Below are 53,688 nucleotides of genomic sequence, written 5' to 3'. Positions count from 1 at the left end.
CAGCCGAGACCGTCACCGGAGCAGAAACACGCATACGGCCACACCCAATCCCTCGACGTCACGGGAGCGGTTGTCCGGGACATCCCCTGCCCGGGTCGCTCGGGACAACGTTGTCCAGGTTACCCATCAGTCAGGTCGTTGTCGGGTATTTCCGGTCAATCATCGCTTATCGGCGGTGAACCCGGTGCCGGAGCGGACTTTCGGCCGGAGCTTTTCTTGCGCCCCGCCTTTCCCGTTCCTTCCGCGCGAATCTCGCGTGCCACGGATTCCGCGGATTCGATCCGGTCCAGAATTCCTTTTATTTCCTCCAATTCGCGGCGCACGTAATCACGGGTGACCACCTCGCCGACGGCGAGGCGCAACGCCGCGAGTTCCCGGGCCAGAAACTCGGTGTCCGCCTTGGTCTGAGCGGCCCGCATCCGGTCCTCCTCCAAGGCGACCCGGTCCCGGTTGTCCTGCCGGTTCTGCGCGAGCAGGATCAGCGGCGCGGCGTACGCGGCCTGGGTAGAGAAGGCCAGATTCAGCAAAATAAACGGATAGGGGTCCCACCGCAGCCTAACCGCGAAGATGTTCAACAGGATCCAGACCACCACCAGGATCGTCTGAACCGCCAGATACCGTCCCGTCCCGAGGAACCGCGCCACCCGCTCGCTGCTGCGGGCCATCGCCTCGGCGTCCCACTCCAGCCGGAACCGGCTTTCCAGCGGCGTTTCCAAGCGTTGACGTGCCCTGCTGTGGACGATCCGCACGCCGGTGTCGCTCTCGGTCATGCCGCCACCTCGCTACCGCTCATGCTCCGCCTCTTTCGTCGTTCGTCTCCTGATCGCGCCAGTCCTCGGGCAGGAGGTGGTCGAGCACGTCATCGACGCTGACCGCGCCGAGCAGGTGATTCTCCTCGTCCACCACCGGCCCGCATACCAGGTTGTAGGTCGCGAAGTAGCGGGTCACCGCGGCCAGCGGGAGTTCGGGGCGCAGCGGCGAGAGGTCGGTGTCGAGAATGCCGCCGACCAGATGGGCGGGCGGCTCGCGCAGCAGTTGCTGGATGTGCACCGAACCGAGGTAGCGGCCGGTCGGCGTCGCGGTGGGCGGGCGGACCACGAAGACCATGGAGGCCAGTGCCGGAGTCAGGTCGGGATTACGCACCCGCGCCAGCGCCTCGGCCACTGTCGTGGACGGCGTCAGGATGACCGGCTTCGGCGTCATCAAACCGCCCGCGCTGTAGGGGGAGTGCTCGAGCAGCCTGCGGACCGGCTCGGACTCCTGTGGATCCATCAGGGCCAGCAGCGATTCGGCCTCCCCCTCGGGCAGTTCGCCGAGCAGGTCGGCGGCGTCGTCGGGGTCCATCGCCTCGAGCAGGTCGGCGGCCCTGCGCGTCTCCAGGTGGCTGAGCAGCTCGACCTGCTCGTCGTCGGGCAGTTCCTGCACCACGTCGGCGAGGCGTTCGTCATCCAGCGCGACGGCCACTTCGACGCGCCGCTTCTCCGGCAGCTCGCGCAGCAGATGCGCGACGTCGGCCGCGCGCATCCCCTCGAACTGTTCCAGCAGCTGCGTGACGTCCTGTCCGCGCCTGTCGATCTCGTAGGGCGTCAGGCCGGACACCCTGGTCCAGTCGACCACGTGCACGGCGCGCCTGCGTCCCAGCCTGCGGTGCCCGCGCACGGCCACCCGGCTGACCAGCCAGTCCCTGCTGCGGGCCTGTTCGATGCCGAGATCCACCACGTGCACGTCCACGCCGGTCAGATCCGGCAGGTCCGGGTCCTCCACCCGGACCACCGAATCAACGATCTGTGCCAAGGCGAGCATTTCGCCGGGTCGCTGGGTGAAGCGCCGCAGGCTGACCGTCCCGGTGTTCAGCGTGACCATACCGGGCTCGATCGCGGTGACCCGCAGGATAGGCACGAATATGCGCCGCCGGGTGGGCAGTTCGACGACGAGTCCGTGCACGCGTGGTTGCTGGCGGTCGTAGCGGATGGCCACGACCACGTCACGGATCCGGCCGATAGACTCGCCGTCCGGTCCCAGCACCACCAGGCCGGCCAGCCTGGCGACGTACACCCTGGTTGCTGCCATGCTGCCAGGCTAGAGGTTCGCGAGCGGGTGTCCGCCCCCGCGCCACGATCGACGGGAGTGATCATGAAACCGCGCCGTTCGGTGCTCGCCTGCCCGGGGAGCAACGCGAAGATGATCGAGAAAGCCAAGACACTGCCCGTCGACGAGGTCTTCCTAGATCTGGAGGACGCGGTCGCGCCGGTGGCAAAGGCCGAGGCGCGGGCGAATATCGTGGCGGCGCTGAACGACTCCGGCTGGGGATCGCAGTTGCGCGTGGTGCGGGTGAACGACTGGACCACCGAATGGACGTACACCGACGTCATCTCCGTGGTCGAGGGCGCAGGCGCGGCGCTGGACGCGATTCTGCTGCCCAAGGTGACCGACGCCGGTCAGGTGCGCGCGCTGGACCTGCTGCTGACCCAGCTGGAGAAGACCTGCGGCCTGGACGTCGGCCGGATCGGCATCGAGCCGCAGATCGAGAACGCGCTGGGACTGCGCGCTATCGATGCGATCGCCACCGCGAGTCCCCGGGTGCAGACCCTGGTGTTCGGTCCGGCCGATTTCATGGCCAGTATCAACATGCGCACGCTGGTGGTCGGCGAACAACCGGAGGGCTACGACACCGGCGACGCCTACCATCACATCCTGATGACCATCCTGCTCGCCGCCCGCGCGCACGGACTCCAGGCGATCGACGGCCCGTACCTGCAGATCCGGGATGTCGAAGGCTTCCGGCGGGCGGCCGCGCGCACCGCGGCGCTCGGGTTCGACGGCAAATGGGTGCTGCACCCCGGCCAGATCGAGGCGGCGAACGAGATCTTCAGCCCGCGCCAGGCCGACTACGACCGTGCCGAAGAGATCCTGGACGCCTACGCCTTCCACACTTCTGCCGCCGGTGGCGCCCGCGGCGCGGTCATGCTCGGCGACGAGATGATCGACGAGGCGAGCGCCAAGATGGCGCAGGTGATCGCGGAGAAGGGCCGGGCCGCCGGAATGACGCGCACCACGCGTTTCACCCCGACGCACGATCAGTAGCGATAGCAGAATAGAGGCATGACGAATCCCTTGGGGAACTCGAACCGCGCGCGGCAGGGCCTTCCGACGCCCCCGTCGGGCTGGCCGGTCGGCTCCTACCCGACCTACGCCGAGGCGCAGAAGGCGGTCGACCATCTGGCCGACAACCAGTTCCCGGTGCAGGACGTGACCATCGTCGGCGTCGACCTGATGCAGGTCGAGCGGGTCCTCTATCGGCTGACCTGGGGCAAGGTGATCGGCGGCGGCGTGGTGTCGGGCGCCTGGCTCGGCCTGTTCCTCGGTCTGCTGCTGAGCCTGTTCACCACCAGCGGCGCACTGGGGCCACTGGCCGTCGGCCTGGTCGGCGGCATCATCTTCGGTGTCATCTCGACCACGATCCCGTACGCGGCGACCAGGGGCCAGCGCGATTTCGCGTCCACCATGCAGTTGGTGGCGGGCCGCTACGATGTGCTGTGCGACCCGAAGTCGGCGGAGCAGGCGCGTGACATGCTCGCACGGCTGGCCATCTGACGCATGGAGGTACTGGAGACGGTCCGCACCGCGGTGCTGGGCCATTTCGGCGTGGATGCCGCCGCCGTCGACGCGGCGTCGGTGACTTTTCTCGGTGTGGAGCCGATCGAGATCCTGCGCATCGTCGACGGCGATGTGGTGCACTACGCGACGCTGGGCGGGTCCAGGCACCCGATGGGCGATCCCACCGCGCTGCACGCGGATCCGGTGCGCGGGCCGCGCGCGGAGCTGGTGCTGACGCTGCGGTCCGGCGTCGGCGCGAGTTCGGGGCTGGCCAAGGCGCTCGGCGTGCTTGCCGCCGCGCCCGCCGTGGAAGGCATTGTGCTGCAAGCGGATGCGCTGATGGACCTGGGTGAGCCGATGTGGCGGGAAGCGCCGTTCACCGCGGTTCTGCTCGGCGACAGCGAGATTCCCGACATCGTGCTGCCCGAGCCGGCCGAACCGGTGCGGTACTTCGCGGTGACGCCGGTCACGGCCACCGAGGCGGCGTGGGTGCGGGTGCGCGGCGCCCAGGCGTTGCGGGATGCCTGGCAGGAAGCGGGGATCGACGTGCGCGATCCGGGACGCGGCGCGGCACAGCTGTGAGCCGCGGCTACAACCACTTGTTGCGGCGGAAGGTGATCAGCAAACCCGTGCAGATGACAAGGATGACCAGCCACACCGCCGGATAACCCCAGACCTGCTTCAACTCCGGCATGTGCTCGAAGTTCATGCCGTAGATACCGGCGATCATCGTCGGCACGGCCGCGATCGCGACCCACGCCGAGATCTTGCGCATGTCGGTGTTCTGCTGCACGGTGACCTTGGCCAGCGCGGCGCCGATCAGCGCGCTGAGCGCCTCGTCGAAGTCGTTGATGCGCTCCGCGACACCGGTGTGGCGCTCGCTGACATCGCGCAGATAGCGCCGAACCTCCTTGGGCACCGGCAGGTCCGGATTGTGGCTGAGCAGCTGCAGCGGCGCGGCCAGCGGATTCACCGCGCGCCGCAGCTCCACCACCTCGCGCTTGAGCTGGTAGATGGATTCGGCGGTGACCAAGCTGTGCGGGGTGAAGGTCTGTTCTTCCATCTCGTCGATGTCGTTCTCGACCGATTGGGCCACGTCGATGTAGGAGTCGACGATCCGGTCGGTGATCGCGTGCAGTACGGCACCCGGCCCGAGCGACAGCTGCGCGGGGTCTTCCTCCAAGGCCCTGCGGACCTCGGCGAGCCCGGAATGCTCGCCATGTCGCACCGCGACCACGAAGTCGCGGCCGGTGAACACGACGATCTCACCGGTCTCCACGATCTCGCTGACGGTGTGCATCTCGTGCTCGACGTAACTGACCGTACGCAGCACCAGCAGCAGCAGGTCGTCGTAGCGCTCCAGCTTGGGCCGCTGATGCTTGTTCAGCGCGTTGTCCACGGCCAATTGGTGCAGCCCGAATGTGTCCGCGATATCGGCCATCTGCGTCGGGTCCGGATCGTGCAGGCCTACCCAGACGAATCCGGTTGCCTCGTCGCGCACTCGCGCGAGCGCCTGCTTGTGGGTGAACCGGCCGGGTAGGCGCTTGCCCTCCACGTAGACCGCGCAGTCGACGATCGCCCGTTCGGTCGGCACCGGGATGAACCGCGGTTGCGGTGTCCGGCCGGAGCCGCGAAACGAGGAGAGCGGGGAAAACGACGGCACCTTGACGATGCTACGTCGCGCACGGTGTCCTCGGTTCGCTCGCTGACGCTCGCTCGCGACGGCGCGCTGTGTCTTCGGTTCGCTCGCTGACGCTCACTCACGAGTGCGCCGAAGGCCGCCTGCGCGTGCGGGACGATGTGCACGCACGGTAAGACTGAGAGCGTGCGTATCGACTTGCATACCCATTCGACCGCGTCCGACGGTACCGACACTCCGGCCGAACTGGTGCGCAACGCCGCCGCGGCGGGCCTGGACATCGTCGCGATCACCGATCACGACACCACGGCGGGCTGGGCGGAGGCCGTCGACGCGCTACCGAAGGGGCTCACACTGGTCCGCGGCATGGAGATGTCCTGCGTGGGTTTGGGCGCGGACGGCTGGCCGGTTCCGGTGCATTTGCTGGCGTATCTGTTCGACCCGTCCGATCGCGGCTTCGCCGACGAGCGCGAGCGGCTGCGCGCCGAGCGGGTGGAGCGGCTGCGCGCCATGGCCGAGCGGATGGCCTCCGACGGACTGCCCATCGATCCGGATGCCGTGCTCGCCTCGGCCGGGCCGTCCGCGGGCCGTCCGCATCTGGCGCGAGCGCTGGTGGAAGCGGGTGTGGTGCCGAGCGTGGACGCGGCGTTCACCGAGCTGCTCGCCCCGCACGGCCGCTACTACGCGGAGAAGGCCGACACCCCGCTGCGTCGCGCGGTCGAGATGATTGCTTCCGCGGGCGGGGTCAGTGTCCTCGCGCACACCAGGGCGCGCAAACGGGGCAGGCTGCTGGCGCTCGATGACATCCGCGAGCTGGCCGGACTCGGACTCGGCGGCCTGGAGATCGCGCATCCCGACCACTCCGCGGCCGACCGCGCCCTGCTGACCGACCTGGCCGGCGAACTCGGTCTGCTCACGACCGGTTCGTCCGATTACCACGGCGCGAACAAATCCATCGGGCTCGGCGAATTCACCACCGACCCAGTGCAATTCGAGAAGCTGGCGAGCAAGGCCACCGGAGTGCCGGTGATCGTCTCGTGAGACTGGTGCGTGGGCTCAGCGGGCTTGTCGCCGCGGGCACCTTCGCGGGAATGCTCGTCGTGGTCGGCACCGCCGTGATCGCGGATCGGCGCGGGTTTCCCGGGCCCGGCGGCGAGTCGGTCGCCTGGCATGTGGCGGCGGCCGCTGTGGTCCTCGCGGCGCAGGTCTACGCGGACCGGCATCGGGGAGTGGCCGCGTTGACCGGATCGGCGGTGGTCTTCCTCGCTGCTGGATTATTGCTGTGGACGCAGTGGTGGAGCTGAGCCACCTGTTTTGGTTGCGGGCCGGTGAATTGTGCCCGAACATTTCTTTTTGTGAGTGAACTCGAGACGGACGTACTGGTTCTCGGCGGTGGCCCCGCCGGAACCTGGGCGGCCGTCTCGGCGGCCGCGGCGGGCGCGACCGTCGTGCTCGTCGACAAGGCGAGATGCGGATCGAGCGGGCCGACCGCCTACGGCGCGATCTCGGTCTGGCACGTTCCGCCCGGCCCTGCCCGCGACGAGGCGGTACGGCTCGGGCACACGCACGGCGGCGGGCTCGCCGATCCGGACTGGATGTACCGCGTGCTCGAAGAGACCCATCAGCGGGTCGAGCATGTGGCACGGTGGGGCCACCGGATCTACGCCGAAACGACGGCCACGCCGACCCGGCGGGTATACCTCGACGGCGCCGGTTATCTGCGCCGCATGCGTCGCCTCGCGCGTGAAGCGGGGGTGCGCGTTCTCGATCACCATCCGGTGCTGCAGCTGCTGGTCGACCGCGATGGGGTAGTGGCGGGTGCCACCGGGCTCCAGCACCACAACGGGTTCCGGCGCTGGACCGTGCGCGCGGGTGCCGTCGTGGTCGCCACCGGCGGCTGTGCATTCCTGTCCGGCGGCGCGGGCACCGACGTGGACACCGGCGACGGACTGCTGTTGGCCGCGGAGGCGGGCGCCGAGCTGTCCGGGATGGAGTTCTCGAGCGCCTATGGGCTGACACCGGTAGGGCGCACCGAACCGGCCGCGCAGCCGAATCTCGCACTGCACTTCGCCACCCTCTACGACGAGTCCGGCAATGAGCTGACCGGGCACGGTTCGGCTGCGCTCGCGGTCATCGCCGATGGTCGCCGGGTATTCGCCGCGCTCGACGACGTGCCGGTCGCCGTGCGCGCTCGGCCGGCGCACGCGGGTCTGCCCGACCGGGCGCGGCAGGTGCCGCTGCGTGCGGTCCTGGAGGGCACGGTGCGCGGCACCGGGGGTCTGCGCGTCACCGGAGCGGACTGCGCTACGACCGTCGCGGGCCTGTTCGCCGCGGGTGACGTCGCGAGCCGCGAGTCGATCACCGGCGCGGTGAGCGGGTTCAGCGGGCTGAGCGGCGCGTGGGCGATCGCCTCCGGCGTCTGGGCGGGCACGGGCGCGGCGAAGTTCGCCCGTGCCGCCGACCGGCGCATCCCGGCGCAGGAGGTGCCGGGAGCCGGGCTGGGCGCCGTGGCGCGGATCGATCCGAGGGCGGTGGTGGGGCTGGTGCAGGAGCACACCCTGCCGCTGCGGCGCAGCTACTGGCGCAGCGCGGGCAGCCTGCGCGACAGCATCCGCGAACTGGACGCGATGTGGCCCGGCGCGGAGTTCGGTCTCGGCGGAACCGGTGTGGATCGCCTGCGTGCCCGGCAGGCCACCGCGCTGCTCGCGGTGGCCCGGTGGACGAAATACAGCGCGCTGATGCGCACCGAGAGCCGGGGCATGCACCGGCGCACCGATCATCCTGACGCCACCGATCATTGGCGGGTGCGGCTGATGTCGGGCGGGATGCGCAGCGTGTGGGTGCGTCCGGATGCGCCGAGGACGACGGCGGAGGAGGCACGCGACATCGTCGCCTAGCGGCGGCTGAGGCAGTCGCATAACGGCGAAGGCCGCGCGGAGTTCGTGCGCGGGGCCGGGCCGAGGGGAGGCCGGGGCAGCGCAGGCGTCTCACGCACACAGCGTGTCGCTTCGTGCGACAACTCACCGCGTCATGGCCCTGAAATGCGAGTCTCCGCTTACCTCACGGTAATTCCCGCACCCTACCGTGTACTGATGAGGCGCGACACAGCCGAAAGCGAACCGGTTTGGCAAGTCGCCTGCCGGACTGGCAGAATGTGTCGGATTCCTTACCTATGCCACCGCCGGGTAGGGGAGTCACGGCGATCTCCGCCTCGCGACGTACCGTCGCGGCCCGAGGGATCACACCGCATGTTCTGTCCGGACCCACCCGTCCGGTTCTTGCTCCGCGGATCAGTGCCGCGCCGCCGCAGGAGAGGATGCAGCCGGACGAAGTCCGTCTACAGCCCGCGCCGGGCCGAGCGAAGGCGAGGCAGCCGCATATCGGCAAGCCGTGTTCGCTCGCTCGCAGCCGCCTCGAAACATCCCGGTCAGCGCACCCGATGAGCGTAGTGAAACGTCTTATACCCATTACCCGGTGGTAACCGTCCCCCGGTTTAGCCCGACCCACGCAGGAGTGAAATCGTGTCACCTGTGACTGACGCACCGAATGCCACCGCAAGCCTCTCCGAAATCACCAACGACGAAATTTTCGCGGGACATCTCGGCGGCAAGCTCTCGGTCGAACTCAGCGCGCCGTTGGATACCCAGCGTGACCTCTCCATCGCCTACACGCCGGGCGTCGCCCAGGTCAGCCGGGCGATCGCGGAGGACGTGACGCTGGCCAAGCGCTACACCTGGACCGATCGGCTCGTGGTCGTGGTGAGCGACGGCACCGCCGTGCTCGGCCTCGGTGACATCGGCCCGCGCGCCTCGCTGCCGGTGATGGAGGGCAAGGCCGCACTGTTCAAGAAGTTCGCCGGGCTGGACTCGATCCCGATCGTGCTGGACACCAAGGACGTCGACGCGATCGTCGAGACGCTGATCCGCCTGCGCCCGAGCTTCGGCGCGGTGAACCTGGAGGACATCTCCGCGCCGCGCTGCTTCGAGATCGAGAAGCGGGTCATCGAGGCGCTGGACTGCCCGGTCATGCACGACGACCAGCACGGCACCGCGATCGTGGTGCTCGCCGCCCTCAACGGCGCGGCCAAGGTGCAGGGCCGCGGCCTCGAGAACCTGAAGGTCGTGGTGTCCGGCGCGGGCGCCGCCGGTGTCGCGTGCACGAACATCCTGCTCGCTGCGGGTGTCCGGGACGTGACCGTGCTCGACTCCAGGGGCATCGTGAGCCGCGACCGCGGCGACCTCAACGAGGTGAAGGCCGAGCTGGCCACCCGCACCAACCCGCGCGGCATTACCGGCGGCGCGGCCGAGGCGCTGGCGGGCGCGGACGTGTTCCTCGGCCTGTCCGCGGGTTTGATCGCCGAGGAGCTCATCGCGTCGATGGCGCCGGAGTCGATCGTGTTCGCCATGTCCAACCCGGACCCGGAGATCCACCCCGACGTGGCGCGCAAGTACGCCTCGATCGTGGCCACCGGCCGCAGCGACTTCCCGAACCAGATCAACAACGTGCTGGCCTTCCCCGGCGTGTTCAAGGGCGCGCTGGACGCGGGCGCGCGCCGGATCACCGAAGGCATGAAGATCGCCGCGGCCGACGCCATCCTCAGCGTCGTCCTCGACGAACTGGGCCCGGAGAAGATCGTCCCCAGCCCGCTGGACCCGCGGGTCGCCCCGGCCGTCGCCGAGGCGGTCGCCGCCGCGGCTCGCGCCGAGGGTGTCGCCTAGCGGTACCGCGCCCTGATCGGCTGAAGGGCGCCCCGTTCGACGTCGAACGGGGCGCCCTTTTCGCGCCGCAAATCCGAGCCGCCGCAGCCCGGCCTCACCGCGACACAGGCGTTCGATCTGTTGGATGAACTCGCGGCTGCCGACATGACGGTGCCGGATCTTATGGCGGCACTTCGTGTCGTCGACTACTGAACCACCATTGCTCGAAATCGGCCCGGGGGTAACCACTTGACGGCGGATCAGCCCTGGAGCCGCGCTGGTGCCGCCGCTGACAGCGAGACTGGTTTCGCGCGGCGCAGACGCCCGGTTCCCGGCGCGCTGGCCCACACCGTGAACGCGAGCAGGCCGTCCAGCACCATCGCGAGGACGGCGACCAGCAGCGCACCGACCAATACTCGGTCGTATCGGTAGAGGCTGATGCCGTCGAAGATGTAGCGGCCCAGTCCGCCGAGGTTGACGTAGGCGGCGATGGTCGCGGTGGCCACCACCTGGAGCGTGGCGCCGCGCAGCCCGGTGAGCAGGATGGGCAGCGCGTTGGGCACTTCCACCCGGAACAGGATCTGCCGCTCGGTCATGCCCATGGCGCGCGAGGCGTCCACGACATCGGCCGGGACGTTGGCGATTCCGGCGTACGCGCCCGCCAGCAGGGGCGGGATGCCGACCGTGACCAGCGCCAGCAGCGGCGGGATCAGCCCGAGTCCGAGCAGCAGTACCACGAACGTCAGGAGGCCCAGTGTCGGTAGCGCCCGCATCGCGTTGGCGAAGCCGACCAGCACCGCCTCCCCGCGCCGGGTGTGGCCGATGACCAGGCCGAGCGGCACCGCGATCGCCGCCGAGACGGCGACGGTCAGGATGCTGTACCACAGGTGCTGGACGATGCGGGTTTCGATGCCCGATGGTCCGCCCCAGTTGGCGCTGTTGCTGAAGTAGTGCCAGGCGTCGATGAACAGGTTCATGCGGCACCGCCTTTCGCTGTGCCGTCCGCGCGCACCCACGGTGTCGACCATCGGCCGAGGGCGTACACCACGCGGTCGGCGACCAGCGCGAGAGCCAGTGTCACGATGATGCCCGCGACGATCTCGTCCGGATAGTCACGCTGATAACCCTGGGTGAACAGCTTGCCGAGCCCGCCGACGCCGATCAGCGCGCCGACCGACACCATCGCGATGTTGGTCACCACCACCACGCGCAGGCTGGACACGAAGACCGGGACGGCCAGCGGCATATCCACGGTGAGCGTGCGGCGCAGCGGGCTGTAACCGACCGCGTCGGCCGCGTCGAGCACGGTGGCAGGTACCGAATCCAGGGCCGCGGGAACCGCGATCACCAGCAGCGCCGTGGAATACACGGTGAGCGCGATGATCACGTTCAGCGGATCGATGGCCGAAATCCCCACCAGCGGAGGAATGATCACGAACAACGCCAGCGACGGAATGGTGTAGGCCAGGCTCGCGGCGGTCACCGTGACCCGGCGCAGCCACGACACCCGCCGCACCAGCGCGCCGACCGGGACCGCGATCACCAGCGCCAGCAGCAGCGGCACCAGCGCGAGGTAGAGATGGGTCGCGGTGAATCCCATGATCTCCGCGAAGTTCTGCACGAGATATTTCATGTCGCTCGCGCTCCCTACGGCACCTGCTGTTCGAAGAAGTGCCGGTTGCGTTCGGCGTCCTCCTGCGCACGCTGACCCGCCAACTGCCCGAGCACCTCGGTGGCCAGCACGCCGCCGCGCACGGCACCGGAATCGTCCACGGCGACACCGACTCCGGACGGCGAGGAGATCGCTGCGTCCAGTGCCTGGCGCAGATCGCCGGTCGGGGTGAACAGCGAACCGCCCGCCGACATACTGTCGATCAGCGCGCGTCCGGCCCGCACTCCCTCGACGCCGGTCACGTCCATCCAGCCGAGCGGTTTACCCGCCGCGTCGACCACCAGCACCCACTCGCCCGCGTCCAGCCGCAGCGCGGTCACCTCATCCGCCACGGCGGTCCGGATCTCGTGCAGCGGTACGTCGTTCGCGGTGCGGAAGGACAGACCGCGGTAGCCGCGGTCGCGGCCGACGAAATCGGCGACGAAATCGGTGGCGGGCTGGGCGAGCAGATGCCGCGGCGGGTCGTATTGCTGCAGCACGCCGCCGCGGCCGAACACCGCCACCTTGTCGCCGAGCGTGATCGCTTCGTCGATGTCGTGCGTGACGAACACGATGGTCTTGTGCAATTCGGCCTGTAGCCGTTGCATTTCGACCTGCAATTCGGCGCGCACCACCGGGTCGACAGCGCTGAACGGCTCGTCCATCAGCAGAATCGGCGGGTCCGCGGCCAGCGCGCGGGCCACGCCGACGCGCTGCTGCTGCCCACCGGACAGCTGCGCCGGGTAGCGACCGGCCAGCGACCGGTCCAGGCCGACCCGGTCCAGCACTTCGAGCGCAGCGCTGCGGGCGGCCCGGCGCGAGTCGCCGCGCAGTACCGGGACCGTCGCCACGTTGTCGATGACCGTCCGGTGCGGCAGCAGGCCACCGCTCTGGATGACGTACCCGATGCCGAGGCGAAGATGCACCGGGTCGACCGCCGAAATATCCTGCCCGGCAATGCTGATCGTGCCGGAACTGGGCACGATCATGCGATTGATCATCCGCATCGAAGTGGTCTTGCCGCAGCCGGAAGGACCGACGAACACGGTGAACGAACCGGATTCGATGCGCAGGTCGAGGTCGGCGACCGCGTGTGTGCCGTCCGGATAGGTCTTGCTGACACCGGAGAACTCGATATCGGACAACAGGTGTTCCCTCCCTAGCCCACCGGCTTGTTCAGCCCATGGGCGGCGACCCAGGCCGCGGCGGCGGCCTTCGGCTCGGTCTTGCTGCTACCGGAGACAGCCTCGTTCAGCTGGAGCAGCTCCGCGGTGGTGAGCTTCGCCGACGCCGCGTTCAGCGCGGCCAGCGCCTTGTCCGACTTCTTCGCCGCGTTGAACAGCGGGACGACGTTCTGCGCGGGGAAGTTGTGCTTCGGGTCTTCCAGCACCACGAGGTTGTGTTGTGCGATGGCGGGCGAGGTGGTGAAGATGTTGGCCGCGGTCACCTGCCCCTCGACCAGCGCGCGCACCGTGGCCGGGCCGCCCCCGTCGGCGATCGGCACGAAGTTGTTCGCGGCGATATCGAGGTTGTAGTTCTTCTTCAGGCCGGGCAGGCCGCCGGGACGCTCCTGGAATTCGGCGGGCGCGCCGAACTTCACCTCGGCCGAGTGCGCGGCCAGATCACCGATGGTGCGCAGGTTCCAGCGTTCGGCCGTGGCGCGGGTGACCACGACGGCGTCGGAATCCTCGCCGGGCGCCGGCGTGCCGATGGCCAGGCCGGAGCCGAGCGCCGCGCCGAGCGCGTTGTCGATGTCGGCGGCGCTGGTGGCGGTGGCGTTCTTGTCCAGGTATTGCAGCAGATTGCCGGTGTACTCGGGAATCACCGAAATGGCGCACTGGCGTACCGCTGGGATATAGGCTTCGCGACTGCCGATGTTGAGCTTGGTGTCGACGGCAAAGCCGTTGACCCGCAACACCTCCGCGTACACGTTTGCGACGGTTTCGGACTCCGGGAAGTTGGCCGAGCCCACGATCAGACCGTCCCCCGAACAGCTGCCGCTGGCGGCGAGCGGATCGGAATTGCCACACGCCGACAGCACCATCGCGGCGGCGAGGGCCGCGGCGGCGGCGAGGACGCGAGTGGCACGCAGCGCGACGCGCAGCGCGCGGCGCTGCTGCCCGGCGGCATCGAGGGTGCGGGTGGTTTTCACGGGAGTCCTTCCGACATGACGGCGGTGCGCGCTCTCGGTGCCGAGCGGCCGCCGGTACATTCTGGTTGTCCATACTGCCCGCTTCCAGGTTTTTCCGTAGCCTGCGTCGAATTGTCGGAGAGTTGGTGTCGCCGGATGGTGTTGGCCGCGTCACAGCGGATGCTGGCTGGATTCCTGGTCCTCGCGTCCGTCGCACTGGTCGTGTCCTGCGGGAACGACCAATCCGGGCCGTCGATCACCGTCGGGGCGGGCGATTCGGCCGAGTCGGTGGTGCTCGCGGAAATTTATGCGGGCGCGCTGGCGCGTACCGGTGTACGTACCGCGGTCGCGACTCGTCTGGGTGATCGCGCCGACTACCTGGCCGCGCTCGACGCCGATCGGGTCCAAGTGGTCGGTGAGCACACCGGCGCGCTGCTGGCGCATCTCGACGAGCACGCCACCGCTCGCCCGCCGAAGAATGTGGCGGACGCGTTGAGCGCCGCGCTGCCCGAGGGGCTGGTGGTGTCCGACATCGCCGACGGCACCGATCTGCGGCCGCGGGTGGTGGTTACCGCAGAGGCGGCGGCGCGCGACAAGCTGAAGTCCGTAGGCGATCTCACGCCCCGTTGCGGGCGACTGACCGTCGGGGTGGCGTCCGCGCCGGGCCTGCTGCCGCGTCCGGCTGCGCTCGATCGGATCACCGCGTGCGACTTCGCCTCCACCGTGGCCTTCTCCGATCCGGCCGCGCTGCGAAAAGCATTGCTGGATGGGCAGATCGATGCCGGTCTGCTGACCGGCCCGCCCGAACTCGCACCGGGCGCGACCGATGGGCTGACCGTGCTGTCCGACGAGGACTACGCCGTGCGCGCCGAGAACGTGCTGCCGCTGTTTCGCAAGGGTCTGCTCGACCAGCGGCAGATCAAGAAGCTGAACTACGTCGCGGGTGAACTGACCACCGACGAACTGGCCACCATGATCCGGCGGGTCCGGGATGAGGGCGTCGCTCCGGGCGAGGTGGCTCGCCGCTGGTTGGACGAGCACGCTCTGTAGGCGGCGTCCCGGTACCGCGTGTTGCGCGCACACGTTCCGCTCCGGGCTCTTGACCAGGCTTGATCTGCCCTTCTCTGGTGTATTCGGCGTTGCCCGCGTTGGTGGCGCTCTGGATTGGTCGCTATGCATTCGGGATGCCGCGAACTCGTCTCAACGAGGGTGCACAGATGATGTCGGATATCGCACGATAGATGTCGCGTCCGACACTGCCGCAGTAAGGATCCTCAACCTAGGCTTCTTGTCAGGCCCTTCCACTGGGCCGCCGGGAAGCGTGCAAAGCCACACCACAGTCCCGCATCCAGCAACGGTGCTGGAGAGGTCGCCAACGATGTCGGCCGCGTCGACGGGAGCTGAATCGAGAGGCCATCGAGAACTCGTTCTCGGTGGCCTCTCGTCGTGTTGGGCCGGAAATGTGTGGCCGATCACTCGCTGCTCGGCCTTGTTGATCGACTGCTCCGCGCCGTATATTCCATGTGGAATATTTAGTGTGGAGTATGTCGGTTCGCGGGCCTAGCGTGCGAGACGCGGGCTCGGCTGAGGTCGAGACGACCAGGAAGGTAACGAAGCATGGGGCAGGCGCATCCACCGGTGACACCGTTGGCGATCGCCGTGCTCGCGCTGCTCGAGGAGCGGCCCATGCATCCGTACGAGATGTATCAGACGCTCATCTCCAGGCGGGAAGACAAGCTGGTCAAAGTGCGCCCGGGCTCGCTGTACCACACCGTGTCCCGGCTGGCCGACCAGGAATTGGTCCGCGCCGAGGGTGTCGAGCGGGCGGGCAACCGGCCCGAGCGCACCACCTACCGGATCACCGCGCGCGGCAGGGACGCGCTGCGCAACCGGATCGCCGAGATCGTGCGGCGACCCGTCCCGGAGTATCCGGTCTTCCCCGTGGCCCTGGGAGAGCTGCACAATCTGCCCAAGTCAGACGCGCTCGCTCTGCTGCGCGAACGGATCGGTGAGCTGGAAACCGAACTGGCCGACGCCGACCTGCTGATCGCCTGGGCCGAAGAGCGCAACGTCCCTCGCCGCTACTGGATCGCCCTGCCATTCGGGCGGGCCGCACTCGCCGCGGAAGCGGCCTGGGTCGAAGAGCTCGTCGCCGAATTGGACAGCGGCGCACTCGAATGGGATGACGTCGATCCCGCGACCGGTGCGCGATCCGAACCCAGCGCGCCGGCCGCCGCTGCCGCACTGCCGCCGCTGCCGGGCACTGCCGTGGCGAACTCTGCCCCGAGTCTTTCGGAGAATCCGAGTTAGGAACGAAATACATGTCCACCCAACGCAATCCGTGGCTGGCGCTGGTGGCGCTTGTCGTCGGCTTCTTCATGATCCTGCTGGACATGACGATCGTCGCGGTCGCCAATCCCGCGATCATGACCGACCTGAACGCCAACATCTCCCAGGTGATCTGGGTGACCAGCGCCTACCTGCTCACCTACGCGGTGCCGCTGCTGGTCACCGGCAGGCTGGGTGATCGCTTCGGCCCCAAGAACATCTATCTGATCGGTCTCGCGGTGTTCACCGCCGCGTCGCTGTGGTGCGGGCTGTCCGGCAGCGTCGGGATGCTGATCGCGGCCCGCGCCGCGCAGGGCGTCGGCGCCGCGATGATGACGCCGCAGACCATGGCCGTGATCACCAGGACATTCCCGCCGGACCGGCGCGGCGCGGCCATGGGCCTGTGGGGCGGCGTCGCGGGACTGGCCACGCTGGTCGGCCCGATCCTCGGCGGCGTGCTGGTGGACGGCCTCGGCTGGGAGTGGATCTTCATCGTGAACGTCCCGGTCGGTGTGGTCGCCTTCGCGCTGGCGGTGTGGCTGGTGCCCGCGCTGCCGACGCATGAGCACAAGTTCGACATTCCCGGCGTCCTGCTCAGCGGCGTCGGCATGCTCCTGCTGGTGTTCGGCATCCAGGAGGGCAACAGCTACGACTGGTCGCCGCGGATCTGGCTGATGATCGGCGCCGGCCTGCTGGTGCTCGCGGCTTTCGTGATCAATCAGGCGCGCAACACCGGCGAGCCGCTGCTGCCGCTGGGCCTGTTCCGCGACCGCAACTTCGCGATGTCCAATGTCGCCATCGCCGCGATGGGCGCGGCGGTGACCTCGCTGATGGTGCCGTGTTACTTCTATCTGCAAGCGGTGCGCGAGTTGTCGCCGACCAAATCCGCGCTGGTCTTCGCGCCCATGGCGATCGTGACCGGCGTCGCGTCTCCGCTGATCGGCAAGTTCGCCGACAAATTGCACCCGAGGACGGTGCCCACAGTCGGCTTCGGCCTGTTCGCGGTATCGGTGTTCTGGTTCTCGGCGCTGATGGAGCCCGACTCGTCGCTGTTCTGGTACATGGTCGCCGCGGGCCTGGGTGGTTGCGCCAACGCCTGCATCTGGGCTCCACTGGCGGCCACCGCAACCCACAACCTGCCGGTGCATCAAGCCGGAGCCGGCGCCGGCGTATACAACACCACCCGCCAGGTGGGTTCGGTGCTCGGCAGCGCGGCGATCAGCGCTCTCATCGCGGCCAGGATGACGGCGAACGGCCTGGGCGGCGGTCAGGTCGCCGAGGGCGGCGCGGGCCAGGGCCCGATCCCGGAGTTCGTCAAGGACGCCTTCAGCACCGCACTGAGCCAGTCCACCTTGCTCCCCGCGGGCATCCTGCTGATCGGCGTCTTGGCCTCAGCACTGTTCATCCGCCACGCCAAGTCCGCCCCAGCAAGCCAGCAGACAGACCTAGCCAAAGCCGATTCCCTGGCTGGCTGATTCGACCTCCCTGCCCCGCTGGACATCTGCCGCGGGGCAGGGAGTTGCTTCAGCGCACTAGTCCGCTCAGCCTGTCCCAGTCGATCCCGACGCGGATCGGCACCTCGATGACAGTCTGGTTGCCGAATGGTTCCAGCCGGTCGTGCAATCGGTAGTAGCCGAGCGCGTGGTCGAGAACGTGCACCTCGATGGAGGCAACTCGGTTGTCGGCTATCCAGACGATCCAGTACCACGGAATCCCAGCCAGCGCGTATTCCGCCTTCTTCGCCACGAGGTCGACCCTCTCGGTGCCCGGGGCGACGACTTCGATGACAAGTCGCACCATCGATGCAGGCAGCGGTCGCAGATCCGCTGGCGCACAGGCGAACAACGCGATATCGGGTCGGCGGATGGTGGCCCTGGGCATCTCCCAGAGGATGACGTCGAAGTCCGTGCAGACATCGAAACGGTCATAGCGGTAGCTGTCATGGTGGGCTATGGCGGCTGTCTCGATGAGGTCGGCGAGCCTGCGCACCGCCTTCTGATGTCCTCGCGCTGGTGACTCGGCGCGAACAGCCTCGCCGTTCACGACCTCGACAAGACGGCAGAAGTCCTCTGGGAGCTGTTTCCAGATTTCCACGGTGATCGGCTCCGGTTGGAGGTTCTCCACGCGCGCCCAATCGATGACGGCGGACATTTGCGCTCCTTGGTTCGGCGAGGGTAGGCCGCCCGATGCTATTCGGCGCTGCGCAGCCACGATCGGACAATCGCAGGTCAGTTGAGCCGGGGAGTCGCGTACTGCGCATAGCGCCGAGCGGCCGTTCTCGAACCTGTCGGTGCGCGAGTCAGCACGCGTGGGCGAAGCGGGTAACAGCCATAGGGCGTCCCGGCCCGGCTCAGCCGACCTGGACCGTGACCGCAGGGTAGCCGGTGGCTCCGTCGGGGATCACGTCGCGGCGTTCGGCGGTCTGGGTTTCGTCGGTGCCGTCGGTGGTGCGGGCGCGGATGGTGTGTGGACCCGTGGTGGCGTCCCAGTCGAGGACCCACTGGCGCCATGTGTCGATGGATTGTTCGTCGGACAGGCGGGCCTGTTGCCATGGGCCGTCGTCTATTTGGACCTCCACGGCGCGGATGCCGCGATGTTGTGCCCATGCGACGCCTGCGATGGGAATGCGACCCGGCGCGAGGCGCTTGCGGCCGCGGGGGGTGTCGATGCGGGTGCCGGTTTTGATCGGGCCCAGCGCCGACCAGCCGCGACGGGTCCAGTAGGCGGTGGCTCGGTCGAAACGGGTGACTTCGAGTTCGGTCACCCATTTGGTGGCTGAGACGTAGCCGTAGAGGCCCGGCACGACCAGCCGGGCCGGGTAACCATGTTGTACGGGAAGGGGTTCGCCGTTCATGCCGACCGCCAGCAGGGCGTCGCGTCCATCGGTGAGCACCGTGAGCGGGGTGCCTGCGTTCCAACCATCGGTGCTGTGCGAAAGCACCATGTCGGCATCCGGGTGCGGGCCCGCCTCGGCGAGCAACTGGTCCAGGCGGTAGCCGAGCCAGCGCGCGTTGCCGATGAGGTCGCCGCCGACCGGATTCGACACGCAGGCCAGGGTGATCATGCGTTCCTCCACCGGCCGATGCGCCAAATCCGCCCAGCTGAGCCGGATTTCGCGATCGACCATGCCGTGGATGCGCAGCGACCAATCGTCTTTGGACACTTGCGGCACGATCAACGCGGTGTCGATCCGGTAGAAGTCGTCGTTCGAGGTCACGTACGGCGTCAGTCCGGGTATCCGCAGATCTGCTCCGGGCGGCACGGGCGCGGCGGGTGCGGTCGGCTCCGGCAGCTGCACCGCCGCTCGCTCGCCTGACACGTCCCGCCGCCGCAGACCCAGCAGCCGCCCGCCGACGCCCGTGACCACGGCCAACCCACCGGCTACCAGCAGCCCTTGCAAGACCTGTCGCCGCTCGGGACGGCGTTCCTCGGTGCGCGCTTCGGCTCTTTCCTGGCTGACTTCGTGCCGAACAGCGAACTGCCCTGCGGTCGCCGGGGCCCTCGCCACATCCGGTACCTGTGCGAATCCGACGGTGGCTCCGGCTGCACCGACATCACCTGCACCGCGATCCTCAGGCGTGGCCGTGTCTGTCGCGCCCGCTGCCGGTACGTCGTGCGTGGCTCTGGCTGCATCTACGGCTTCACCGCGATCCCCAAGTGTGGCAGTGTCTGTCGCGTCCGCTGCTGGTACGGCTTCACCGCGCCTGGCTTCAGCGGCATCCGCGTCCTCGCGACCGCCAGCGGTACCGTCCGTCGCTGGCGCGGTCTGCGTTGCGGAGTGTGCCGAGTTGGCGGATGGTCGCTCGGCCGTTCGGTCGATCCTGCGGGTCAGCACGCGCAGCGTGTAGATGCCGACGGCGACGCCGATGACAGTCGGCAGTGCACCACCGACTCCAGTTCGCGCCATGGCTGCGCCCGCGGCGATCACTGCGAAGGCGACGAACAACCACGATCCCGCGGTGCGTGTGCCGCGCTCGACCGCTCCCGCCAGCCCTGCGACGACCAGCGCGAAGACGCCCATGATCAGATACAGCACGGCTTTGTCGTTTGTGCCGAACGTAGTGATGGCCCATTCACGCAGACCGTCGGGCGTGTGGTCGACCACCGCAGAGCCGAGGGCATTGAGCGGCGCGCTCCCGGATCCGGCGAAGGCCGCGAGCAGTTCGGCGACACCCAGCGCCAGTCCAGCCGAGACGATCCCGGCCCCCACCCGCAGTCGGATCTCGGCCATGGCATCGAGCCTACTGCCGGTCCGCTTGCGGCATTGTGACCATTCGATGACGTGCGGACCGGCCCTGGCTATCCGGCGAATTCGTCGGCGAGGGTATTCCAGAACATCAGCTCGTAGCTCTGGAACAGCCGCGCGAACGTCCGCGCTTCATCCGGGTCGAGCCGCCCGGAATCGAGACCGGCCTGAACCGCGGCGAGGGCTTTGTCTTCGAGCTCCGGAGCGCCCGCGGTGTAGAAGTCGAAGAACGCACACGCGGCGTCATCGAAGCCATAGTGCGCGCGCATTCCAACGGCGACCGCTCCGCAATACCGGCCGAACGCAGCGAGATTCGCATGCAACGCCGCGATGACCTCAGCGGCGCCGCCGTTGAGCGCCAGCCAGGCCATGAAGGCCGGATACGCCTGGCAGCCTGGTCTCGGTTGCTGAACGCCGGTGTCCGGACCGGCCGCCGTTGCCAGCTCGTCCAGCAAGTGGTGCGCCTGTTGCTCACCCGGCGCGAGCTCGGTGAAGAAGGCGCGGGCGTGTGGCTCGTCGGCGCGGGCAGCCAACGTATGGACACTGCGCCAGTCGCTATCAGTGATACGCAATTCCTCGGCGGCGATGGCCGCGAACACCTCCCGAGGCGCCGTTCCCGCCGCGATTCGCGGGACGAGCCGGTTGTCGTCGTCCTGTGGAGCCAGCTCTGCCTGGATCCGGTCGAGCAGTGTTCGTGCCGGCAGCGTCCATTCCGATTGCGTCATAGCAAACCTCCGATGTCCTCGACGATGTCTCGGGTCGAGCCGCCTGCCCTGAGCATGGAACGCGAAAGGCGCTGTCCGCGAACTTTTTCACGGACAGCGCCTTCGGGCCCCGACTCAGTGGTAGATCTTCGCCACGTCCTCGGCGTGCTGCTTCATCACGACCGCGCGCTTGAGCGACATCTTCGGGGTGAGCTCGCCGGTCTCCTGCGTCCAGTCGATGGTCAGCAGACGGATCTTCTTGATCTGCTCGGCGTTCGAGACCTTCTTGTTGGTCTCGGCCACCGCGGCGTCCACCTCGGCGATCAGCTCCGGGTGCTCGATGAGCTTCTCGATCAGGGTGTCGGCGGGCAGGCCGTGGCGGTCCTTCCAGCCGGGCAGCGTCTCCGGGTCCAGCGTGATCAGCGCGCCGATGAACGGCTGGCCGTCGCCGACCACCATCACCTGGCTGATCAGCGGATGCGCCCGCAGCGAGTCTTCCAGCAGCGCGGGGGAGACGTTCTTGCCACCGGCGGTGACGATGATCTCCTTCTTGCGGCCGGTGATGGTGATGAAGCCGTCCGCGTCGATGGCGCCGAGGTCACCGGTCTTGAACCAGCCGTCCTCGAAGGCATCCTCGGTGGCCTCGGCGTTGCCCCAGTAACCGCTGAACACGACCGAGCCGCGCAGCAGCAGCTCGCCGTCCTCGGCGATCTTGGCGGCGTGGCCCTCGATCGGCCGTCCGACCGAGCCGACCCGGATGTCCTCCGGGGTGTTCACAGCGATCGCCGCGGTGGTCTCGGTGAGGCCGTAGCCCTCGTAGATGGTCACGCCGACGCCGCGGAAGAAGTGGCCCAGGCGCGCGCCGAGCGGGCCGCCGCCGGAGACGGCCGCCTCGCATTGGCCGCCGAGCGCCGCCCGCAGCTTGGCGTAGACCAGCTTGTCGAACAGTGCGTGCTTGAGCTTCAGCCCGATGCCGGGGCCGCCGTTGTCGATGGCCTCGCTCCACGCGATCGCGGTGGCCGCGGCGGCGTCGAAGATCTTGCCTTTGCCGCCGTCGTGCGCCTTCTGCTTGGCGCTGTTGAACACCTTCTCGAACACGCGCGGCACCGAGAGGATGAAGTGCGGCCGGTAGCTGCCGAACTGCTCGACGAGGGTGGACCAGTCGGCGGTGTGCGCGACGATCACCTTCGCGTCGAACGCGGCCAGCGCGACGGCGCGGGCGAAGACGTGCGCCAGCGGCAGGAACATGAGGGTCTTCTTGCCCTCGGTGACGTACTTGCGCAGCGCGATCCGGTCGGACTTGGACTCCGCGTAGAGGTTCGCGTGGGTGAGCATGACGCCCTTGGGCCGGCCCGTGGTGCCCGAGGTGTAGATCAGGGTGGCCGGCGACTGCGCGCCGACCTGGGCGCGACGGTCGTGCACGATCTGGTCGTCCAGGCCGGCGCCGCGGCTGATCAGCTCGTCCAGCTCGCCCTTGTCGATCTGCATGATCTCGCGCAGATCCGGCAGCGATCCGGTCTCGATCTCGTCGATCACCTTGCGGTGCTTGTCGCTGTCCAGGACCAGCAGCTTGGTGGCCGAGTCCTGCAGGATCCACTTGGCCTGCTCGGCGGCGGAGCTGTCGTAGATCGCGACGGTGCAGCCGCCCGCGGCCCAGATCGCGAAATCGAGGACGGCCCATTCGTACCGGGTGGGTGCCATGATGGCGACGCGATCGCCGAGCTCGAGGCCCGAGGCGATCAGGCCTTTCGCCACGCCGGTCACGGTCGTCGCGAACTCCACGGCCGTGACGTCCCGCCAGCCGCCACTGCCGTTCGGCACGTTGAACAGCACCGCGTTCGGCGTCTGCTCGGCATGGCGGAAGACGTTGTCGGAATTGTTCGCGTCATCCGGGATGGTGTAAGAAGCCGGGACTTCGAACTCTCGCATCAGTGCCCTTCCACGTGGGTTTACTCGCCAGTAATCTACGACACCTGTGCCAGGGCCGTGAGGTCGACCACCGAAATGGGTTCCGCACATTACCGCCCGGTACGGACCCCGCTCCGCTGCTCATCCTAGTTCGCGCAGGTCCGCGGGTTGGAGTGCTTCGCGCAGGAATCCGGCGAGTTCACCCAGCGCGGCCGCCGCCGGCGCCGCCAGCGCGGCCTGTAGCTGTGCGACGTGCCACAAGCCCTTGCTCTCGGTGAACTGCACGTGCACGCCCGACGCCCGCAGCGCGGCGACCAGATCCACGCATTGCCCGTGCAGCAGCTCGCTGACGTCGACCTGCACGTAGGTCGGCGGCAGGCCGCGCAGCTCGCCGGTCAGCGGCGCGTAGCCAGGGTCGGCCGGATCCCCGTCGCCCAGATACGCGGCCGCGCAGGCGCGCGACCACGGCTTGCTGATGACCAAGTCGCGCCGGCGTTCCGGGATCTGGTTGGGATCCGACCACGGTGCGATCAAGCCGAGTGCGGCCGGAGTGCAGCCGTGCCGCGCGATCAACCGTTGCGCGAGCGCCAGCGAGAGGCCGCCGCCCGCGGAATCACCGGAGATGGCGATCTGCCCTGCGTGGTAGCCCGCGCTCGTCATCAGCTCCAGGGACGCGGCCTCGGCGTCGTCCAGCGCGGCGGGGAACGGATGCTCCGGTGCGAGGCGGTAGTCCAGAACGTAGACCGCGCAGCCGGTGTCGCGCGCCAGCCGCGCCGCCAGCGAGCGGTGCGTCGTAGGCGAGCCGACCGCGTACCCACCGCCGTGCAAGTAGAGGACGGCGCCGTGGCCGGAGGTGCCGGCGAAGCTGATCCGCTCGGCGGGCCTGCCGCCCAGGCGCAGCCGTTGCACGATGCTGCCCTCGGGCATCAGTTGCGCCCGCGAACTTATGTCGAGCAGCCTGCGCTGCATCGGAAACGGCAACCGCTTGTTGAGCGTGACCCGGAAGATCGGATTCAGTACCGCCCGCGCAACGGGCAGCGGAAGGTTGATGTCCCGCATAGGTGCTCCTCGTAATCCGGATCAGGGCAGGAAGCGGCGTTCGACGTTGGCCGCGATCCGCTGGTAGCCCGACGCGGTCACCCGGACGAACAGGTCCAGCAGCTTGGCCTCCCAGCCGATCAGCACGCGGCCGTGCCCCTTGCGCACGCCTTCGGTGATGGTCTGCGCCGCCATCTCGGCGGTATGAATGGCCAGCTTCTTGTCGAACATCGACGCGGCCGACTTGCTGTCGATGCCCTCGGCGTAGGTGGCGTTGCGCGCGACCGCGGTCTTGATGCCGCCCGGATGTACACAGGTGACCTTGACCGGATGCCGCGCGACCAGCATCTCCTGCCGCAGCGACTCGGTGAAGCCGCGCACCGCGAACTTCGCCGCGTTGTACGCGCTCTGCCCGGGGATCGCGATCAGGCCGAAGAGGCTGGACACGTTGACGATGTGACCGTCGCCGGACTCGATGACCATCGGCAGGAACGCCTTGGTTCCGTTGACCACGCCCCAGAAATCGACGTCCATGACGCGTTCGAAGTCCTTGAACTCCGAGCGGATCACCTCGCCGTGGTGGGCGATGCCGGCGTTGTTGTAGACCTGGTGCACCGTGCCGAAGTGCGCCTTGACCGCGTCGGCGTAGAGCAGGACCGCTTCACGCTCGACCACGTTCAGCCGGTCGGACTTGACCTCGGCGCCGAGCTGCTCGCAGCGGCGCACGGTCTCGGCCAGGCCGTCCACGTCGATATCGGAGAGCGCCAGTTTGGCGCCGCGCCTGGCCAGATTCTCCGCCAACGCGCGACCGATCCCGGAGCCCGCTCCGGTGATCACACATACCTTGTTCTCGAAGTAAGCGTCGCTGCTCACTGTGCCACTGCCTTCAGATCGGATCCGGATAGGGAGATGTCGTACGCCGACACGTCGAATGTCCTGGTCTGCCGACGGAATTCGAAGGTGAAGTCCGGCCACAACGTGGTGTTGTTGCCGTGCTTGTCCAGGTACCAGCTCGAGCACCCGCCGGTCAGCCAGACGGTGCCTGCCAGCTTCGCCTGCAGGTCGGCGTTGTAGGCATCCTGCACGTCGCGGCGCACTTCCACGGTACGCAGATCGAGGCGATCGATGGTGGCCAGCGCGTCGGCGATGTAGTTGATCTGCGATTCGATCATGTACACCATCGAGGTGTGCCCGAGGCCGACGTTCGGGCCGAGCAGGAAGAACATATTGGGGAAGTGGGCGACCGAGGAGCCTTTGTAAGCCTGCTGGCCGATCTCGTCGAACACTTCCGAAAGGGTGCGGCCGTCGCGCCCCGCGATCGTGTCGTTGGTCGGCGAATCGGTGACATGGAAGCCGGTCGCGATGATCAGCGCGTCGATCTCGCGCTCGGTGCCGTCCTTGGTGACGATCGAGTTGCGGCGCACCTCGGCGATGCCGTCGGTGACCACGTCGACATTGGGACGCGACAGCGCCGGGTAGTAGTCGTTGGAGATCAGCATGCGCTTGCAGCCGATCCGGAAGTTCGGCGTGACCTTGGCGCGCAGCTTCGGATCGCGAATCTCGTAGCGCAACTTGGCTTTCGCGATCATCTCGAATAGCTGCATCAGAGCGGGTGCCTTGGCCAGGCCGACCACCTGGGTCTCGCGCGCGGCGTAGATGGCGGCGCGGGACAGTCGCTGGAAGCCAGGCACGTGCTTGAAGGCGAGCTGCTCGGCCTTGGTGTAGGGGCGGTCGAAGCGCGGCAGCAGCCACGGTGCGGTGCGCTGGTAGACGTCCAGATGGCCGACCTTCGGGGCGATCGCGGGCACGATCTGGATGGCCGACGCGCCGGTGCCGATGATGGCGACCCGTTTGCCGGTGAGGTCGACGTCGTGGTTCCAGCGGGCGGAGTGGAAGACCTCGCCTTCGAACTGCCTGATGCCTTTGATGTCCGGCAGCGCGGGTTCGCACAGCGCGCCGACCGCCGAGACCACGCTGTTCGCGGTGAACCTGCCCTGGGTCGACTCGATCTCCCAGAGCGCGGTGTCGTCGTTCCAGCGGGCACCGGTCACGTCGCAGTCGAAGATGTGCTTGTCGCGCACGTCGTAGCGCTGGGACACGTCCTGGATGTACTGCTGGATCTCCTGCTGGCGGGAGTACGACCGCGACCAGTTCGGATTCAGCGCGAACGAGTACGAGTACAGGTGCGAGGGGACGTCGCAGGCGGCGCCGGGGTAGGTGTTGTCCCGCCAGGTACCGCCGACATCGCTGCCGCGCTCCAACACGAGGAAGTCGTTGCGACCCTCTTGGGTCAGCCGGATGGCCAGACCCAGACCCGAGAACCCGCTGCCGATAATGATCGTCCTAGCGTGGCGCGTGGGTCGGTCGGCGACAGCTTTGTCTGTGACCTTGCGACTCATGTAATCCAGGCTACGGTGCTATTGAGCGCGAGTCAATAGTGTATTGACCAGCGTTCAGTAGGATGATCCCGTGACCATCAGCCGAGACGAGACCGCGAAGCGCACCCGGCTCAGCCCGGACGAACGGCGCGAGCAGTTGCTCACCCTGGGTGCGAAGATGCTCGGCGAGCGCACCATCGACGAAATCTCCGTCAGTGAGATCGCCGCGCGAGCCGGTATCTCCCGCGGCCTGCTGTTCCACTACTTCCCGACCAAGCACGACTTCCTGCTGGCGATCGTGCGTCATGCCAACGCCGAACTGCTCGAGCGCGTCGCCCCCGACCGCACGCTGGGCATTTCCGGGATGCTGCGCGACTCGATGGAGCGCTATATCGACTACGTCAGCGAGAACCGCACCGCATACCTGGCGTTGTTGCGCGGCCCCACGAGCGTCAGCCCCGATTTGGCGGCCATGGTCGACCTGACCCGCGACGCCATCATCGGCATCATCCTCGCCGAAGTCCCCGTCCCGGTCTCCGAGGCCGACCACCCGCGGCTCATGCTCGCCATGCGCGGGTGGATCGCCTTTGTCGAGGAAACCACCCTGACCTGGTTGCGGACGGAACCTATTTCCCGCGAACAACACATCGACCTACTGGTCGAATCTCTCATCGCCATAGCGTTTTCCGTCGACCCGGCCTTGGCGGCTGCGTTGCGCAGCTGATCGCAGAGAGGAGGTTCACCGCTACCGGTGCTCGGTCAGCCTCTGGGCGGCGGTGTGAAATGCGGCGAGCGGATCCTCCTCGAGTTCCACAACGTCCGAAACGCCTTCGCGTGGTGCGTCTTCGGAGCGCGCCAGCCATTGGCAAGCGTATATGCGGCTCAGGCTGCTATGCAGAACGAGCAACCTGTCCCGGCCGCTACTGGGAGCGCTCTCGGCGACTTCTGCGAGCATCGCGCAGGCATCGAACATTCTGCGCACCTGCTCGGCATCACGCTCCGGGTCGCTGTACGCTCCTCCCCATGGCGTCTGGGCAAATAGCGCCAACGGGCCCAACACGAGTTGATAGGTGATGGCGTACGAGTTGATTCCGTGCCCGGCGTGGCAGACGGCCACATAGTCCGATACCCATGTCTGCCGCGCTTCGTGCGGGTAGTAGCCGAAGAAGTACATCTCCATCGGCAAGATCTCACGGGTCGCATAGGCCCACTTCCCCGCTCGATCCAGTCGCGGCCGAAACCGGGCCGGAATCGGCGGCGTCCCGAGCTCACTGTGTTCGAACAGCTCACACATCTCTCGAAAGGCGCGCATGGTGCCACGGTAGCGCCGTAGGTCGTCGTCAACCCATTGCTGGTGTATTCGTGTGCGACTCGCTTGCCGGGCCGAGCCGACGCGACCGTGCTGAGCGATCCGCACTGCGGAAGACGCGGTGTCGGTCTCGCCACCACCACTGCCCGCGCGCTGTTCGAGCCATGCCGATTTGTCGCCAATATGCTGCTGTTACAGTGCCTTTCGGATTTTGCCGGATTCGGTCGCCGAATACGGTTGAGCAGTCGATTGTGTGGACGCGATGGAGGTGGCCGCCGATGTTGGTCATCAACGAACGAACGACGGCACCGCGATCCGAGCAGCGCGTGCTCGATTGGCTGCGGAGCTGGACCGGGCAGTACGTCATTGTGGGACTGGCGATCTCGGGTTGCTATGTACCCGACCGTAATCGCAAGGGCGAGGCGCAGGAAGCCGATCTGGTGGTGATCACGCCCAGGGCCGCGGTCGTGATCGAGGTAAAGGTACACCGTGCCGGAAGCCATGACCGGCGTCCTCTCGCCATAGCGTCTTCCGTTGCCCCGGCGCTCGCCGCAGCCCTTCGCAGCTGAGGCACGCAGGCACACATCACCGGTCGCACCCCGCGGTCCGGATGGCAGCATCATCTGGCATAGCTCGGGGTTGTCGCCCGTCAGTCTGACGTCGTACCTGCGGATGGCAAGAGTTTCTGTGCGGCTGAAAGTGCCTGTTCCAGTGATGGAAAGGCATGGTCGTGCCCACAGAACCCCTCATCGTCGGGTACATCCACGGATACACCCCATTCATCACGGACCCCTTGGATCACGGCATGGTGCCCTTCCCACCGCAAGTCGATATCGACCGCGCCGGACTGAAAGTGTCTGATCTCGATCGATATCGCGTCGTCTACGGCAGATCGGATCATTGAGTCCATGTTCTGCTCACTCTCGCTCAACGTTCACGTCCTTTTCGGCTGTACACCACTTCGCTGGACTGTCGTTGGTGCCTGCGGTCGAACGACGTCAACGAGCTCCTGTCGACCTGCCCCCCACAGCATGCCCATCTGCCGCCAATAGCATGCTCTTACAGTGCCTTTCGAATTTTCGCTGGATGATGCGGCGGATACCGTCGAGCAGTCGATTGTGTGGGAAGCGTATGGAGGTGGCCGCTGATGCTGGTCATCAACGAACGAACGACGGCACCGCGATCCGAGCAACGCGTGCTCGGCTGGCTGCGGAGCTGGACCGGACAGTACGTCATTGTCGGATTGGCGATCTCGGGGTGCTACTTACCCACTCGCAACCGCGCAGACGAGGCGCAGGGAGCCGATCTGGTCGTGATCACGCCCAGGGCCGCGGTCGTGATCGAGGTGAAGGGCACCGTGCCGGAAGCCATGACCGGCGTCCTCTCGGTCCAGGCCAACGGCCGCTGGCGGCTGTCCGGGTTCGAGGGCGACCCGGTCCACGTGCGCGACCACGACAGCAGCCCGTTCGACCAGGTCACCAACAATGTCGTCAACCTGAAGGAACTGGTGCGCAAGCACCACTCCGAGGCCGACGTCGACGGCCTGATCGTCGTGGTGCCGCCCCGGGAATCGACCGTCACGTTGAACATCGAATCGCGGCGCAAGGGCTGCGGGGTGGTGCTCGGGAGCAGCCCCGTCGAGCTGCGTGCCTGGTTCCACCGCACGGCGAGCCGGAATCTCATCTGGACCGCCGAACGCGTGCATGCCCTGCTCGGCGATCTGAACCTTGCCGATCAGGTCAGCGTTGAAGACCTTGTGGCGGATGGTTTTCCGCTGGAGCGGACGTTGCGTGGCGAGACTGACACGGTGGCACTCGAAGGAGCTGCGCCGGTCGAGAGGCTGCTGTCAGTGGACAACTCGGACGCGGTCGGCGTGCCTACTGATGCGGACGTGCCGACGTCGCGTTCTGCACTCGAGCAGCCGGGGGTGGTGGCAATCGACGGCTCGCCTTCCGCGGAAGACTCGGACGCGGTCGGTGTGGCTGCTGATGCGGACGTGCTGTCGTCGCATTCCGCGGTCGTGCAGCGGGGCGTGGCAACAGCAATCGACGGCCCGCCTTCCGTAGAAGGCTTGGACGCGGTCGGCATGGCTGCTGATGCGGACGTGCTGTCATCGCATTCCGCACTCGACCAGCCAGACGTGATGCCAATAGCACCGGAGCTCAACGCATCCGGATCGACGCAACCGCCCGAGAGCGATGACCTGGGAAACGAGGCGGCGGTCACGTCGGACCGGCCCGCAACACACATGCGGGCGAGGTCCGACACCTCCGAACCTGTGGCGCCAGACGCGGCAGGCGATCCCGGCCTGGAAGACCGCCCAACCACACAGAACTCGCCGTCGATCGCGGATCGACAGTCGTTCGATATCGCGGACGCACCGGAAGACGATGAGGCAGAGCCGATATCGAGGCCACATCACTTCGACGGTCTGCCCGCCTCAAGGTACGCACAGACGCAACGCGCCGAATCGGACCCCTATGCGCCGGCCCCCTTTGCGTCGAGACACATAACACCGGAACCCCCGCCGTCGGACACGACGCCGGATTTCACAGCGCAATCAGCACCCCCGCTGTCATCACCTTTCACGGACCAGTGGTCGTCGTGGATCGAATCCGACGCCCAGCCACTGCGCCCCCGCCCCACACCGTCACCTCTGCCGCATCGGCCGCAGTGGTTGTCCGACGAGGAGACCGGAGCGCGTCCCCCGCGACGGCCAGCCGCACCGCGCCTCGTCGAACGTCGACCGCGCATCCCCGATCTCCGCCAAATGATTACCGTGCCTCCACGCACCCGCACGACCGGCCAACCGCGCCCGATCCGCCATCGCCCCCAACAGATCGCGGCCGTGGCCTTGATAGCGCTCGTCATCGGCACTATCTGGGTGCTGGCCGCCGCCTGCTCCACCCCACACGGCGACGCCGTACAGCAGACCCCATTGCCCGCGTCGACCACCGAGCCCCTGCCGATAACCGAGGTGATCCCACCACCCCCGACCGTCACCGAGACTCCAGCTCGATTCGATCTGCTGCCGCTGTGCCTCCCGTTCCGTTCCGATTGTTGACACCGTCGGCTGTTGGAGATCGTGTATCGGAGTGCGGGCAGTCAGCGATGCTCCGAGCCCAGATCCGTGGAGGGGTGTCGCTGAGGCGGCAGCTCCGTTGGTCGGTGCCACTTCCGCCCCCTGCTTTCGATTTATTCGAAAGCAGGGCATACTGTGGTCTCTGAGGAGGTGTGATGACCGAGACGTTGAACGAGCGCACGTTGCTGCCTGAGCATCCTGATCAACTGGCTGAGGTGCGCCGGTTCCTATCCTCTACGCCCGCGTCTTCTGGGGCGACTGTCCTCCGTTCGGCTGAGGGTCAGGTCGTGACTTTGCCTGCTGAAGTGTTCGAGGGGCTGCGTCTCGTGGCGCTCGCACTCGCTGAGGGCAAGGCGGTCACGGTAGCGCCCTTGCACACCACGTTGACGACGCAAGAAGCTGCAGAATTGCTCGGCATGAGCAGGCCCACGTTTGTGAAGCTCCTGGACGCGGGGGAAATTCCGTTCACCCGCCCGGGACGGCATCGTCGTGTTCGTCTGACCGACGTGTTGGCGTTCCGGGAGTACCGCCGTGCCGAGCGTGCCGCTGGGTTGTCTGAGCTGACCAGGATTTCCGAAGAATTGGGTCTTTACGACGACGTACCTTCGGAACCGCTCAGGCGACATGACTGATGCAGCGGGTATTCCTCGACACTTGCGTCTTGTATCCGGCCCACCTGCGTGACACTGTGCTGCGTCTGGCGGAGGCAAATCTGATCCAGCCGTTGTGGTCGGCAGAGATCTTGGCCGAGCTGCAGCGGAATCTCTCTGCGAGGCATGCGGGTGACGATTCGGCCGCGGTGGTCGACCGCCTGATCAGCGCCATGAACGGTTTCTTCGCTGACGCGTTGGTCGAGGGGTACGAAGACCTCGTCGACAGAATGGAGAACCACCCCAAAGACCGCCATGTGCTCGCGGCGGCATTGCAGAGTAACGCGGACGTACTGCTGACGTTCAATCTCAAAGATTTCAAGGTCAGGCCTATCGGCGACGGTTTTCCCGAGTTGTCACACCCTGATGCTTTTCTACTGGACATGTTGGATCTGGCGCCCGGGCAAGTGATCAGGCTGCTGTACAAGCAAGTAGCCGAGCACAAGCGCCCGCCGAAACACATCGAGGGTCTACTCGACGTGCTCGACCGATCTGGGGTACCGGGCTTCGCCGCCGAGGTACGCCGGCGTCTCGACTGAAAAGCGTGCGTGTATCGGCTCGTCAGCGCCCGAGCCAGCTCGAGTTCCAGGGATATCCGGTGACGGCATCGCTTCGGTGGCGCCCGGAGAGCTGGCCATCACGGGTTCGGCTCGGCCGTGCGCAGCAATTGCAAGAGTCCGGTGACCGCGGCGAACTTCTCTTCCGACAGTGGATCGGTCGCGAAGTGCATCAAGTCGTTCCGCACATCCTTGACTTTCTCCAGTAGATCGATGACCTGGTCCTGGTCGAGTCGCCAGCCGAGCTTGCGCCAGCGGTCGGCGTCACGCAGGAGGTAGACGTAGTTACCGAAGGTGAGATCGGAGGCGTCCTTGATCCGGGATTTCTGATAGCTGGGTACGGAGTCCTTCAGGTCCTGGAGGTCGAAATGTTCGTCGGCGGAGCGACGCAACCGGTTCTCGGCTTCCTCAATGAGTACGAATGGCCTCGCGAGCGTGCCGAACTGCCGGGTGAGATCCGAGGCGGTGAGGATGCCGGTGACTCTGACACGGTCCTGATCGCGGACGAAGATGAATCCTCGGTCGTAGATCATGTCGATTTGATCGAGCAGGAGGGCGTCATGGTCGACGACGAGGGCCGGTACCGTTGCGTTCGTCAGAGTCGGATCGTCGCTGGCGATGTGAGCTTGCCCGATCGACTCCCAGGTGACTGCACCGTGGTAGGTTCCGTCCTCGTCGATAACGGCGACCTGAGAGAACTGATGTTGCAGCATCAGGGTTTTGGCGTATGTCAGGTCGACAGATGACGGCACGGACACAAGCCGCGCGGGTAGGCTGCCGAGTCGGCGAGACATCGGCTCAGGCTCGGTCACGTTCTCGATATCTTCGACCGCGCCGGTAACCGCCGCGGCGGTCCCGGGTTCGGTCCCGAGCGGCACAAGCGCAACGATGTCGCTCAATGCGCCTTCGGTGAACGCGGGTCGGGTGGTCAGGCCGTTGCTCGCGAGATCCGCCTTGATCATGGAGACCGCCGCCGCGGTGCGCCGCTCGACGCCCCAATGTTCGAGCAAGCTTCGAATCGTCAACGCACGTGGATTCGACGGATCCCTGGACACGGCATCGTCCAGCAGCTCGGTCGAACTGGTGGCTTCCTCGTCGCCGTCGAAGCCGGGATCGGTACCGTGGTCCGCCAAATGCTCAATGCGTGCGGCGGCATTGTGGCGGGCGAGGCCGCAAACTGTGAGCAGCGAGCCAAGACTAGCCCTTAGATCGGGCCGGACCGCATCCCATGATATGTCGGTGCGGAGCCAGTCGACTTTTCGTACTTGCCGAAAATCCCTCGGCTCGTCCTCCCGGTATTCGTACGGTCCGCTGACCCTGCCGACCGCCAGGTACCCCGGCCGCGTCTTGAGTGGCATGACCACCAAGTCGCCATGCTGAATCTCGCTGTCGAACTTCCACAACTGCCCGGTCCAGTTGCCGATCACCGCTCGGCCCGCATCCGAATATGCTTGCTGCAGCGCGGATTTGAGCTCATGCCACGTTCGGTACTTGCTGAGGTCCCCTACCTCGGACCACCCCAGGATCGCGAGGCCTTCCTGTAGTGCCCGGCTCTCGCGTTCTCCATTTCGCCCGGCGCGGATCAGCCAAGCCTGGCGTTCCCTCACGTGCTGCAAGTCATCGGACATAAGCCCGTCCTCCCTCCCGTTGCGGCTCATCGAACCCCGGTCCGATTCATACCGCAGATCTTGGCTGTGCGCTCGGCATTTGGCTGGGTCGACCGGTATGACGTGGCCGCGACTGCGAGTACTGAGAGGTGGGGTGCGGTGTGCCCGCTGGCGGGCCTCCGCACCCCCGAACATTGCGATTCGATCACTTACGACTCACGGCGTCGACGACCCACAGAATTATCCATATCGGCGCCCACATTCCGCATGTGAGTAGTGTGAGCACCAAGTGCAGTCCGTGGTTGACGCCGGGGCGGACATAGACGACCCCGCCCGAGGTGTTGTTCTGGGTGACTGAAACGATCGGCATTTGCGGCGGTACTGGATAGTACGGTTGCGGCGGGTATCCCAGCGGGACGCCGTATCCGGGCGGCAATGGTTGTGGTGCAGTCGAATACGGGCTTGCGGCTGTGCCAGGGATCGCCTGCGGAGGGTAGGCCACGTCCCGAGGTGTCGGCGCGAAATTGGCCGGTGCGGAATCGGGTGGTCCGGTATGCGGCGCAGGTGGTTCGTACGGCACGGGCGCGGCGGAGTCGCCGATCTGCGGCGGTTTGTGGAATGGTTCGGTCATCTTTGAACGGTCCTTCAGGTTGATGGGTGGGGCTCGGGTTCAGGACAGTCCGTCGAAGCTGCCGGTTGCCATGAGCGTGAGCAGGTGCAGCGGAACCTCGGGGTGGGGCACGATCGAAAGCCGGTAAACCCCGTTGTTCAGTCGGTCGCAGAGGACGACCGCGTTCGGAACGCTGCCGAGCGCGATCTTGTCGGCGTCGCAGGCGAATTCGGCGCCGTACCCGGAATAGTGACGGACGTGCGTCTCCGCGGACGCGGTGCCCGCGGCGGCGATGGCGACGGTGGACGCCGTGGCGACGAGGGCGGCGGCGATGGTGATCTTGTGCATGGAATTGCCTCCGAGCGAGTTGTGCCGGTGAGGGTGGCGGTTGGGATAGGTTGCCGATCGGTGATACATCGGGCCTGCGGACGACGGGTTTCGGCGTCGGCGGCCCCTGAGATCTCGCGCTTCGCCGTCCCCGTGTTACGAGTCATCGGCCAGCCCAGCGGCATTGAAGCCGCGTCGCGCGGCCGCGGTGCCGAGATGGGCGTGCGAGGTCAGGCCGTGGCCTCGGCAGGCCGGGGTGGGACGGCTATTCGTCCCCGTGATCGCGTTGTCGGGTGGGTCAGGGTCGGCGCCGCCTCCTGAGGAGGAGGCGGCTTGCCACACGCCAGGCGCGGCGGAGGGAGGTGTGTGGCGTGGCGTGAAGCGTGTACTTCTCGGATGGGATCTGCTGTAGTGCAGATGTTCCTGCGTCGAAGGCTGGTGTGGTCGACTGCTTGGCGGCCATCGCGGGATTGCGTTCGGTGCTCGATGAAGTCGTTGCCGCGAACGGTGACGGTGGCGAAACGGCATTGCTCCTGCGCTACGACCTTGGTGAAGTACTCGCTAGCACAGGAGAATTTACCGAGGCGAGGACTCTCCTCGATGCGCTGCACGAGGATTTGTGCGTGATCAACGGGCCTGTGGACGAGTTCACCGTGGAGGTTGCGGATCTTCTGCGGACGTTGCCGGCGGATTGATGGGAAGTCATCGGCCCCTACCCACTGATAGCGGTCACGGCTCCAGGTAAAGGCGCTCGCACGGCAACCGGCTGAGACCACCCGTTGGGCCGGGGATGACGGTGATCGGTTCGCGCTCGTGGGCGTGCCATTCCGCGATGAAGCGAAGAGCCGCCGTGCGGCAGGCGGCGTAGTCCAGCCGTGTTCCGTGCAGGAAGATGCTCAGGTGGAGGTCGGGTTCGCCGGGACGTGGCGTACTGGAAGCAATCATGGCGCGCAGGCGATCAGGGCGTCCAGCACCGTCTTCAGGCATGGGCGGTAGCCGTCGCGAGCCGGTTCTATCCATCGGCGATAGTTGCCTTGGTCCGTGGGGGAGGGAAGTGCGACTATGCCGAGGGATGGGATGATTAGAGAGTTGGTCCGCAGCAGTGTGCGCGCGTAGGGCGAATGATCCTCGGCCTCAGCGGAATAACCCGTGAGAAATGTGTATCTCCCCGATCGGTGCCACACGATCGGTCCGGCCAGTGAGCGGGCGAGCAGGTACTCACGGATCGCGCGTCCGAGTGGTTCCGGAGTGGTGAGTGCGCGGACACGACCGCCGATGGTGAGTGCAATCCGCCCGGATTCATCTATGTGGCAAGGCAATTGGCATACAGTCCGGTAGTAGTGACACCGGCCGAGCGCGTCCGCTACGGCGGATGCGGACATGGTGGCCCCCTGGATGCTCGTTCATGTTTGTGGGTGCGCCCGGTCCAACGTGATGACGGCGTCGGATCGGGTTGCGAAGTTTCGCGGCATCGCTTCCCTATCGGGCGCACTGATAGCTTGACGCTTCAAACAAATATGATCCACGGCACTCAAGAGACGCCTATGATGTGTGCATGCGACGCAAGCGGCTGATCGACGCGCGGAAGGCATCGGGGAAGACTCAGGAGCAGATCGCTGAGTTCGTAGGGGTCGACCGAACGACGCTTGGTAAGTGGGAGCGTGGTGAGTCCACGCCGCAACTGACTCAGCGGGAGCGGTATGCCGAGGCGATCAGTGTGTCCATGCGTGAGTTGGACGCGATGCTCAACGGTGTCGTCCCGCAAGTTGACGAGATTCCAGAGTGGTTGGTCGCTTATCTCGGAATGGAGCAGTCCGCGACCAAGATTCGCACACACGAGCCTCGGGCCGTACACGGGCTTTTGCAGACGCCTCGGTACCTCGCGAGTATCGGCAGCACCGTCGGCATTGTTGGCATGTCGGACCCATCCATCCAGCGGATGATCGACCAGCGACTCCATCGACAGAAGCGTGTACGCAATGGCGATCTGACGATTGATGTTGTCCAGCCGGAGTCTGTTCTGCACCTTCGTATGGGCGACGGTTCGGTGATGGCTGAGCAGTTGACTGCGATGGCTGAATTAGCGGACCTGCCGAACGTGACGATCAGGATCACCACCTTCGACGCAGGGATGTACGAAGCTCTGCGGATGGGGGACTTCACGATCATGGCACACCCGTGGGGAGGTGCCGAGCGGGTGCATTTCGAAAGGCATGGTAGCGGACAGTTCATCACCGACGTTGCCGACGTTGCGTCCTTCTCCGCTGTGTTCGACCATGCATGCCGGACCGCGTTGTCCCCAAAGGAATCACGTCAGTACATATTGCGGCTGGCCGAGCAATGGAGTGGGGGATCATGCTGAGCAAGGCTCAGTTCAGCGCTGGGCCCAGAGTGATGCTGAGGGACACGCCAACCGGCAGAAGTCGAGCTTCACCAGCTCGGAGACTTGTGTTGAAGTTGCTGCAATTCCGGGCGGCGTGTTGGTCTGCAACAGTAGCGCACCAGAAGCCGGAACCCTCGAGTTCACTCGGGCTGAGTTCAGCGCCTGGCTGGAGGGATGCAAAGCGGGGGAGTTCGATGACCTCGCCGTTTGATGTGTTAGCCGCATGAGTACTTACCAGCAGTCACCTGGACACCCGCGGGTGCTGGGCGGCACTCAGGAAGGTTGAACAGATGCGGCGAGCGATGGGCACGGCCGAGGGTCTCTACTGCGCCGAAAGTGCCGACAACACTCCACCATGGGCGTCGTTCGTCACGCATGCGGAAATCATCGCGCAGCAAGGGCACTCGTATTACCTGCTCTCGTTGACGGATGCGACTGCCGCGCCCGCGGCCATAGAGCACCTGACTACTGCAATCAACGGGCACGCGATCGAACATGCCCGGAGTCGTGCCGTAGCGCTGCCGACGCTCGCTGGTGCGTACCTCCAGGTTGGTGACTACGGCAGCGCGGCGACCTGTGGCCGCGACGCGATCACTGCCATCACGGTGGTGTCGTCAGAACGTTGCTGCACGCGGTTGCGTGACCTCGGTACGATCGCCGCTCGATACGATCGCCATCCCGCGGTCGCTGAGATGCGCGAAGAGATCGACACGGTTACTGCGGTCGCGCCGTGACCGACGCCAGTGGACTCCCCAGCGTAGATGCGCTGAAAGCGGTATGCGCGGCCTTCGGGATTGTCACTGATGGCGCGGAGTTGCTGCACCACCGGTCGAACGCGGTGTACCTGCTGGCGGGCGAGGGCAACGGCGGCGTAATCGTGCGGATGGCTCCGGACACAGACCTCAGGCGAGCGCGTGCCAATACCGGCGTCGCCGTCACACGGTGGCTGAACGAACAGGACGGTGAGCCGATCGGGCTATGCCCTCTTCCTGGTGAGCAACCCGTCATCGCGGCCGGGGTGGTTGCCACCTTTTGGCCATACTGTCCGACGCGGACGCTAGCGAGCTCGACGGACATTGCTGGAGTGCTCCGGCGCTTACACCATTTACCACGCCCACCCTTGCCGGTACCCGAATACCGGCCGTTGCATCGGTTGCGCGAGGCGCTCACGTTGGATGCCAGCCGAACGCGCCCGGCGCTCGATGCCGACGATCATCTGTGGATCGCCACACGCGCGGACGAACTGGTCGACGCCTACAACGCTGCCGAATTCCCCTTGGGTCGCGGCTTGATCCACGCAGACGCCCACTCCGAGAACGCTGTCCACACCGACCGGGGCTTTGTCCTGATCGACTGGGACCAGTGCTGCATCGGTCCACGGGAACTGGATCTCGTCAGCGGGCTACCGGATCACTTTCACGAGCCGGAGATCGACCGGCGCCGATTCTTCGACGCCTACGGATACGACCTCCTGGCTTGGCCGCATTGGCATCTGCTCCGTGACATCGCCGAGCTGCACTCTGTTGGCGCGTATATCCGGCTGGCGCCTGACAAGCCGACAGCGGCCGAACAGCTGAGGGTACGGATCTCGTCCCTGCGGCGCGGGGACCGCGAGGTGCGATGGACGGCGGTGTCTTGAGACCGCGGAAGCCCTACTGCGGCTTAGAAATTCCACTCGGCGATCCGCCCTCGTCTCCGTGGTAGCGTCGCAAGGTGCATAGCAATCCCGAACAGATGCACGCCGCGGCCGAGCGGATGTCGGCAAGGGCGAATGAGTTCTGGGACGACGTCGAGGCGTTGCGCAAGGAAGCCGACGCGCTGATGTCCGCCGATTGGACTGGCGAGGCGGCCGATACACACGCCGCGTTATGGGTCGAGTGGGTGGATTCCGCTCGGAAGGTCGCTGCCGCTCTCAGCGAGGATGCGGCGTTGATCCATCAAGCCGCTGACAGGTACGTGAAGACCGACAACAGCAACGCGAGCGACCTTACGTACGTTCAGTTCAACCTGGGCAATCCGTGATGTCCGCCTACACTGCGGACACCGACCGGATTCTGACACTCGTGGACAAGGCTCGACGAATCGGCCAGCAGATCGAGCAACGCATCGCCGATGTCGAGCGCGAAGTCGCTGCGCTGCACATCGAGTGGGAAGGCAGTGCGGCGGACGCACATCGGTCGAAACATGACACCTGGCACCGTGAGATGAACGACATGAAGACGGCTCTCGCGGAACTCGAAAACGCCGTACGCGCCGCGCGGGACCGGTACCTGGCCAATATTGCCCACAATCGACGAATGTGGCCCTGATGGCGCCCATCACCATGGACCCGGGCGTCCTGTCCAACGCGGCGACACTGTACGAAGCCGCCCGCCACAACGCCGACGGTGTCGTCCGGACACTCGCCACGGCGCTCGACAAGGACTGGGGCTGCGCGGGCAGCGACAGCGCCGGCCGCACCTGGGCCAGCAGTTACGACCCGGCCGCGTTCAATGCCGTGGCCGCCGGAACCAACATCGTCAACGCATTCGGCAAGCTCCATGACCTACTTGCCTTCACCGCCGTCAATCATGTCAATACCGAGAAACTCAACAAGACACCTCCCGAGACGCCGGACCCGGCGCCCGCGGTCCTCGAGACCACGACGGCGCCCATATTCAAGGGTGCATTCGGCGGTGACACAGATCCACCATTCGGCTGGGAACTGGTCAGCAGCTGGCTGCAGGGCCACACTTGGCCGAACGGAGACCCGGAGAAGCTGCGGAGACTCGGAAAAGCGTGGAGAGACGCGGCTAAAGGGTTACGCAATGCCAGCGACGGCACCGGGCAGGCGTGGCTGAACCTCGAGGAAATCGCCTCGGACGAACTGCCACAGGCGCTTGCCCAGATGGACGCGGTGTTCACGAGCGTCGAGACCGTCGCTACGCAATACGAGAGTCTCGCCAGAGCATGTGACGACTGGGCACAGCAGATCGAGGATGCGCACCAGAAGATCCTCGCCATCCTCGCGGGCGCGGTTGGCGTCGGAATCATCGCCGGGGTGCTGGTCGGCATCTTCACCGCTGGAACGGGTGCCGTTGGGACGACAGCCGCAGCAGGCAGCTCCGCCGGAGCGGCTATCGTCACCGTACTCATCGCGTTCGACGCAGCCGCCGCTCTCGCAACAGGAGTCACGGTCGCTGCGGGCGCGGCAGTCATCGGCATTGCCACGGACCTGCAACCACTCCTCGAAGCCAATCCGACTCAGTTCAACGCCAGCACGAACGCAGGCGGAAGCAACTGGCATTACAATCCGCCACCGAAAGATTTGCCAGGCTTTCCAAAGGCGAAACCGGCAAAACGCCTTGGCAGGCGAAAACGATGGGTAGACAATGATGGAAACATCTACGAGTGGGACTATCAGCACGGCGCTGTGGAGAAGTACAGCAAGAACGGAAAACATCTAGGCGAGTACGACCCGAATACGGGGAATCAGACAAAGCCGCCAGATCCTACACGCAGCCCGGAGAAGTGATATGTGGTACTTGGGAGCATTCGATAAGGAATCCGAAATACTGGTGCGAGACTATCCATTGATCGGTTTGGATACCGCAACACTGAAGGATCTACTCGAGTTCGGGGACAGCTATGAGATAGATGGTATCCAGTACCCTCCGGAAGCTGGGGGATACGATGTGCCCTTGTCGATACTGCCCAGATTAACAAAATACATTGTCGGTGACTTCGCAGTAGATAGCTCATGCGACTATCAAGTCGAATACTATCGAGACTAGACTGTTGACCAGATCTTTGGAGGGCAATTGAACTACCTGGAAGCCTATGATAGGCAGTCTGGGCACCTGGTCGACGAGTACCCACTGCGCGGCATCGATCTTGCAGCGCTGAAGCGGTTTCTGAATATTGATGAAGGAATCGAAATATATGGCTACGACGTTACCCGGGCACAGGTAGGCGAGCTCGCTCGATACATCAGCGAACCGTTCGCGATCGAGGACACCTGCGACTACCAGGTCGGCTTCTACCGAGAGTAGCCCAGCTCACTGCCTGAACGATCTGACCCCCAGGAGTCGTCGTGGACTATTTGGACCAATGGAACGAGGAGCAGCGTCGTGCCGTAGCGGAATGGCGGCGCAAGAATTACGCCTTGAGGCAGGCCCTCGCACAGATAACGGTCCGGGCCGGCTCCCGGAACGGTGAGCTGGGCGTCACTGTGGACGCGCACGGCAAGGTCACCGATTTGCGGCTCACGCCACAGGCGCTTCGCCTTGGCGAAGCCCGGCTCGCGCGGGTACTGCTGGAGACCATCCAGCGTGCACAGTCGGACGCGCAGCACCAGGTAGAGGCCACGTCACGCCCGTATGTCGAGGACCCCGATGCCGCCGCCGCGATGGCATTCCTCCGCGAGACTTTGGGCGACCAGGCCAAGCCCGGAAGCCGACCCTGATCCGCGTGCCATTTCGGCTTCGGTCGGTCCTTGCCGGTGAATCTTCTCCACTAGCCGAGCTTCTTCGGTTGTTCTGCACTCTCGGTGTGGAATCTTGCCACCTCGGACACCGACGCACCGAAGGATCCCAGAGGTCGTCAGGAGTGATCGCTGCCGAATAGTCTTAGGAGAACCGGAAATTCGCTGGCGGACGTGATGCCGGTTCCTCTACGGTTGCACCGTTGCGGATCGGGCAACGGAGAGGAATATCGTGACCACCAAGCTGAACCAGCTCATCGCCATCGAGAAGGGTGCGAAGTCTCAGGCGAACGCTGACCTGACCGCCGCGTACCAGCGGGTGGGCAAGACCGAGCTGCTGGCTGGTATTTCCCGTACCTACCGGCCGTTGGATGACGAAGGTGAGGCGCTTCCGCCGGAGTCGAAGCGGGTGCAGGTTCGGGTCAGCGAGGTGATCGCGGATGTCACGGCGACCCTGGCCAGGCTGTTGAACGTCACCGCCACGAAGGACGTGGCCAACTGCTCGGCGAAGGCCGACCTGGTGGTGGACGGAAACACGCTCGCCACGGACCTGCCGGTGACTTACCTGTTGTTCCTGGAGAAGCAGCTGGGTGAATTGAAGTCGTTCATCGCCAAGCTGCCGACGCTCGACCCGGCTGAGGCTTGGTCGTTCGACGATGTGACGGACTGCTACGCGACCGAGCCCAGCCAGACGGTGCGGACCAAGAAGGTGCCGCGCAACCATGTGCTGGCGGCCGCCACTGACAAGCACCCGGCCCAGGTGCAGGTCTATCACGAGGACGTGGTGGTCGGACGTTGGACGACCACGAAGTTCTCGGGAGCGTTGCCGGCCAAGGAGGTCAGTGAGATGCGTGCTCGGCTCGGGAAGCTGACCGATGCGGTGAAGTATGCTCGGGAGACAGCGAATTCGACCGCGGTGACCGACGTCGAGCCGGGCGAGGCGATCCTCGGCTATCTGTTCGGATAACCGGGGCCAAAGACTCCCCCTTCGGGGGGATGGAGCACAAGCTGAAATTGAAACTCGAGCTGACGGCGGGGCAGTGCCCAGCCGATGAGACTCAAGCTCTTGCTCCAAGCTCAACAACACCATCGACCTCGAGCTCATGGGTGTGAACGCGACGCACCCCCGAAATCCCGGTTCGAGTCCGGGCAGCGCCTCTACGTGGCGCTGTAGCGTAATGGCAACGCGCGGGGTACATCATCCTGAAACGCACTCGCGGGCGCAGGGGTCACAGATGGTGCAGCGATAGCTCAATCGGCAGAGCATCGGACTGTTAATCCGACGGGTGCGGGTTCGAATCCCGCTCGTAACAGGAGGAGCCGGGCAGGGTATAGCCCGGCTCCTCCGCTTGCCGTCGGACTCTTGGTCATGTCGGTCCGAGCATGGCACAACACGCCGCAGGATTGGCGCGCTTTGTTCTCGTCAGCAACGCCGCGATATTCGATCATCGACGTGCCGTGTCCTTCGGTCGAGCGTGTCGCCGATGAGTTCGACGGCGACGAGCGATTTGCCTCCGAGCTCGTGTCATCCTGCTCGCCCACATGCATTGGAGTCTCGATGTCTGCTTCCGTGATACCCGCAGCAAGCGGCGGAATTCCGTTACTGGGCCACGCGTTGCGACTTCGGAGGAACCCGCTGGAATTCTTCGAGTCGCTGCGGGAGCAGTCCGACATCGTGCGGATCAAGCTCGGGCCGCAGGGCGTGTACGTGTTGAGCTCCGCTGAGTTGGTTCGACAGGCTCTTGTTGTCGAGCAGCGCCACTTCGACAAGGGCGCGGCCGTCGAAAACGCAGGGGAATTGATCGGCAACGGGTTGCTCAGTTCCGAAGGTGAGGAGCACCGGCGCCAGAGACTGCTGATGCAACCGGCCTTTCGTCGTGATCGGATCGCGCACTATGCGGAGATCATGCGAAACCAGATCATCGAGCAAACCGCCACCTGGGAGGAAGGCCGGGTCCTCGACGTCCGGGAGGAGATGACGGCGCTGACACTGGCGGTGACGGGAAAGACCCTGATCTCCTCGGATCTGGGCAATGATCTGGCGGCCGAGATACAGCATGGTCTGCCGCGAATATTCGACCTGCTGTACAAGAAGATGGTCAGCCCACTGCCGGTGCTGAACAAACTGCCGCTTCCGCGCAACCGGGAGTGGGCCAAGAGGTTGGCGCGGCTGCACCCGATGGTCGACCGAGTGATCGCCAATTATCGGCGGGACGAATCGAGTGCGCGCGATCTGCTCGGCATGCTGCTCAACGCGCGTGATGCGGAGGCGGGTGCCGCGTTGTCCGATCAAGAGATCCACGATCAGATCACGACGATCCTGGTGGCCGGTGCGGAAACCACGGCGGCGACGCTTTCGTGGGTGTTCTACCTGCTGACGGAGCATCCCGAGGTGGAGGCCCGGCTCCACGCCGAGGTGGATCAGGTCCTGGCCGGGCGACCGGCCGAGTACGCCGATTGCCGGCAGCTGACCTATACCGCCCAGGTGATCAGCGAGTCCCTGCGCTGCTATCCGCCCGCTTGGATACTGACCCGCCGTGCCACCGAAGACGTCGAGCTCGGCGGGTTCCGGATTCCGAAGGGCGCTTCGGTGATGTTCAGCCCGTATGTGGTGCACCGGGATTCGAGGCTGTTCGCCGATCCGGAGCGGTTCGATCCCGACCGCTGGTCACCGGAGCGGGTCGGTGAGATCCCGCGCGAGGCGATGGTGCAGTTCGGCGGAGGATCGCGCAAGTGCATCGGAGACGTCTTCGCTGTCGTCGAAGCGACCCTGGCATTGGCGACGATAGCGGGTAGGTGGCGTCTGTGCGCACAACCCGGCTCCACCTTCGAGAAGGCGGTCGGGACCACGTTCAGTCCGCGGAACCTGTTTCTGACCCTGACGGAGCGCGGCCGCTGATCCGCCGTGCCCGCCCGGCGCCGGCACGCCATGGCACGAGAAACATGGGTACGATTTCGAGTCGCCGTGTCACTTTGGTTTCGAATGCTTTGTGACACATCGACAGTGCCCGATTGCTTCCCGGCCAGGACGTTGAAAAAGATGACCACGGATCAGGTGATTTTGCCCAAGTTCGTCCTCGACAGTCTGGGCTTGGCCGAATCGCCACGGCATCAGCTGGCGCGTGCGGCGGCTTTGCCGGATTGGGTCTGGTCGAGCAGTGACCTGATGGTGCCCAGTGACAGTTATGTGCGGCTGTGGGAACTGGTCGAACACGAGTTGGGAGATCCGGTCGTGGCGTTACACAGTGCGGCGACCTATGTTCCGGGACGGCTGGGTTTGTTCGACTACCTGCTCACCACGGCACCGACCCTGGGCGAGGGGCTGGCACTGATTCGGCCGCATCTCGGAATCATCACCACCAATCTCGCGTTCGCACTCGTCGGCGGGTCCGAGAACGAAGTGGGTCTCGACATTCGGATGCTCCGTGGACAGGGACGCGGACGCGAGCTGGCCATGCAGTTCGCGCTCGCGAGCAACGTGATTCGCGCTCGATATGTGACCGGGCGGCAGGTGAATGCCGTCCGAGTCTGCTTCCACCAGCAAGCGCCGCGCCGGCACGGTCATCTCGTCGAATTGTTCGGCACCGATCGGATCGACTTCGGCGCGCCGACCGATCAGATCACATTCCGGAAGTCCGATCTGGAGCTGCCGATGCGAACCGCCGACCCGGTGCTCGCCGAGATCCTGCTGCGGTACGCGGCGACGCTGCCGCCACCGCACCACCGCGAGGCGACGTGGTCGGGCCGAGTGCACCATGTGTTGACGGCAATGCTGGGTGACGGTCCGGTGACCGTGGATCGCGCGGCACGGCGGTTGGCGACGAGCAAGCGCAGTATGCAACGGCGTCTCGCGGAGGAGGGAACCACCTGGAGTCAGGAACTCGACCGTGCTCGCCGTGCTCGCCTCGAGGTTCTTTCCCAGATGAATCCGGGTGACTCGATGTCGTTGGCTCGGCGCCTGGGGTACTCCGACACCGGTGCGTTCTACCGGGCCCGGCGGCGATGGTCCACCCAGCCCCCACCGGCTACCTGGTGAGAGCTACTCCCGTCCCGGTGCGGTCGAGGCGTTCAACGGAGGAGTCTGCGGGAAGTCGACGGGGAGAGCGGCCAGGGCTCGGTGGAACGGGCCGGGCCGCCAGGTCGGTTCGCCAGACGGTGCGGCAAGCCGCATCTCGGGTAGCGCGTCGAGCAACTGATCGATGGCGTCCTGAGCGATCAGGTAGGCCATCGATCGCGCGGGGCAGGCGTGCGGGCCGAGACCCCACGCCAGATGCGAGCGGTTGCCGACCAGCTCCTCGGCGCGGATCGAGGGGTCGTTGTTGCAGGCGGCCATGCTGACGACGACCGGTTGATGCGCAGGCAGCCAGACCTCGTCGATGAGGATCGGTTGCCTGGGATAGCTGATGCACAGGTTCGCAAGGGGTGGGTCGTTGAACAAGACCTCGTCGAGGGCATCACGGGTGGAAAGGGTCCCGCCGAGAACGCCGCCCGCGAACCGGTCGTCGGTGAGGATCAACAGCAGCGTGTTGGCAATCAGATTCTGTTGCAGCTCGAACGCCGCAGCGTAGAAGCCGGCCAACTGGTTGAGCAGTTCGATGTCGTCGAGTCCGGCCGGGTGCCGCAGCAGCCGCGTGGTGATGTCGTCGCCCGGCTGTGCCCGTTTGAGCGCGACCAGCTGCAGCAGAGCCTCACTGAGCATGGCGTTGCCCTTCTCCGCCTCGATACCCTCGAACATCGCGGCCAACGCCGCCGTGGCCCGCCGCCCGATTTCAGGCGGGCAACCGAGTTGGATATTGACGACTTCGAACGCCACCGGAAACGCGTATTGACTCATCAGGTCGGCCGTACCCGCCCGGCAGAAGGTGTTGATCAGCGGGACGGCGATCTCCTCCACGGTGGCGTGCAGGGCATTCAGATCGACTTCCTGGATACTCGCGGTGATCGCCTGCCGGTAGCGTTCGAATTCCACTCCGGCGCTTCTGCTCGCCAGCGGCCGCCACTCCATCAACGGCAGGACCGGGCAGTCTGCGGGGATGTTCTTCTGCCAGACGCGAGGGTCCGCCGGAAAATGCTCGGGGTCATGGAGGATTCGCACAGCAGTGCGATAGTCGATCACCAGCGTCGCCGGCACCGACGGCGCCAGATCAACCGGCACCATGGAGCCGAACTGCTTGCGCATCTCACGGTAGGCGCGATGGGGATCGGCGGCGAATTCCGGCGAATACAGCGGCACGCGCGGTCCGTCGGCACCGCTCGGCGAGCCGTGACCAACCGGACAAGGTGAGGCATGCGACGGAAACTGCGGGGTGGTCATGGAAAGTCGCTCCAGAGATTTCAGGTGTGAAGCAGCGCAAACCGACGCACCGGCTCGACTCGACGGTGACACGGCCGGTGCGAACAACGAGGCCATAGTCTCGCATCGCGCCGGTCGGACGGGCAGTACCGAACGTGCCAATATGAAGGCCAACCGTGCCAGAGACTGGTTCCGGTGCTGGGTGCCATCTCGACGACCGGCTCCGCTGCGCGTACCTCATTGCCAGTGGCTACGGTCTCCAGCATGACAACAGTTCTGACCGTGGCCGTCGGTCTCCTGTTCTTCGTGACCGGCATGGTGAAGCTCGTCGGCCTGCGGCAGTCGCTCGAGATCCGCGATCACCTGCGTGTCTCGCCTGCGCTATGGCGCCTGACCGGCGCGCTGGAGGTGGCCGGAGCCCTGGGCGCATTGATCGGCATCTACTTCCGACCGCTGGGGGTGGCCGCGCTCGCCGGCCTGACTGCGCTGATGGTGGGAGCGATTGTGGCCCGGCTTCGCGTTCGCGACACCGTCACGGCGGTGATCGCGGACATCGTCGTGCTGGCCCTCGTCGTGGCAACGTTGGCCCTCAACGCTTTTACCTGAACCGGTGGAGTGCCCAGAGTTTCCGGCGGTCGAGACTGCCGCTGACGATGACAAGCTCGGTTCGCGGGCTGGTCACGGTGGTGACGTCGGACCCCGAGGGCATGGCGTTGTTGTGCGGTCCGGAGATCGAGATCGTGAAGCTGTGAATCATGCTGGGCTGCAATGAAGTTGTGACACCCGCGCTCACCGAGTGAATCCGTCACGGAGCGCGCCGGAGCCGCTCGCATTCGATGACAGCGCTGAGTCCCCCGAGGATGGGTCCAGGTCGCCGCTCAACATGACCCGCGAGCAAAGATCCGAGTCGTATCTGCACCGAGATCGTGGACCACCAGCCATCGCCCGGAGTTCCCATCGGACTCTTTGAAATATTCGTTTTTGGCATCCTGCTGCAGTGCGTCTGCTACACCACTGTCCCGCATATTCTGCCAGTAGAATTCTTTCCAGTAGCTCGGGACTGCTCCCGCCTCGAATTGGCCGAGATGGGACAGCGTCTTGAAGGAGTCCAGCTCGCCGCGCGGGAGGTCGACGACGACCTCTGCCACCCGATCTCCCCCGAACAGATCTTCACGGTGGTGCGCAACCACGCTCGCGCTGTTCGGGAAATGAATATTTCCGCACTTGCCTATATCGTCCAACGCGTCGGAGTCGGACGTGCCACAGCCGGTGATAACGAGAAGACCGGCCAGCATCGGTATCCCGCTCATTTTCATGCGACTACGGGTTCGGATCGCACTCATCAAATCGCTCCCGACCACGTGTATCCCCCGAGGAATTGGGTGTCGCCACGGGCTTTGAAACTGCGCGCCCATCCGGCCTCCTCCAATTGCCTCATATCGTGATTGAGACCTTTCTTGACGGACAGTTCGATATCTCCTGACCATTCCGCCGACTTGTCGAAATCGTATAGGTCATAGATATATATTCGGTACCGTATCTCCGCCGAAGGCGGCTGGCCCTCGGTGGATTGCACTCTGACGTCGCTCCCGACCGCAACCGAGAAGTCTCCGAGCGCCAGTGTCACATCGGAGTCATCGGTCACCCGGACCGGCTCCCAAGAGGATGTGATCTCATGCCACACTCCGACCCGATCCGTGTATTGCTTGGCTTCCATTTTGATGAAATCCAGCTGCTCCTGGGCTTTCCCTGCGACAGCCCGGGTCTTGACAACTTTCTCGACGTTTCTCGTACTTATTATGTACTCGTAGTCGGGGCCGTTATTGCCCAAGTATGCCCCGAAGATATCGGCTGCGAATTCGTACCCCTTGCTGTCGAAATAGGCAAGAACTGCCGGGGCCGTGGTGACACTGATCACCCCTGCTTCCGATCTGTTCAGTACGCTCGTATCCGATCCGAACTTCGGATGGCTCGACGGAATCGGCGGATCAGGTGGCGGATGCAATGCTGCTCTCCCACCACACATTGTTGCCGAACCCGTACCGCATGACACCCAAATCGACAACCACCTTCTCTGGAAGCTCGAATTCACTCGCATCGAGCGACGGGATCGCGCGCCCGGGCGTGTAATCCAACGTCTGGGAAAATCGTTCGATAATTGTCGTCATCGCATTCTGTCTGGAGTCCGCTGATTTCTTCAGCGTATCGACCGCCGAGATTATCTCCGCCCTCATGGAACCCTGCATGGGCTTATCGATCAGTTGCGCCCACACTCCCAGCGGGAGGGTGAAGCCGAGAAATTTCATCGACTGTGCGAGTCCGCCGCTGAGCCCCATTGCCTGGTTGTATACCAGCCGCTCGAGGCAGGCCGCACCATTCTCGACGATCTTCGACACCGCATCCAGATCGGAGCTCCGACCGGCCACCGATTGTCCGAGGCCGCCCGCCATCGCGCCGAAGGCCTGTGCAGCGTCCCCGGACCAGTTGCGTTGCAGCCATGTGGATCCGCCGACCAGATTTTCTGAGGCCACATAGTCGTTGATCCCGAGCAGGCCGATCCGCTTGCCGATGGCTTGCAGTGCTTCCCAGTCCGCCACCAGCGGGGAAAGGTAGTCCGCTGCTGGCTTGATGCCGATTGTTCGGCTCAACGGCTCATCGTATGGGGAGATCAACTCGATACCGGCCGTAACCACTTGGCGGACGGCGTACTGATTTTCCTGCACTTCCGGCAGGCTGGGCAGCTGCAACCCACTGAAGCGGCTGGCGCCCAGGGAATCGGCTGATCGATCGGGTGCGCCCTTGTCTCCGAAAGTGTTCGCCGATGCTGCCGAAAGCGCGTTGGCGGAGTTGTCGTCGCTCGCTAGATATCTGGTTCCCGCGGTAGCGAGGTTGGTGCCGAGGGTACCGAGTGCCGCCAGATCGCGTTGCTGCGCTGTGGATATCGCACTGTGGAACTTCTCCAACGACGATGTCAGAGTGGCCATGAGTCCCGTCGAGCCGGTGGGCAGCGACACGGCCGATAGCAGGCGTGAGGCGTTCGAGGAAAAGTTTGTCCCGACGTCCTGCAGATCCAGCTCGAAGCCCGCAAGGCTGGACAAGTCGACCGTGAAGTTATCCATGCTGCCTCCGGAGCACCCAGGCCAGCCCGGAATCGGTTCGAGCTACCAGCAGGCCCCCACCAGGAAAGTGCCGGACGCCACGCGCAATAAGCATTGGCCCCCCAATTCGTGTGTCATGTGTACGCACCGCTGCGGGCCGAAGGAGCAATGCTCAGTCCCGATGGCCGACAGTGATGTTCGTGATCAGTCTAGCCTCATTGATTCGCCAGGTTGGCGTTCAGTTCCCGCCGCCGTCGGGGGCCCAGCCCTGCAGGGGCATGCCGCGACCCCAGGACCGGTGATCTCGATCATCGGGTCCAGCGATTGCATGGCATCGACGCCGGTGTCTTGTTGGACCTGGTGATAAGACGTGAAACGGGCCGAATCACTCTGCGGAAGAGAGTGATTCGGCCCGAGTTTCGGGACTGGATTTTACGCAGTCGGTTCGAACGCCTCCGCGATGATCTCCGCCTGTTCCACCGCGTGCACCTTGCTGGACCCCGAGGACGGGGCCGACATGGCGCGCCGCGAGATCCGGCGGAGTTTGGTGAAGCGGGTCGGAAGGGTTTCCGGGAGGTTGAGGCCGAAGAAGGGCCAGGCGCCCTGGTTGGCCGGTTCTTCCTGGACCCAGGCCAGGTCGGTGGCGTTGGGGTAGCCCTCGAGGGCCTCGTTCAGGCGACGGACGGGCAGCGGGTAGAGCTGCTCGATGCGGACGATCGCGACGTCTTCGCGCTTCTGCTTGGCCTTTTCGGCGGCCAGCTCGTAGTAGAGCTTGCCGCTGGTCATCAGGATGCGCTTGACCTTGGCGCGGTCGCCGATGCCCTGCTCGTAGGCAGGCTCGTCGAAGACCGAGCGGAACTTGCTCTCGGTGAAGTCCTTCAGGTCGGAGACCACGGCCTTGTTGCGCAGCATCGACTTCGGGGTGAAGACGATCAGCGGGCGGCGGATGCCGTCCAAGGCGTGGCGGCGCAGCAGGTGGAAGTAGTTCGCCGGGGTGGACGGCACCGCGACGGTCATCGAGCCCTCCGCGCACAGCTGTAGGAAGCGCTCGATGCGGCCGGAGGTGTGGTCCGGGCCCTGGCCCTCGTGGCCGTGCGGCAGCAGCAGCACGACGTCGGAGAGCTGGCCCCACTTGGCCTCACCGGAGGAGATGAACTCGTCGATGATCGACTGCGCGCCGTTGACGAAGTCACCGAACTGCGCCTCCCACAACACGAGTGCGTTGGGGTTGCCCAGCGAGTAGCCGTATTCGAAACCGACGGCGGCGAATTCGCTCAGCGCCGAGTCGTGCACCGCGAACCAGCCCGGGTTCTCGCTGCCGATGTTGTGCAGCGGGGTGTACTCGTCGGCGGTCTTGCGGTCGATGATCACCGCGTGCCGCTGGGTGAACGTGCCGCGGCGGGAGTCCTGACCGGTCAGGCGCACCGCGCGGCCCTCGTCGATCAGCGTGCCGAACGCGAGCAGCTCGGCGAAGGCCCAGTCGACCTTGCCCTCGTAGGCCATCTCGCGGCGCTTCTCCAGCACCGGCTTGACGCGCGGGTGCACGTTGAAGCCGTCGGGCACGCCCAGGAACGCGTCGCCGATGCGCTGCAGAATCGCCTTGTCCACGGCCGTGACGACGGTTCCGGGCACCGGCTGGTCGCCCTCGACCGACTCGCTCGGCTCCGGCGAGTACTTCTCCAGCTCGCGGACCTCGTTGAACACCCGCTCCAGCTGGCCCTGGTAGTCGCGCAGCGCGTCCTCGGCCTCTTTCAGCGAGATGTCGCCACGACCGATCAGGCTCTCGGTGTACGCCTTGCGCACCGAGCGCTTGGTGTCGATGACGTCGTACATGTACGGCTGGGTCATCGACGGGTCGTCGCCCTCGTTGTGGCCGCGGCGGCGGTAGCAGATCATGTCGATCACGACGTCCTTGCGGAACTTCTGCTTGAAGTCGACCGCCAGGCGCGCCACCCAGTCGCACGCCTCCGGGTCGTCGCCGTTGACGTGGAAGATCGGCGCGCCGATGAACTTCGCGATGTCGGTGGAGTACTCGGTGGAGCGGCTGTTCTCCGGCGCGGTGGTGAAGCCGATCTGGTTGTTCACCACGATGTGGATTGTGCCGCCGACCCGGTAGCCGCGCAGACCCGACAGGTTCAGCGTTTCCGCGACCACGCCCTGACCCGCGAACGCGGCGTCACCGTGCAGCATCAGCGGCACGACGGAGTAGCCCTCGGGCCCGTCGCCCTTGTCCAGCAGGTCCTGCTTGGCGCGGACCAGGCCCTCCAGGACCGGGTCGACCGCCTCCAGGTGCGAGGGGTTGGCGGTGAGCGAAACCTCGATCTCGTTGTCGCCGAACATCTGCAGGTAGGTGCCGTGCGCGCCGAGGTGGTACTTCACGTCGCCGGAGCCGTGTGCGCCGGCCGGGTTCATGTTGCCCTCGAACTCGGTGAAGATCTTCGAGTACGGCTTGCCGACGATATTGGCCAGCACATTGAGGCGACCGCGGTGCGGCATGCCGATGACGACCTCGTCGAGGCTGTGCTCGGCGCACTGGTCGATCACCGCGTCCATCATCGGGATGACGGCCTCGGCGCCCTCCAGCGAGAAGCGCTTCTGCCCGACGTACTTGGTCTGCAGGAAGGTCTCGAAGGCCTCCGCCGCGTTCAGCCGGTTCAGGATGTACTTCTGTTGCGCGACAGTCGGCTTCGCGTGCTTCTGCTCGACCCGCTCCTGGATCCACTCCAGCTGCTCGGGATCGAGGATGTGGGTGTACTCGACGCCCACGTGGCGGCAGTAGGCGTCGCGCAGGATGGACAGCACGTCGCGCAGCTTCATCCGTTCCTGGCCGTGGAAGCCCGCCACGTTGAAGGTGCGGTCCAGGTCCCACAAGGTCAGGCCGTGCTGAGTGACGTCCAGGTCCGGGTGGCTGCGGAACTTGTCCTTGACCAGCCGCAGCGGGTCGGTGTCGGCCATCAGGTGGCCGCGGTTGCGGTAGGCCGCGATCATCTCCAGCACGCGGGCGCTCTTGTCGACGCCGCGCTCGCGCATGTCCTTGCGCCAGCGGACCGGCTCGTAGGGCACCCCGAGGCCGTGGAAGATCTCGTCGTAGAACTCGTCGGAGATCAGCAGTGTGTGGATGGTGCGCAGGAAGTCGCCGGACTCCGCGCCCTGGATGATGCGGTGGTCGTAGGTGGAGGTCAGCGTCATGAGCTTGCCGACGCCCAGCTCGGCGATGCGCTCGTCGCTCATCCCCTGGAACTCGGCGGGGTACTCCATGGCGCCGGCGCCGATGATCGCGCCCTGACCGTGCATCAGGCGGGGCACCGAGTGCACGGTGCCGATGGTGCCCGGGTTGGTCAGCGAGATGGTGACGCCGGAGAAGTCCTCGGCGGTCAGCTTGCCGTCGCGGGCGCGGCGGACGATGTCCTCGTAGGCGGTGTGGAACTGCCCGAAAGTCATCGCCTCGCAACCCTTGATGGCCGCGACGACCAGCGAGCGGTTGCCGTCCTTGCCCGGCAGGTCGATGGCGAGGCCGAGGTTGGTGTGCGCGGGGGTGACCGCGTTCGGCTTGCCGTCGACCTCGGCGTAGTGCCGGTTCATGTTGGGGAACGCCTTGACCGCCTGCACGATGGCGTAGCCGAGCAGGTGGGTGAAGGAGATCTTGCCGCCCCGGGTGCGGGCGAGGTGGTTGTTGATGACCAGACGGTTGTCGATCATCAGCTTGGCCGGGATGGCGCGCACGCTGGTCGCGGTGGGGATGCTCAGCGAAGCGGCCATGTTCTTCGCCACCGCCGCGGCGGCGCCACGCAGCACCTTGGCCTCGTCGGTGGCGGTCTCGGCCTGCTTCGGGCCGGAGGTGGGCGCGGCGTTCGACGTGGGCGCCGGAGTGGTCTGCGGAGTGCGGGCGGTCACCGTCGCGGGCTTCGGAGCAGCCGGGGCGGGCGTTTTCGGTGCCGCGGGCGCGGGAGCGGGAGCAGGCTTGGCGGCAGCGGGCTTGGGAGCCGGGGTGAC

Annotated in this window: 55 protein-coding genes and 1 tRNA gene; 32 read left to right on the top strand and 24 right to left on the bottom strand. The window is 65.8% G+C overall.

The annotated features are described in order from the left end of the window. Positions 1-155: 155 nt before the first annotated feature. On the bottom strand, positions 156-770 hold the full coding sequence (locus NA4_RS04195; RefSeq protein ID WP_067464098.1) for a DUF1003 domain-containing protein: 615 nt from the start codon (positions 768-770) through the stop codon (positions 156-158). Between the two features lie 19 nt (positions 771-789). Further along, entirely contained in the window at positions 790-2,070 is a 1,281-nt protein-coding gene (locus NA4_RS04190; protein WP_067464095.1) for a magnesium transporter MgtE N-terminal domain-containing protein, read from the bottom strand. 63 nt (positions 2,071-2,133) lie between these two features. Between NA4_RS04190 and NA4_RS04185 the strand changes: the two genes are divergently transcribed. From NA4_RS04185 to NA4_RS04175, 3 genes are read left to right on the top strand one after another with little or no spacing between them, the layout of a single operon-like run. Next, positions 2,134-3,084 (top strand): HpcH/HpaI aldolase/citrate lyase family protein, encoded by a 951-nt coding sequence (locus NA4_RS04185; RefSeq protein ID WP_067464117.1) that lies wholly within the window; start codon positions 2,134-2,136, stop codon positions 3,082-3,084. Between the two features lie 18 nt (positions 3,085-3,102). Continuing rightward, a complete protein-coding gene (locus tag NA4_RS04180; RefSeq protein ID WP_067464090.1) occupies positions 3,103-3,594 on the top strand; it encodes a YflT domain-containing protein in 492 nt (163 codons plus the stop codon). A gap of 3 nt (positions 3,595-3,597) precedes the next feature. Continuing rightward, a complete protein-coding gene (locus NA4_RS04175) occupies positions 3,598-4,179 on the top strand; it encodes a suppressor of fused domain protein (RefSeq protein ID WP_084496792.1) in 582 nt (193 codons plus the stop codon). Between the two features lie 7 nt (positions 4,180-4,186). Here the strand turns inward: NA4_RS04175 and NA4_RS04170 are convergent, their stop codons facing one another. After that, a complete protein-coding gene (locus NA4_RS04170) occupies positions 4,187-5,260 on the bottom strand; it encodes a magnesium and cobalt transport protein CorA (protein WP_067464087.1) in 1,074 nt (357 codons plus the stop codon). 162 nt (positions 5,261-5,422) lie between these two features. Between NA4_RS04170 and NA4_RS04165 the strand changes: the two genes are divergently transcribed. The 4 genes from NA4_RS04165 (at position 5,423) to NA4_RS04150 (ending at position 9,954) form a co-directional block, all read left to right on the top strand. Further along, positions 5,423-6,277 (top strand): PHP domain-containing protein, encoded by an 855-nt coding sequence (locus NA4_RS04165; RefSeq protein WP_067464111.1) that lies wholly within the window; start codon positions 5,423-5,425, stop codon positions 6,275-6,277. After that, entirely contained in the window at positions 6,274-6,540 is a 267-nt protein-coding gene (locus tag NA4_RS04160) for a hypothetical protein (protein WP_067464083.1), read from the top strand. The genes NA4_RS04165 and NA4_RS04160 overlap by 4 nt, the downstream gene beginning before the upstream one ends. 51 nt (positions 6,541-6,591) lie before the next feature. Continuing rightward, positions 6,592-8,133, top strand: coding sequence for an FAD-dependent oxidoreductase (locus NA4_RS04155; protein WP_067464080.1), 1,542 nt, complete (start codon positions 6,592-6,594; stop codon positions 8,131-8,133). A gap of 624 nt (positions 8,134-8,757) precedes the next feature. Next, positions 8,758-9,954, top strand: a complete 1,197-nt coding sequence (locus NA4_RS04150; RefSeq protein WP_067464077.1) for an NAD(P)-dependent malic enzyme — start codon at positions 8,758-8,760, stop codon at positions 9,952-9,954. A 239-nt stretch (positions 9,955-10,193) separates the two neighbouring features. Here the strand turns inward: NA4_RS04150 and NA4_RS04145 are convergent, their stop codons facing one another. From NA4_RS04145 to NA4_RS04130, 4 genes are read right to left on the bottom strand one after another with little or no spacing between them, the layout of a single operon-like run. Continuing rightward, on the bottom strand, positions 10,194-10,910 hold the full coding sequence (locus NA4_RS04145) for an ABC transporter permease (protein WP_067464074.1): 717 nt from the start codon (positions 10,908-10,910) through the stop codon (positions 10,194-10,196). Further along, positions 10,907-11,566, bottom strand: coding sequence for an ABC transporter permease (locus NA4_RS04140; RefSeq protein ID WP_067464071.1), 660 nt, complete (start codon positions 11,564-11,566; stop codon positions 10,907-10,909). The genes NA4_RS04145 and NA4_RS04140 overlap by 4 nt, the downstream gene beginning before the upstream one ends. A 14-nt stretch (positions 11,567-11,580) precedes the next feature. Beyond that, positions 11,581-12,729: an ABC transporter ATP-binding protein gene (locus NA4_RS04135; RefSeq protein WP_067464068.1), complete on the bottom strand. Its 1,149-nt coding sequence runs from the start codon at positions 12,727-12,729 to the stop codon at positions 11,581-11,583. 14 nt (positions 12,730-12,743) lie between these two features. Further along, positions 12,744-13,676 carry an ABC transporter substrate-binding protein gene (locus NA4_RS04130; RefSeq protein ID WP_373862754.1) on the bottom strand — a complete coding sequence of 311 codons (933 nt, stop codon included), beginning with the start codon at positions 13,674-13,676 and terminating at the stop codon, positions 12,744-12,746. A 195-nt stretch (positions 13,677-13,871) separates the two neighbouring features. Between NA4_RS04130 and NA4_RS04125 the strand changes: the two genes are divergently transcribed. The 3 genes from NA4_RS04125 to NA4_RS04115 all read left to right on the top strand — a co-directional run bounded on the left by NA4_RS04125 (position 13,872) and on the right by NA4_RS04115 (position 17,518). Then, positions 13,872-14,765, top strand: coding sequence for a glycine betaine ABC transporter substrate-binding protein (locus NA4_RS04125; protein WP_067464065.1), 894 nt, complete (start codon positions 13,872-13,874; stop codon positions 14,763-14,765). A gap of 567 nt (positions 14,766-15,332) precedes the next feature. Beyond that, the gene (locus NA4_RS04120) at positions 15,333-16,025 is read left to right on the top strand and encodes a PadR family transcriptional regulator (RefSeq protein WP_067464060.1); all 693 of its coding nucleotides are present in this window, start codon (positions 15,333-15,335) and stop codon (positions 16,023-16,025) included. 11 nt (positions 16,026-16,036) lie between these two features. After that, entirely contained in the window at positions 16,037-17,518 is a 1,482-nt protein-coding gene (locus NA4_RS04115; RefSeq protein WP_067464057.1) for a DHA2 family efflux MFS transporter permease subunit, read from the top strand. A 49-nt stretch (positions 17,519-17,567) separates the two neighbouring features. Here NA4_RS04115 and NA4_RS04110 read toward each other — a convergent pair whose 3' ends face one another. The 7 genes from NA4_RS04110 to NA4_RS04080 form a co-directional block, all read right to left on the bottom strand. Beyond that, entirely contained in the window at positions 17,568-18,194 is a 627-nt protein-coding gene (locus NA4_RS04110) for a Uma2 family endonuclease (RefSeq protein WP_067464054.1), read from the bottom strand. 199 nt (positions 18,195-18,393) lie between these two features. Further along, a complete protein-coding gene (locus tag NA4_RS04105) occupies positions 18,394-20,274 on the bottom strand; it encodes a molybdopterin-dependent oxidoreductase (RefSeq protein ID WP_067464051.1) in 1,881 nt (626 codons plus the stop codon). Between the two features lie 68 nt (positions 20,275-20,342). After that, positions 20,343-21,014 carry a TenA family protein gene (locus tag NA4_RS04100; RefSeq protein WP_067464048.1) on the bottom strand — a complete coding sequence of 224 codons (672 nt, stop codon included), beginning with the start codon at positions 21,012-21,014 and terminating at the stop codon, positions 20,343-20,345. A 114-nt stretch (positions 21,015-21,128) separates the two neighbouring features. Further along, positions 21,129-22,922, bottom strand: coding sequence for an AMP-dependent synthetase/ligase (locus tag NA4_RS04095; RefSeq protein ID WP_067464045.1), 1,794 nt, complete (start codon positions 22,920-22,922; stop codon positions 21,129-21,131). A gap of 120 nt (positions 22,923-23,042) precedes the next feature. After that, the gene (locus tag NA4_RS04090) at positions 23,043-23,960 is read right to left on the bottom strand and encodes an alpha/beta hydrolase (protein ID WP_067464042.1); all 918 of its coding nucleotides are present in this window, start codon (positions 23,958-23,960) and stop codon (positions 23,043-23,045) included. A 21-nt stretch (positions 23,961-23,981) separates the two neighbouring features. Next, entirely contained in the window at positions 23,982-24,812 is an 831-nt protein-coding gene (locus NA4_RS04085; RefSeq protein ID WP_067464039.1) for an SDR family NAD(P)-dependent oxidoreductase, read from the bottom strand. After that, on the bottom strand, positions 24,809-26,338 hold the full coding sequence (locus NA4_RS04080) for a flavin-containing monooxygenase (protein ID WP_067464036.1): 1,530 nt from the start codon (positions 26,336-26,338) through the stop codon (positions 24,809-24,811). The genes NA4_RS04085 and NA4_RS04080 overlap by 4 nt, the downstream gene beginning before the upstream one ends. A 70-nt stretch (positions 26,339-26,408) precedes the next feature. Here NA4_RS04080 and NA4_RS04075 point away from each other — a divergent pair, with 70 nt between their 5' ends. Further along, entirely contained in the window at positions 26,409-27,041 is a 633-nt protein-coding gene (locus NA4_RS04075) for a TetR/AcrR family transcriptional regulator (protein ID WP_067464033.1), read from the top strand. Positions 27,042-27,062: 21 nt separating this feature from the next. On the opposite strand, the gene NA4_RS04070 is transcribed toward NA4_RS04075, so the two are convergent. After that, a complete protein-coding gene (locus NA4_RS04070) occupies positions 27,063-27,629 on the bottom strand; it encodes a hypothetical protein (protein WP_157128795.1) in 567 nt (188 codons plus the stop codon). 275 nt (positions 27,630-27,904) lie between these two features. Between NA4_RS04070 and NA4_RS04065 the strand changes: the two genes are divergently transcribed. The 5 genes from NA4_RS04065 (at position 27,905) to NA4_RS04045 (ending at position 31,897) form a co-directional block, all read left to right on the top strand. After that, entirely contained in the window at positions 27,905-28,195 is a 291-nt protein-coding gene (locus tag NA4_RS04065) for a nuclease-related domain-containing protein (protein ID WP_067464028.1), read from the top strand. Between the two features lie 161 nt (positions 28,196-28,356). Further along, positions 28,357-28,530 carry a hypothetical protein gene (locus NA4_RS04060; RefSeq protein WP_157128793.1) on the top strand — a complete coding sequence of 58 codons (174 nt, stop codon included), beginning with the start codon at positions 28,357-28,359 and terminating at the stop codon, positions 28,528-28,530. A gap of 243 nt (positions 28,531-28,773) precedes the next feature. Further along, the gene (locus NA4_RS04055; protein WP_067464022.1) at positions 28,774-30,690 is read left to right on the top strand and encodes an NERD domain-containing protein; all 1,917 of its coding nucleotides are present in this window, start codon (positions 28,774-28,776) and stop codon (positions 30,688-30,690) included. Positions 30,691-30,863: 173 nt separating this feature from the next. Continuing rightward, positions 30,864-31,340, top strand: coding sequence for an excisionase family DNA-binding protein (locus tag NA4_RS04050; protein WP_067464019.1), 477 nt, complete (start codon positions 30,864-30,866; stop codon positions 31,338-31,340). Then, a complete protein-coding gene (locus NA4_RS04045) occupies positions 31,340-31,897 on the top strand; it encodes a PIN domain-containing protein (protein ID WP_067464016.1) in 558 nt (185 codons plus the stop codon). Before NA4_RS04050 ends, NA4_RS04045 begins: the two co-directional genes overlap by 1 nt. A 98-nt stretch (positions 31,898-31,995) precedes the next feature. On the opposite strand, the gene NA4_RS04040 is transcribed toward NA4_RS04045, so the two are convergent. The 3 genes from NA4_RS04040 to NA4_RS04030 all read right to left on the bottom strand — a co-directional run bounded on the left by NA4_RS04040 (position 31,996) and on the right by NA4_RS04030 (position 34,480). Then, positions 31,996-33,543 (bottom strand): DUF8426 domain-containing protein, encoded by a 1,548-nt coding sequence (locus NA4_RS04040; protein WP_084496790.1) that lies wholly within the window; start codon positions 33,541-33,543, stop codon positions 31,996-31,998. Positions 33,544-33,727: 184 nt separating this feature from the next. Next, on the bottom strand, positions 33,728-34,153 hold the full coding sequence (locus NA4_RS04035) for a hypothetical protein (RefSeq protein WP_067464013.1): 426 nt from the start codon (positions 34,151-34,153) through the stop codon (positions 33,728-33,730). Between the two features lie 39 nt (positions 34,154-34,192). Then, a complete protein-coding gene (locus NA4_RS04030) occupies positions 34,193-34,480 on the bottom strand; it encodes a hypothetical protein (protein ID WP_157128792.1) in 288 nt (95 codons plus the stop codon). A gap of 431 nt (positions 34,481-34,911) precedes the next feature. Between NA4_RS04030 and NA4_RS04025 the strand changes: the two genes are divergently transcribed. After that, on the top strand, positions 34,912-35,154 hold the full coding sequence (locus tag NA4_RS04025) for a hypothetical protein (RefSeq protein ID WP_157128791.1): 243 nt from the start codon (positions 34,912-34,914) through the stop codon (positions 35,152-35,154). A 34-nt stretch (positions 35,155-35,188) separates the two neighbouring features. Here the strand turns inward: NA4_RS04025 and NA4_RS04020 are convergent, their stop codons facing one another. Then, complete coding sequence (locus NA4_RS04020; RefSeq protein WP_067464004.1) at positions 35,189-35,404, bottom strand: hypothetical protein; 216 nt, start codon at positions 35,402-35,404, stop codon at positions 35,189-35,191. A gap of 610 nt (positions 35,405-36,014) precedes the next feature. Here NA4_RS04020 and NA4_RS04015 point away from each other — a divergent pair. The 14 genes from NA4_RS04015 to NA4_RS03960 all read left to right on the top strand — a co-directional run bounded on the left by NA4_RS04015 (position 36,015) and on the right by NA4_RS03960 (position 45,340). After that, on the top strand, positions 36,015-36,821 hold the full coding sequence (locus NA4_RS04015; protein ID WP_067464001.1) for a helix-turn-helix domain-containing protein: 807 nt from the start codon (positions 36,015-36,017) through the stop codon (positions 36,819-36,821). Further along, a complete protein-coding gene (locus NA4_RS38675; protein ID WP_084496789.1) occupies positions 36,736-37,053 on the top strand; it encodes a DUF397 domain-containing protein in 318 nt (105 codons plus the stop codon). The genes NA4_RS04015 and NA4_RS38675 overlap by 86 nt, the downstream gene beginning before the upstream one ends. A 34-nt stretch (positions 37,054-37,087) precedes the next feature. Then, on the top strand, positions 37,088-37,576 hold the full coding sequence (locus tag NA4_RS04010; protein WP_507763393.1) for an NsdA family TPR-like regulatory protein: 489 nt from the start codon (positions 37,088-37,090) through the stop codon (positions 37,574-37,576). Beyond that, positions 37,573-38,481: an aminoglycoside phosphotransferase family protein gene (locus NA4_RS04005; RefSeq protein ID WP_067463995.1), complete on the top strand. Its 909-nt coding sequence runs from the start codon at positions 37,573-37,575 to the stop codon at positions 38,479-38,481. The genes NA4_RS04010 and NA4_RS04005 overlap by 4 nt, the downstream gene beginning before the upstream one ends. Positions 38,482-38,555: 74 nt before the next feature. After that, a complete protein-coding gene (locus NA4_RS04000) occupies positions 38,556-38,864 on the top strand; it encodes a WXG100 family type VII secretion target (RefSeq protein ID WP_067463992.1) in 309 nt (102 codons plus the stop codon). Continuing rightward, a complete protein-coding gene (locus tag NA4_RS03995; RefSeq protein WP_067463989.1) occupies positions 38,864-39,151 on the top strand; it encodes a WXG100 family type VII secretion target in 288 nt (95 codons plus the stop codon). Before NA4_RS04000 ends, NA4_RS03995 begins: the two co-directional genes overlap by 1 nt. After that, positions 39,151-40,356: a colicin E3/pyocin S6 family cytotoxin gene (locus NA4_RS42060; protein WP_218022248.1), complete on the top strand. Its 1,206-nt coding sequence runs from the start codon at positions 39,151-39,153 to the stop codon at positions 40,354-40,356. Before NA4_RS03995 ends, NA4_RS42060 begins: the two co-directional genes overlap by 1 nt. Before the next feature lies 1 nt (position 40,357). Next, positions 40,358-40,615: a DUF7683 domain-containing protein gene (locus NA4_RS44015; RefSeq protein ID WP_444980032.1), complete on the top strand. Its 258-nt coding sequence runs from the start codon at positions 40,358-40,360 to the stop codon at positions 40,613-40,615. A 27-nt stretch (positions 40,616-40,642) separates the two neighbouring features. Next, entirely contained in the window at positions 40,643-40,873 is a 231-nt protein-coding gene (locus NA4_RS03985; protein WP_067463983.1) for a DUF7683 domain-containing protein, read from the top strand. Positions 40,874-40,914: 41 nt separating this feature from the next. Next, positions 40,915-41,286: a YbaB/EbfC family nucleoid-associated protein gene (locus tag NA4_RS03980; RefSeq protein ID WP_067463980.1), complete on the top strand. Its 372-nt coding sequence runs from the start codon at positions 40,915-40,917 to the stop codon at positions 41,284-41,286. Between the two features lie 250 nt (positions 41,287-41,536). Further along, positions 41,537-42,271, top strand: a complete 735-nt coding sequence (locus NA4_RS03975; RefSeq protein ID WP_067463977.1) for a DUF7873 family protein — start codon at positions 41,537-41,539, stop codon at positions 42,269-42,271. A 276-nt stretch (positions 42,272-42,547) separates the two neighbouring features. Next, positions 42,548-42,614, top strand: a tRNA-Asn gene (locus NA4_RS03970). 248 nt (positions 42,615-42,862) lie between these two features. Beyond that, positions 42,863-44,203 carry a cytochrome P450 gene (locus NA4_RS03965; RefSeq protein ID WP_067464104.1) on the top strand — a complete coding sequence of 447 codons (1,341 nt, stop codon included), beginning with the start codon at positions 42,863-42,865 and terminating at the stop codon, positions 44,201-44,203. A 141-nt stretch (positions 44,204-44,344) separates the two neighbouring features. Further along, positions 44,345-45,340, top strand: coding sequence for an AraC family transcriptional regulator (locus NA4_RS03960; RefSeq protein WP_067463973.1), 996 nt, complete (start codon positions 44,345-44,347; stop codon positions 45,338-45,340). 3 nt (positions 45,341-45,343) lie between these two features. On the opposite strand, the gene NA4_RS03955 is transcribed toward NA4_RS03960, so the two are convergent. Continuing rightward, positions 45,344-46,618 carry a cytochrome P450 family protein gene (locus NA4_RS03955; protein WP_067463971.1) on the bottom strand — a complete coding sequence of 425 codons (1,275 nt, stop codon included), beginning with the start codon at positions 46,616-46,618 and terminating at the stop codon, positions 45,344-45,346. 243 nt (positions 46,619-46,861) lie between these two features. Here NA4_RS03955 and NA4_RS03950 point away from each other — a divergent pair, with 243 nt between their 5' ends. Then, positions 46,862-47,203 (top strand): DoxX family protein, encoded by a 342-nt coding sequence (locus tag NA4_RS03950; RefSeq protein ID WP_067463968.1) that lies wholly within the window; start codon positions 46,862-46,864, stop codon positions 47,201-47,203. Between the two features lie 272 nt (positions 47,204-47,475). On the opposite strand, the gene NA4_RS03945 is transcribed toward NA4_RS03950, so the two are convergent. The 4 genes from NA4_RS03945 to NA4_RS03930 form a co-directional block, all read right to left on the bottom strand. Further along, positions 47,476-47,940: a hypothetical protein gene (locus tag NA4_RS03945; protein ID WP_157128789.1), complete on the bottom strand. Its 465-nt coding sequence runs from the start codon at positions 47,938-47,940 to the stop codon at positions 47,476-47,478. Beyond that, positions 47,940-48,515, bottom strand: coding sequence for a hypothetical protein (locus tag NA4_RS03940; protein WP_067463962.1), 576 nt, complete (start codon positions 48,513-48,515; stop codon positions 47,940-47,942). Before NA4_RS03940 ends, NA4_RS03945 begins: the two co-directional genes overlap by 1 nt. A gap of 70 nt (positions 48,516-48,585) precedes the next feature. Continuing rightward, positions 48,586-49,716: a hypothetical protein gene (locus NA4_RS03935; protein WP_067463960.1), complete on the bottom strand. Its 1,131-nt coding sequence runs from the start codon at positions 49,714-49,716 to the stop codon at positions 48,586-48,588. A 411-nt stretch (positions 49,717-50,127) separates the two neighbouring features. Then, positions 50,128-53,688, bottom strand: a 3,561-nt coding sequence (locus NA4_RS03930) for a multifunctional oxoglutarate decarboxylase/oxoglutarate dehydrogenase thiamine pyrophosphate-binding subunit/dihydrolipoyllysine-residue succinyltransferase subunit (protein ID WP_067464101.1), incomplete at its 5' end; no start/stop codon positions are given.

The organism is Nocardia amamiensis NBRC 102102, from assembly GCF_001612745.1.
Classification (GTDB): domain Bacteria; phylum Actinomycetota; class Actinomycetes; order Mycobacteriales; family Mycobacteriaceae; genus Nocardia; species Nocardia amamiensis.
Note: the sequence above shows the minus strand (reverse complement) of the source record. Positions and strands in the feature narration are given on the sequence as shown.

What these genes read in the sequence shown, in the direction of transcription:
- NA4_RS04195 (WP_067464098.1), bottom strand. Translation starts at nt 770, where the DNA reads ATGACCGAGAGCGACACCGGCGTGCGGATCGTCCACAGCAGGGCACGT.
- NA4_RS04190 (WP_067464095.1), bottom strand. Translation starts at nt 2,070, where the DNA reads ATGGCAGCAACCAGGGTGTACGTCGCCAGGCTGGCCGGCCTGGTGGTG.
- NA4_RS04185 (WP_067464117.1), top strand. Translation starts at nt 2,134, where the DNA reads ATGAAACCGCGCCGTTCGGTGCTCGCCTGCCCGGGGAGCAACGCGAAG.
- NA4_RS04180 (WP_067464090.1), top strand. Translation starts at nt 3,103, where the DNA reads ATGACGAATCCCTTGGGGAACTCGAACCGCGCGCGGCAGGGCCTTCCG.
- NA4_RS04175 (WP_084496792.1), top strand. Translation starts at nt 3,598, where the DNA reads ATGGAGGTACTGGAGACGGTCCGCACCGCGGTGCTGGGCCATTTCGGC.
- NA4_RS04145 (WP_067464074.1), bottom strand. Translation starts at nt 10,910, where the DNA reads ATGAACCTGTTCATCGACGCCTGGCACTACTTCAGCAACAGCGCCAAC.
- NA4_RS04140 (WP_067464071.1), bottom strand. Translation starts at nt 11,566, where the DNA reads ATGAAATATCTCGTGCAGAACTTCGCGGAGATCATGGGATTCACCGCG.
- NA4_RS04125 (WP_067464065.1), top strand. Translation starts at nt 13,872, where the DNA reads ATGGTGTTGGCCGCGTCACAGCGGATGCTGGCTGGATTCCTGGTCCTC.
- NA4_RS04120 (WP_067464060.1), top strand. Translation starts at nt 15,333, where the DNA reads ATGGGGCAGGCGCATCCACCGGTGACACCGTTGGCGATCGCCGTGCTC.
- NA4_RS04115 (WP_067464057.1), top strand. Translation starts at nt 16,037, where the DNA reads ATGTCCACCCAACGCAATCCGTGGCTGGCGCTGGTGGCGCTTGTCGTC.
- NA4_RS04110 (WP_067464054.1), bottom strand. Translation starts at nt 18,194, where the DNA reads ATGTCCGCCGTCATCGATTGGGCGCGCGTGGAGAACCTCCAACCGGAG.
- NA4_RS04105 (WP_067464051.1), bottom strand. Translation starts at nt 20,274, where the DNA reads ATGGCCGAGATCCGACTGCGGGTGGGGGCCGGGATCGTCTCGGCTGGA.
- NA4_RS04100 (WP_067464048.1), bottom strand. Translation starts at nt 21,014, where the DNA reads ATGACGCAATCGGAATGGACGCTGCCGGCACGAACACTGCTCGACCGG.
- NA4_RS04095 (WP_067464045.1), bottom strand. Translation starts at nt 22,922, where the DNA reads ATGCGAGAGTTCGAAGTCCCGGCTTCTTACACCATCCCGGATGACGCG.
- NA4_RS04090 (WP_067464042.1), bottom strand. Translation starts at nt 23,960, where the DNA reads ATGCGGGACATCAACCTTCCGCTGCCCGTTGCGCGGGCGGTACTGAAT.
- NA4_RS04080 (WP_067464036.1), bottom strand. Translation starts at nt 26,338, where the DNA reads ATGAGTCGCAAGGTCACAGACAAAGCTGTCGCCGACCGACCCACGCGC.
- NA4_RS04070 (WP_157128795.1), bottom strand. Translation starts at nt 27,629, where the DNA reads ATGCGCGCCTTTCGAGAGATGTGTGAGCTGTTCGAACACAGTGAGCTC.
- NA4_RS04065 (WP_067464028.1), top strand. Translation starts at nt 27,905, where the DNA reads ATGTTGGTCATCAACGAACGAACGACGGCACCGCGATCCGAGCAGCGC.
- NA4_RS04055 (WP_067464022.1), top strand. Translation starts at nt 28,774, where the DNA reads ATGCTGGTCATCAACGAACGAACGACGGCACCGCGATCCGAGCAACGC.
- NA4_RS04050 (WP_067464019.1), top strand. Translation starts at nt 30,864, where the DNA reads ATGACCGAGACGTTGAACGAGCGCACGTTGCTGCCTGAGCATCCTGAT.
- NA4_RS04045 (WP_067464016.1), top strand. Translation starts at nt 31,340, where the DNA reads ATGCAGCGGGTATTCCTCGACACTTGCGTCTTGTATCCGGCCCACCTG.
- NA4_RS04040 (WP_084496790.1), bottom strand. Translation starts at nt 33,543, where the DNA reads ATGTCCGATGACTTGCAGCACGTGAGGGAACGCCAGGCTTGGCTGATC.
- NA4_RS04035 (WP_067464013.1), bottom strand. Translation starts at nt 34,153, where the DNA reads ATGACCGAACCATTCCACAAACCGCCGCAGATCGGCGACTCCGCCGCG.
- NA4_RS04030 (WP_157128792.1), bottom strand. Translation starts at nt 34,480, where the DNA reads ATGCACAAGATCACCATCGCCGCCGCCCTCGTCGCCACGGCGTCCACC.
- NA4_RS04020 (WP_067464004.1), bottom strand. Translation starts at nt 35,404, where the DNA reads ATGATTGCTTCCAGTACGCCACGTCCCGGCGAACCCGACCTCCACCTG.
- NA4_RS04015 (WP_067464001.1), top strand. Translation starts at nt 36,015, where the DNA reads ATGCGACGCAAGCGGCTGATCGACGCGCGGAAGGCATCGGGGAAGACT.
- NA4_RS38675 (WP_084496789.1), top strand. Translation starts at nt 36,736, where the DNA reads ATGCATGCCGGACCGCGTTGTCCCCAAAGGAATCACGTCAGTACATAT.
- NA4_RS03995 (WP_067463989.1), top strand. Translation starts at nt 38,864, where the DNA reads ATGTCCGCCTACACTGCGGACACCGACCGGATTCTGACACTCGTGGAC.
- NA4_RS42060 (WP_218022248.1), top strand. Translation starts at nt 39,151, where the DNA reads ATGGCGCCCATCACCATGGACCCGGGCGTCCTGTCCAACGCGGCGACA.
- NA4_RS44015 (WP_444980032.1), top strand. Translation starts at nt 40,358, where the DNA reads ATGTGGTACTTGGGAGCATTCGATAAGGAATCCGAAATACTGGTGCGA.
- NA4_RS03965 (WP_067464104.1), top strand. Translation starts at nt 42,863, where the DNA reads ATGTCTGCTTCCGTGATACCCGCAGCAAGCGGCGGAATTCCGTTACTG.
- NA4_RS03960 (WP_067463973.1), top strand. Translation starts at nt 44,345, where the DNA reads ATGACCACGGATCAGGTGATTTTGCCCAAGTTCGTCCTCGACAGTCTG.
- NA4_RS03955 (WP_067463971.1), bottom strand. Translation starts at nt 46,618, where the DNA reads ATGACCACCCCGCAGTTTCCGTCGCATGCCTCACCTTGTCCGGTTGGT.
- NA4_RS03950 (WP_067463968.1), top strand. Translation starts at nt 46,862, where the DNA reads ATGACAACAGTTCTGACCGTGGCCGTCGGTCTCCTGTTCTTCGTGACC.
- NA4_RS03945 (WP_157128789.1), bottom strand. Translation starts at nt 47,940, where the DNA reads ATGAGTGCGATCCGAACCCGTAGTCGCATGAAAATGAGCGGGATACCG.
- NA4_RS03935 (WP_067463960.1), bottom strand. Translation starts at nt 49,716, where the DNA reads ATGGATAACTTCACGGTCGACTTGTCCAGCCTTGCGGGCTTCGAGCTG.